The sequence below is a fragment of the Pseudomonas sp. NFACC14 genome, from assembly GCF_900106885.1.
In the GTDB taxonomy this organism is placed as follows: domain Bacteria; phylum Pseudomonadota; class Gammaproteobacteria; order Pseudomonadales; family Pseudomonadaceae; genus Aquipseudomonas; species Aquipseudomonas fluorescens_AA.
The window spans coordinates 1-57,148 of sequence record NZ_FNOA01000020.1 but is presented as its reverse complement, the minus strand read 5'-3'; the positions used below and the strand labels follow the sequence as shown (position 1 = coordinate 57,148).

Sequence of the window (57,148 nt, the reverse complement as noted above, 5' to 3'; positions counted from 1 at the left end):
CGGCTGCTGGTCAAGGAGGGGCAGTTGGTCAAGAAGGGTGACCTGCTGGCGACCATCGACGACCGCTCGATCCGCGCCAGCCTCGACCAGGCCCGCGCCCAGCTCGGCGAAAGCCAGGCACAACTGGCGGTGGCCCAGGTCAATCTCAAGCGCTACAAGTTGCTGAGCGTCGATGACGGCGTCTCGAAACAGACCTACGACCAGCAACAGGCGCTGGTCAACCAGCTCAAGGCGACCGCCCAGGGCAACCAGGCGGCCATCGACTCGGCACAGGTGCAACTGTCCTACACCCAGATCCGCTCCCCGGTGAGCGGTCGCGTCGGCATTCGCAACGTGGACGAAGGTAACTTCCTGCGCACCAGCGACGCCGAAGGCCTGTTCACGGTGACCCAGATCGACCCCATCGCCGTGGAGTTCTCCCTGCCCCAGCAAATGCTGCCCACCTTGCAACGGTTGATCGCCGCCCCCGAGCAAGCCTTGGTCAAGGCCTATATCGGCGCCGATGGCGCCACCGGGGAGCTGCTCGGCGAGGGACGCCTGAGCCTCATCGACAACCAGATCAACGCCAACACCGGAACCCTGCGGGCCAAGGCTGAATTCAACAACGCCGCGCAACGGCTGTGGCCAGGGCAACTGGTGACACTGAAAATCCAGACCGCCATCGACAAGGATGCCCTGGTGGTACCGCCCACCGTGGTCCAGCGCGGCCTGGAGCAACACTTCGTGTACCGCATAAAGGGCGACAAGGTCGAGAGCGTGCCGGTGGAGATGGTTTACCAGGACAGCGACCTGCACATCATCAGGGGGGTGAACGCCGGCGACCAACTGGTGAGCGACGGCCAGTCACGGCTCAAGCCGGGCAGCCACATCCAGGTGCTCAGTGATCCGCCCGCCCTGGCCAAGACCGCGGAGCCGCAACCATGAAGGGCCGCGGCTCGGTTTCAGCGTGGTGCATCGACCACCCTATCGCCACGGTACTGCTGACGTTCGCCCTGGTGCTGCTGGGGGTGATCGCGTTTCCTCGCCTGCCCGTCGCGCCGTTGCCGGAGGCGGAATTCCCGACCATCCAGGTCAACGCCCAGTTGCCCGGGGCCAGCCCCGAAACCATGGCGTCGTCGGTGGCGACGCCGCTGGAAGTGCAATTCAGTGCCATTCCCGGCATTACCCAGATGACCTCCAGCAGCGCCCTGGGCTCGACCAACCTGATCCTGCAATTCAGCCTCGATAAAAGCATCGACACCGCCGCCCAGGAAGTGCAGGCGGCGATCAATACTGCCGCCGGCAAACTGCCCAACGACATGCCGAACCTGCCGACCTGGCGCAAGGTCAACCCCGCCGACAGCCCGGTGCTGATCCTCAGCATCAGTTCCACGCTGATGCCCGGCACCGAACTGAGCGACTACGTCGAAACCCTGCTCTCCCGTCAGATCAGCCAGATCGATGGCGTAGGACAAATCTACATCACCGGCCAGCAGCGTCCGGCGATCCGGGTCCAGGCCTCGGCCGACCGGCTCGCCGCCATCGGCCTGACCCTGGCGGACATCCGCCTGGCGCTCCAACAGGCCAGCCTCAACCTGGCCAAGGGCGCCTTGTACGGTGAGTCGAGCATTTCCACCCTGTCCACCAACGACCAGTTGTTCAAGCCCGCGGAGTACGGAGAGCTGATCGTGTCCTACCGGGACGGGGCACCGGTTCACCTCAAGGACATTGCCAAGGTGGTCAACGGCTCGGAAAACGCCTACGTCCAGGCCTGGGCCGACAACGAGCCCGGGGTCAACCTGGTGATTTTCCGGCAACCGGGGGCCAATATCGTCGAGACCGTCGACCGCATCCAGGCGGCCCTGCCCACCCTGCAGGCCATGTTGCCTGCGGCGGTGCAGGTCAAGGTGCTGATCGACCGCACCCAGACCATCCGCGCCTCGCTGCACGAAGTGGAAATCACCTTGCTGATCGCGGTGCTGCTGGTGGTGGCGGTGATGGCGTTGTTCCTGCGCCAGCTCTCGGCGACCCTGATCGTCTCGGCGGTGCTGGGGGTGTCGCTGACCGCCAGTTTCGCCCTGATGTACGTGATGGGTTTCAGCCTGAACAACCTGACCCTGGTGGCGATCGTCATCTCGGTAGGGTTCGTGGTGGACGATGCGATTGTGGTGGTGGAGAACATCCACCGGCACCTGGAGGCCGGCGACGGCATGCGCGAGGCGGCGATCAAGGGGGCCGGCGAAATCGGCTTCACCGTGGTCTCCATCAGTTTCTCGCTGATCGCCGCGTTCATTCCGCTGCTGTTCATGGGCGGCGTGGTCGGGCGCCTGTTCAAGGAGTTTGCCCTGACCGCCACCTCGACCATCCTGATCTCGGTGGTGGTGTCCCTCACGTTGGCGCCGACCCTGGCCGCGTTGTTCATGCGCGCCCCGGCGCATCACGCCCATGGCAAGGCGGGGTTCGGCGAACGCCTGCTGGGCGGGTATGAGCGGGGCCTGCGCAAGGCCCTGGCCCATCAGAAGCTGATGATCGGCGTGTTCGGCCTGACCCTGGCACTGGCGGTGGTGGGCTATGTGTTCATTCCCAAGGGCTTCTTCCCGGTGCAGGACACCGGCCTGGTGCTGGGCACCAGCGAAGCCGCCGCCGATGTGTCGTTCCCGGACATGGTGGCCAAGCACAAGGCCCTGGCAGACATCGTCGCCGCCGACCCGGCAGTGCAGACCTTCTCCCACTCCGTCGGCGTCTCGGGCAATAACCAGACCATCGCCAACGGCCGTTTCTGGATCGCCCTCAAGCCCCGGGGCGAGCGTGACGTGTCGGCCAGCGGCTTCATCGACCGGATCCGCCCGCAATTGCTGAAAATCCCCGGCGTGGTGCTGTACCTCAGGGCCGGGCAGGACATCAACCTCAGCTCCGGTCCCAGCCGCGCCCAGTATCAATACGTGCTCAAGAGCAACGACGGGCCGAGCCTCAACGCCTGGACGCAAAAACTCACCGACAAGCTGCGCGGCAACCCGGCGTTCCGTGACATTTCCAACGACCTGCAACTGGGCGGCAGCATCACCCACATCGACATCGACCGCAGCGCGGCGGCGCGCTTCGGCCTCACCGCCACCGATGTCGACCAGGCCCTGTACGACGCCTTCGGCCAGCGGCAGATCAATGAATTCCAGACCGAGACCAACCAGTACAACGTGATCCTGGAGCTCGATACCGCGCAGCGGGGCAAGGCCGAAAGCCTGGCGTATTTCTACCTGCGTTCGCCCCTGAGTGGGGAAATGGTGCCGCTCTCGGCCCTGGCCCGCTTCGATGCGCCGAGCAACGGCCCGTTGTCGATTGCCCACGACGGCATGTTCCCGGCCGCCAACCTGTCGTTCAACCTGGCGCCTGGCGTGGCCCTGGGAGACGCGGTGCGCCTGCTCGACCAGGCGAAGAACGAAATCGGCATGCCGGCCGCCATCACCGGTAATTTCCAGGGCGCGGCCCAGGCTTTCCAAAGCTCGCTGGCGAGCCAGCCGTGGCTGATCCTGGCCGCGCTGGTGGCCGTGTACATCATTCTCGGCGTGCTCTACGAAAGTTTCGTGCACCCATTGACGATCATCTCCACCCTGCCCTCGGCCGGCCTCGGCGCGCTCATCATGCTCTGGCTGCTGGGCCAGGACTTTTCGATCATGGCGCTGATCGGGCTGGTGCTGCTGATCGGGATCGTCAAGAAGAACGGCATCCTGATGATCGACTTCGCCCTCGACGCCCAGCGCAACAAAGGGCTGGCTCCCCAGGAGGCGATTTTCCAGGCGTGCCTGACACGCTTCCGCCCGATCATGATGACCACCCTGGCGGCCCTGCTCGGAGCCCTGCCGCTGATGCTCGGCTATGGCCCCGGCGCGGAACTGCGCCAGCCCCTGGGCATCGCCGTGGTGGGCGGCCTGTTGGTAAGCCAGGCGCTGACGCTGTTCACGACACCGGTCATATACTTGTGGCTCGAGCGAGTGTTCCATCGGCCCGCCCAACAGCCAGGGTCGGCGCCGACGGCGCTGGCGAGCACAGACCACTGAGGCGGGGCCATGCGCGTTCTGATCATCGAAGACGAAGAAAAAACCGCGGACTACCTGCACCGCGGCCTGACCGAACAGGGCTACACCGTGGACGTGGCGCCGGACGGCATCGAAGGGCTGCACCTGGCCCTGGAAAGCGACTATGCGGTGATCGTGCTCGACGTGATGCTGCCGGGCCTGGACGGCTTCGGCGTACTGCGGGCCCTGCGCGCCCGCAAGCAGACACCGGTGATCATGCTCACCGCCCGGGAACGGGTCGAGGACCGCATCAAGGGCTTGCGCGACGGGGCCGATGACTACCTGGGCAAGCCCTTCTCCTTCCTCGAACTGGTGGCCCGCCTGCAAGCCCTGACCCGCCGCAGCGGTGGCCATGAACCGGTGCAGGTGAGCATCGCCGACCTGTGGATCGACCTGATCAGCCGCAAGGCCACCCGCGCCGGCCAACGCCTGGACCTGACCGCCAAGGAGTTCTCCCTGCTCAGCGTCCTGGCTCGCCGCCAGGGCGAAATCCTCTCGAAAACCGCCATTGCCGAAATGGTCTGGGACATCAACTTCGACAGTGACGCCAACGTGGTGGAGGTGGCGATCAAACGCTTGCGGGCCAAGCTCGACGGGCCATTCGAACAGAAGTTGCTGCACACCATTCGCGGCATGGGTTATGTGCTGGAGAGTCGCGGCGATGAGCGTCCCTGACAGCATCGCCCTGCGCTTGAGCGCCATGTTCACGCTGGTGGCGGCGCTGGTGTTCCTGTTGATCGGCGGCGCCTTGTACCAACAGGTCGGCAAGGGCCTGGGCCTGTTGCCAGAAGCCGAGCTCGATGCCCGCTACAGTGTCCTGGAGTCCACCGTCGGCCGCTACGGCACGCCTGAACACTGGGTGAAGATCAACAACAAGCTGCGATTGCTTGGCGAAGAAGACAAGCGCATCCATTTCTGGATCGTCAGCGACGATCCGCGCTTTGAATACGGCGATCCCGATGCGCAGATCCGCACCTTTGCCCAAGGCCCGCTGGGTAAACGCGACCTGACGTTGCCCCATCGGCACTACCCGATGAAAGTGCTGGTGAGCCAATTCCCGGCCAAGGACCAACGCCCGCCGCTGCGCTTCATGATCGGCATCGACACCGAGACCTTCTACCAGACCCAGCATCGCCTGTTGGTGGCGCTGGTGAGCCTGGCGATTGTCGGCGTGCTCCTGGCTTCGTTGCTGGGCTACTGGGTCGCCCGCATCGGTCTCAAACCGCTGATCAAGCTGTCCGAGGAAGCCCGGCGCCTGGCTCCACCCCGCCTGTCCGGGCGCTTGCAACTGTCACCCTTGCCGCCGGAACTGAGCCAGTTCGTCAGTTCCTTCAACGCCACCCTGGACCGGGTCGAACAGGCCTACTCGCGGCTGGAGTCGTTCAACGCCGACGTCGCCCACGAGTTACGCTCGCCCCTGACCAACCTGATCGGCCAGACCCAGGTGGCGCTGACCCGTGGGCGCTCGGCGGAACATTACTTCGAAGTGTTGCAATCGAATCTCGAGGAGTTGGAGCGGCTGCGCTCGATCATCAACGACATGCTGTTCCTGGCCAGCGCCGACCAGGGCAGCAAGGCCACCAAGTTGACCAGCGCATCCCTGGCCGGCGAAGTGGCGACCACCCTCGATTACCTGGACTTCATTCTGGAGGATGCCCAGGTCCAGGTCCGGGTCAGCGGCGACGCCCAGGCCAACATCGAGATCGCTCACTTGCGGCGGGCGCTGATCAACCTGCTGAGCAACGCCGTGCAACACACCGCGCCCGGACAAGTGATCGACGTGCGCATCGAAGCCCTTGGCGACCAGATCACCCTCGCCGTCACCAACCCCGGCGAACCGATCGCCGGCGAGCATCTGCCACGCCTGTTCGAACGTTTCTATCGCGTCGATGCCTCGCGCACCAACAGTGGCTCCAACCATGGGCTCGGGCTGGCCATCGTCAAGGCCATTGCGCTGATGCACGGTGGCGATGTGTTCGTGCGCAGCGACCAGGGTGCCAACACGTTCGGGATCCGCTTGCCGGCCTGACCCCCTCCCCTGGGCTTGTACGCGTTATCAGGTCTTTCCAGGCCAATGAATGCTGGGCGAAAGCCAACTGTAGCAAAATCGGAATACCGTCCGAACGCGCCCCCAGCTTTCATTAATTACCGGGTAATCGCGCAAACACTGATTGCCCGCTCTCATTGATCCAAGCACAATCAGCAAAAGGCCAGCATCTGGTTCATTGCCGGTTTGCAATCCTTTGGGACGGATCCCAGCCACATGACAATGCAGACATCGGAACCATGAGCGCGCGCAGTGCGACACCCGGCAACACCCCGCTTTCGAGACGTTCGGAACGGGTATTCGTACTGGCCAGCTCGCTGGTTGTCATTGCCATCCTGAGCATCGTGACGTTTCTGTTGATCCGCGAACATGCCGCCGCACAACAGGCTGCGACACGTGCGGCGACCAATATCGTGCAACTGATTGACGCCGATGTGCTGCGTAACGTGGAGCTCTACGATCTGTCGCTGCAAGGTCTGGTCGCCGCCGCCAAACGCGATGACCTGAAAGACGTTTCGCCGGCGATTCGCCATCTGGCGCTGTTCGACCGCGCCACCGCCGCCCCCTACAAAGGCGACATCCTGCTGCTCGACAAGCATGGCGATGTAATCGCCGACTCCGCCTCGATCGAACCGCGCAAAGGCAATTACGCCGACCGGGAATATTTCCAGTCCCATGTCCAGGACCCGAACCTGGGCATGATGATCAGTCGCCCGTTCCGTTCCAGGAGTGCCACCCACGATTGGCGCATCAGTTTCAGCTATCGACTGAGCGACGACCGGGGTGAGTTCATGGGCGTGGCCGAGGCCGCGATGCGCCTGAACTACTTCAGCCAGTTGTTCAAAAGCCTGAACGTCGGCCACGGGACGGTCAACCTGGTCAGCCGCGATGGGATTCTGCTGGCCCAGGAACCGCCCCTGGCCGACGACATGATCGGCAAGGACTTCAGCAACCGACCGAACTTCGTACGCATCCTGCGTGAAGGTAACGGCAGTTTTACCGGCATCTCCAGTGTTGATCAGACACAGCGGCTGTACACCTTTTCCCAGGTGGGCAACCTGCCATTGATCGTCGTGGTAGCGCTCTCCTACCAAGAGGTTTTCGCCTCATGGCAACGCACGGCGTTGTTGGTCAGCGGCGCCACCGGCGCACTGTGCATCGGTTTGCTCTGGCTCACCTGGCTGCTGCGCCGCGAATTGCGCCGCCGTTACAGGGCTGAACGGGAATTGGCCCAACTGGCGTCCGTCGACGCCCTCACGGGCCTGGCCAACCGACGGACACTGGACGAGACATTGCAGCAGGAATGGCTGCGCGCCCAACGTTCGGGCCAACCGTTGTCTGTGCTGATGATCGATGCCGATCATTTCAAGGCGTTCAACGATCGCCATGGTCATCAACAGGGTGACGAGGCCCTGCGCACCTTGGCGCAATTGATCGGCCAGCATGTCCGACGCCCCGCCGACCTGGCGGCGCGCTATGGCGGTGAGGAGTTCTCGGTGGTGCTGCCGGAGACCACCACCGCTGGCGCCTTCACCATGGCCCAGAATATTCGCGACGCGGTCGAACAACTGCCACCGGTGTCCGATGGGGGAGCGCCCATGACGGTCAGTATCGGCATCGCCACTTGGACCCAGGGACCGTACAACGAACTCGAACAACTCTTGTTCGCCGCGGACAAGGCGCTGTACCAGGCCAAGGCCAGCGGGCGCAATCGTGTGGTCTGCGCGATGTAACACCGCAACACCCGAAGGCTATGGACACGGCGCTCCCTGTGGCGAGGGGATTTATCCCCTCGCCACAGGGCCCATCTGATCCTCAGGAAACATCCATAAAAAAAGGCCACCCGAAGGCAGCCCTTAAAAAACTAGAGAGGTTTTTTGCTTACACCGCCGCGACAGGGCGCATGTAAGAGATTGGTGCGGTGCTGGCGTCTTCGAACGTCACGACTTCCCAAGCATCTTTCTGCTCAATCAACTTGCGCAGCAGCTGGTTGTTCAGTGCGTGGCCGGACTTGAAGCCCTTGAACTCACCAATCAGGCTATTGCCCAGCAGGTAGAGGTCGCCGATTGCATCGAGGATCTTGTGCTTGACGAATTCGTCTTCATAACGAAGGCCGTCTTCGTTCAACACACCATCGGAATCGACCACGATCGCGTTTTCAACACTGCCGCCGAGTGCGAGGTTGTGCTTGCGCAGGTACTCGATATCACTCATGAAACCAAAGGTACGGGCGCGGCTGACTTCTTTTACGAACGAAGTGCTGGAAAAATCCACGCTTGCACTCTGGGTGCGGTCACGGAAAACCGGATGATCGAAATCGATCTCGAAGCTCACCTTGAAACCTTCGAAAGGGACGAAAGTGGCGCGCTTGTCGCCGTCTTCCACTGTCACTTCCCGCAGGATGCGGATGAACTTCTTGGCTGCGTCCTGCTCTTCCAGGCCAGCCGATTGAATCAGGAATACGAAGGGTCCGGCACTGCCATCCATGATCGGAACTTCGGACGCGGAGAGCTCGACGTAGGCGTTATCGATGCCCAGGCCAGCCATGGCCGAGAGCAAATGCTCCACCGTGTCCACTTTGGTGTCACCGTTGACCAGTGTGGTCGACATAGTGGTTTCACCAACGTTTTCCGCGCGAGCAGGAATCTGCACCACAGGGTCGAGGTCGGCACGACAAAACACAATGCCGGTATCGACAGGCGCGGGCTTGAGGGTCAGGTAGACCTTCTCGCCGGAGTGCAAGCCGACACCTGTGGCACGGATAATATTCTTCAGGGTGCGTTGTTTAATCATGGCATGGGCCGCTTCAGCGCAAATTGCGAACTGGTATCAACAAAGGCTGGCGATGATAGCAGACCAGACCTTTGCTGAACACCAATCACCCGTATCCCCCTGATACATTTCATCAATCGGCCTGACGACGCAGGAATGCCGGGATATCCAGGTAATCCAGATCGTCTTGCGGATTCATCTTCGCGGCAGTCGCGGTACCGGCCTGGGCCTGGTTGCGCATGACGGTCGGACGGTCCAGGTCACGGTAATTCACCGCAGGCTGTTCCTGACGAACGGGGGCTTGTTGCTGTGGCTGGGAAGCCATGGCGGTCTGGACAGTGTTGTCGATCACCTTCATCGGCTTCTCGATTTTCGCGCCCAGCCCAGTGGCAACCACGGTCACATGCAGCTCGTCACGCATGTCCGGATCGATCACAGTGCCCACCTTGACCATCGCGTGGTCGGAAGCGAACGCCTCGATGATGCTACCCACGTCGGAGTACTCGCCCAAGGACAAGTCCGGACCGGCGGTGATGTTCACCAGGATGCCGCGGGCGCCTTGCAGGTTGACGTCTTCGAGCAACGGGTTGCGAATGGCCGCTTCAGTGGCTTCGCGGGCACGATTCGGACCGCTGGCGCAGCCAGTGCCCATCATCGCCATGCCCATTTCGGACATTACGGTGCGTACGTCGGCGAAGTCGACGTTGATCATGCCTGGACGCTTGATGATGTCGGAGATGCCACGAACGGCACCGGCCAATACATCATCGGCCTTGGCGAAAGCCGACAGCAGGCTGGCGTCTTTACCCAGGATGGTCAGCAGCTTCTCGTTGGGGATGGTGATCAACGAGTCGACACTTTCGCTCAGCGCGCGGATGCCTTCATCGGCGATCTGCATGCGCTTGCGGCCTTCGAACGGGAACGGACGGGTCACCACCGCAACGGTGAGAATACCCATTTCCTTGGCCACTTCGGCAATGATCGGCGCCGCACCGGTACCGGTACCGCCGCCCATGCCAGTGGTGATGAACACCATGTTGGTGCCGGCCAGGACTTCAGCGATGCGCTCGCGGTCTTCCAGGGCAGCCTGACGGCCAACCTCGGGATTCGCGCCGGCACCCAGGCCCTTGGTCACACCGGTACCCAGTTGCAGGATGGTCCGCGCGCCGATGTTTTTCAGCGCTTGAGCATCAGTGTTGGCGCAGATGAATTCAACGCCTTCGATGTTGCTCTTGACCATGTGGTTGACAGCGTTGCCGCCGCCACCGCCGACACCGATTACTTTGATAACCGGGCTAGCGGGGATGTTGTCTACGAGTTCGAACATTTTCCCTCTCCTTTCATTCTCTAGTTTTTTCGCCTACTGCGTTTGCTGCGTCTTCCAGCGCCAAGCCTGAAACCTGCCGCGTGAAGCTTTGAAACTGTTTAGAAGTTGCCTTTGACCCAAGCCTGGAGCCGCTCGAACAGCGGAGCCTTCGGTTCGTCGCTGCTGTAGCTGTCGCGGCTGCCGATCCCTGAAAACGAGATCCCATCGGACTGTTTCTGCAGGCCGTACATCAACAGGCCCACGCCGGTGGAATAGATCGGGTTGCGGACCACGTCATCCAGGCCCTTGACGCCATGGGGCACGCCCAGGCGCACCGGCATGTGGAAAATCTCCTCGGCCAGCTCGACCGCGCCTTCCATCTTCGACGTACCGCCGGTCAGCACGATGCCGGCCGGGATCAGGTCTTCGTAGCCGCTGCGACGCAGTTCGGCCTGGATCAGCGTGAACAGCTCGTCGTAGCGCGGCTCGACCACTTCGGCCAGGGCCTGGCGCGACAGTTCGCGCGGTGGACGGTCGCCGACGCTCGGCACCTTGATGGTTTCACCGGCACCGGCCAGCTTCGCCAGGGCGCAGGCGTAACGGATCTTGATTTCCTCGGCGTACTGGGTCGGGGTACGCAACGCCATGGCGATGTCGTTGGTCACCTGGTCGCCGGCAATCGGGATCACGGCCGTGTGGCGGATCGCGCCTTCGGTGAAGATCGCGATGTCGGTGGTGCCGCCGCCGATGTCCACCAGGCACACGCCCAGTTCTTTCTCGTCGTCGGTCAGCACCGAGTAGGCCGAGGCCAGTTGCTCGAGGATGATGTCGTCGATTTCCAGGCCGCAGCGACGCACGCATTTCTCGATGTTCTGCGCGGCGTTCACCGCACAGGTCACCACGTGGACCTTGGCTTCCAGGCGCACGCCGGACATGCCCAGGGGTTCACGCACGCCTTCCTGGTTATCGATCACGTAATCCTGCGGCAGGGTGTGCAGCACACGCTGGTCGGCCGGGATCGCCACGGCCTGGGCCGCGTCGAGTACACGCTCGAGGTCCGCGGAGCTGACTTCGCGATCACGAATCGCCACGATACCGTGGGAGTTCAGGCTGCGGATGTGATTGCCCGCCACGCCGACGAACGCCGAGTGGATCCGGCAACCGGCCATCAGCTGCGCCTCTTCGATGGCGCGCTGGATCGATTGCACGGTGGACTCGATGTTCACCACCACGCCTTTTTTCAAGCCGCGGGACGGATGTGTACCGATCCCGACGATGACCAGCGTGCCGTCGTCCGCGACTTCGCCTACCAGCGCCACCACCTTGGAAGTGCCGATATCGAGACCGACGATCATTTTCCCGCTTTGCACGTTTGCCATGGGTCCTGCCTCTTCTTAATTCTTCGCGACGGCGGGTTCGGCCGTCGTCGGCGCTACAGGTTCCCGCCAGCCAACGGCCAGGCCGTTGGCGTAGCGCAGATCGATGCGCGCAATGTTCGTAATCTTTTCTTTAAGCGTCTTGTCATAGATGGCGATGAAGCGGCGCATCTTTTCCACCAGGTTGCCGCGCCCGAGCAACAGCTCGATGCCCGGCCCCGAGCTGCCCGCGCCAGTGGTCAGGAACCAACTGCCGCGCTCACGCAATTCCAGGCGCGCGATGGAGAAGCCCAACGGCCGCAACATCTGGCTCAACACCTGGTATTGCTGCATCACTTGCTGCTGGGCCCGCTGTGGACCGAACAGTTGTGGCAAATGTTCATAGTTGGCCAGTTCTCGCGGCGTAAACGCCTGGCCCTGGTTGTTCAACAGCGACTCGTCGCCCCAACGGGCCACCGGCAGTTGCTCTTCCAGGCGAATCGACACCTGGTCGGGCCACACCCGCCGGACTTCGGCGTGAGCGATCCAGGGCATCTGCTCCAGCTCCGTGCGCATGCCCGCCAGGTCGATGGTGAAGAAACTCGACGCGACGAACGGGGCGATCCGCTGCTGCACCGCCTGCTGGCTGATGTAGCTCAGATCGCCCTGGACGTTGATCCGGGCGATCGGTCGGTCGGCATACGGCAGCAACCGTTGCGCGCCTTCATAGGTACCGAACCCCAACGCCACCAACAGCACCGGCCAGAACAGGCTCTTGAGAAAACCAAAATTGGCTTTCGGCAAGCGCGCCGACATCGGCTCCTTGGCCACCATTCGGCTGGCACCCCGCGGCACCGGCTTACGACCGGGTGCGGATGGCTGATGACGAAGCGATGCGCCTTGCATGGCTTAACCTCTTGGCTCTTGAGTGCCGACACTGGCCGCCAGGATCGACAGCACCAGTTGCTGGAAATCCAGACCGGCGGCGCGGGCCGCCATGGGTACCAGGCTGTGATCGGTCATGCCGGGCGCGGTGTTGACTTCCAGGAACCAGAACTGCCCATCGGCGTCCTGCATCACGTCCGCCCGGCCCCAACCGGCGATACCCAACGCCTCACAGGCCTTGGCCGTGAGGTCCATCAGTTCTTTTTCCTTGGCAGCGTCCAGCCCGCAGGGAATGCGGTACTGGGTATCGTTGGCGATGTACTTGGCGTCGTAGTCGTAGAACGTGTGGGGCGTGCCCAGCGCAATCGGGGGCAACACCTGGTCACGCAGGGTGGCGATGGTGAACTCGGGACCGGTGATCCATTGTTCGACCAACACTTGCGAATCGTAGGAACTGGCGTCTTTCCATGCCGCGGTCAACTCAGGCAGCGAATTCACTTTCGCCATGCCGATACTTGAACCTTCATGGGCCGGTTTGACGATCAAAGGGAAACCCAGTTCCGTGGCCGCCGAAATACAATCGGCCTCGGACGCCAGCACGGCGTGACGCGGCGTCGGAATGCCGAGGCTGTGCCAGACCTGCTTGGTGCGCAGTTTGTCCATCGCCAGGGCGGATGCCAGGATGCCGCTGCCGGTGTAGGGGATCCCCAGGCATTCGAGCAGGCCTTGCATGCTGCCGTCTTCGCCGCCGCGACCATGGAGGATGATGAACGCGCGATCGATCTTCTCGTTCAGCAGGCGCTGCAGGAAATCATCGCCCACGTCGATGCCGAAGGCGTCGACGCCGGCGCTTTGCAAGGCTTGCAGCACGGCGTTGCCGGACTTGAGGGACACCTCGCGCTCGGCGCTCTTGCCACCGAACAGCACGGCCACGCGGCCGAAGGCTTTCGGATCGAGGGTCGAGACCAGGTTGGCGTAGGCAGCAGTCATTTCAGTTTCCCCTCGCTGGAGGCCACGATTGCTCCGGCGAATAACGGACTTTTCAACAGTTTCGGGGCCAGGCCACCGATGTCACCGGCACCCTGACACAGCAGGATGTCGCCGGCGCGCAGCAACGGCTTGACCAGCGGCGCGAGGTCTACGCCACGCTCGATGTAGATCGGGTCCAACTGGCCGCGCTGACGAATGCTGTGGCACAGCTGGCGGCTGTCGGCCCCAGGGATCGGCTCTTCACCGGCCGGGTAGACTTCCATCAACAGCAGCACGTTGGCGTCGGCCAGCACCTGGACGAAATCGTCATACAGGTCGCGGGTGCGGCTATAGCGGTGCGGCTGGTAGACCATCACCAGGCGCCGCTCCGGCCAGCCACCGCGCACGGCCTTGATCACCGCCGCGACTTCGGTCGGGTGGTGGCCATAGTCGTCTACCAGCATCACGTTGCCGCCTTCCACCGGCAGTTCGCCGTAGACCTGGAAGCGCCGGCCCACGCCCTGGAAGCCGGACAGGCCCTGGACGATGGCTTCATCGCTGACGCCTTCGTCGGTGGCGATGCAGATGGTGGCCAGGGAATTGAGCACGTTGTGGTTACCGGGCATGTTCACCGACACGTCCAACGGCTCGCGATCGGGGCGCAAGACGGTGAAGAACGTCTGCATGCCTTGCTGGCGCACGTTGATGGCGCGCACGTCGGCGTCTTCGCCAAAGCCGTAGGTCACGGTCGGACGCTTGATCAGCGGCAGGATTTCACGCACCACCGGGTCGTCCAGGCACACCACCGCCAGACCGTAGAACGGCAGGTTGTGCAGGAACTCGACGAAGGTTTTCTTCAATTTGTTGAAGTCACCGTCGTAGGTCGCCATGTGGTCGGCGTCGATGTTGGTCACCACGGCCACCAGCGGTTGCAGGTGCAGGAAGCTCGCATCGCTCTCGTCGGCTTCGGCGATCAGGTAGCGGCTGGTGCCCAGCTGGGCATTGGTGCCCGCGGCATTCAGACGACCACCGATCACGAACGTCGGGTCCAGGCCACCGGCCGCGAACACCGAGGCGATCAGGCTGGTGGTGGTGGTTTTGCCATGGGTACCGGCGACGGCGATGCCATGGCGATAGCGCATCAGCTCGGCGAGCATCTCAGCCCGTGGCACCACGGGAATGCGGCGTTCCAGGGCGGTGGCGACTTCCGGGTTGGAGGTGTTCACGGCGCTGGAAACCACCAGCACGTCAGCATTGGCGGCGTTCTCGGCGCGGTGACCGATAAAAATCTGCGCGCCGAAGGACTCCAGGCGCTCGGTGACCGGGGAAGCTTTCAGGTCGGAACCCGAGACCTGGTAACCCAGGTTCAGCAATACCTCGGCGATCCCGCACATGCCCACGCCGCCGATACCGACGAAGTGGATGCGGCGGATACGGCGCATTTCCGGTTGTGGCATGGCTTTGCGATTCTCAACCATGGGCCACCTCCAGGCAGGTATCGACCACTTGGGCCGTGGCATCGGGTTTGGCCAGGCGGCGGGCGGCGCGGGCCATGTCTTCAAGTCGTTGCGGCTGCATCAAAACCTCTGTCAGGCGGGCGGCAAGATCCGCGGCGCCAGTCGTTCTTTGCGGCATCAGGAAGGCAGCACCTTCACGGGCCAAATAATCGGCGTTACGGGTCTGGTGATCGTCGATGGCGTGGGGCAAAGGCACCAGCATCGAGGGCAGACCGGCGGCAGCCAGTTCACTGATGGTCAGCGCGCCTGCGCGGCAGACCACCAGGTCGGCCCAGCCATAGGCTTGGGCCATGTCTTTGATGAAAGGCTGCACTTGCGCCTCGACGCCGGCAGCACGGTAGCGCTCGGCGGTCACTTCATCGTGATGTTTGCCAGCCTGATGGAACACGTCCGGCCGCAGGTCGGGAGCGACCAGCGACAAGGCTTCGGGCAGCAATTTGTTCAACGGTTCCGCCCCCAGGCTTCCACCCAGGATCAGCAAACGCGCCTTGCGTCCAGCCAGGGCCGGGCGCGGTGTCTCCAGGAACAGCTCGGTACGCACCGGATTACCGGTGGTGCGGCGGCTGCCCGACAGGGTAAAGGTGTCGGGAAAAGCTTCACAGACCCGGGCGGCCAACGGCACCAGTAACCGATTGGCGGTACCGGCCACGGCGTTCTGCTCGTGGACGATCACCGGCACACCGGCCAGTTTTGCCGCAACGCCGCCAGGGCCGGTCACATAACCACCGAACCCGACCACGCACACCGGGCGCAACCGACGAATGATCGCTCGCGCCTGCCAGATCGACTTGAGCAGCATCAGCGGCGCCCTGAGCAGCGACAACTTGCCCTTGCCCCGCAGGCCGCTGGCGTCGATCCGGTGCAGTTCGAGGCCGGCGCCAGGCACCAGTTCGTTCTCGATCCCCCGCGGCGTACCCAGCCAGTGCACGGTGTAGCCCCGAGCCTGGAACTCCCGGGCACAGGCCAGCGCCGGGAACACGTGCCCGCCGGTACCACCTGCCATGATCAGCACATTAGCGCCCATGAGTCGGCTCCTCGGCGAAGTCGCTCTCCTGGAATTCCATCTCTTCGCTGCCCAGGTGGGTTCGACTTTCCCATTCAATGCGCAGCAACAGGCCGAGACAGGCACAGCAGATCACCAGGGAACTGCCGCCATAACTGAGGAACGGCAGCGTCAGCCCCTTGGTCGGCAACAGGCCGACGTTCACGCCGATGTTGATCAGGAACTGGCCGATCCACAGGAACGACAAGCCATACGCCACGTAAGCGGCGAAAAACTGCTTGGCCTTCTCGGCCCACAAGCCGATGTACATGCCGCGCACACAGACGAACACGAACAGGGCGACGGTGCACAGGGAGCCGACGACGCCCAGCTCTTCGGCCAGCACCGAGAATACGAAGTCGGTGTGGGCTTCCGGCAGGTAGAACTGCTTCTGCACGCTGTTGCCCAGGCCCACGCCCAACCATTCGCCGCGACCGAAGGCAATCAAGGCCTGGGTCAATTGATAGCCGGAACCGAACTGGTCGGCCCACGGGTCGGTAAAGGTGATCAGGCGCGCCATCCGGTACGGTTGCGCCTGAACCAGCACGGTCACGGCCGCCACCGCCAACGCCACCATCAGGATGAAGCGAAACAGCCCGACCCCACCGAGGAACAGCATCGCCGCCGCGGCGCCCATCATCACCACGGTGGCACCGAAGTCCGGCTCCATCAGCAGCAGGCCCGCCATGGGCAGCAAGACGATGAACGGCTTGAAGAATCCCATCCAGCTCTCGCGCACTTCTTTCTGGCGACGTACCAGATAACCGGCCAGGAAAATCACCACGAAGACCTTGGCGATCTCCGAGGGTTGCACGTTGAAGAAGCTGAAGCCGATCCAGCGCATCGAGCCGTTGACCTCGCGGCCGATCCCCGGCACCAGCACCATCACCAACAGGCCGAAGGCCCCGAGCAGCATCATCCAGCCCAGGCGCTGCCAGGTGGCGATCGGCACCATCATGGTGACGACGCACGCGCCCAGGCCGATCACCAGGTAAACCAGGTGGCGGATCATGTGATAAAGGGTGTTGCCCGACTGCACGGCGGCCACTTCCGACGACGCGGAGGTGATCATCACCAGGCCCAGGCCCAGCAAGGCCAGGCAACCGGCGAGCATCGGGAAATCCAGGTCGATGCCACGTCCGGTGATCAACGGCGACGGGTACGGCTTGATGATGTTCATCAGGCTCATGCCAAGTCCTCCGCGGCCCGGGCGAACAACTGCCCGCGCTCTTCATAGTTCTTGAACATGTCGAAACTGGCGCAGGCCGGTGACAACAGCACCGCGTCGCCCGGGTGCGCGAGCGCGCGGCATTGCTGTACCGCCTCGTCCAGCGAACCGACGCGAACCAGCGGCACGGCATCGCCGAGGGCCTGGGCGATCAATTCGCGGTCGCGGCCCATCAGCACCACGGCACGGCAGTTGGCTGCCACGGGGTCGCGCAGGTCCTTGAAGTCGGCGCCCTTGCCGTCGCCGCCGGCGATCAGCACGAGCTTGCCTGCGATGTCCGCCCCCAGGCCTTCGATGGCCGCCAGTGCGGCACCGACGTTGGTGGCCTTGGAGTCGTTGTACCAGGCCACGCCATCGAGGTCGCGCACCCACTGGCAGCGGTGTTCGAGACCGGCAAACGTGCGCAGGGCCGACAGCATGGCGTCGAACGGCAGGCCGACCGCATGCCCCAGGGCCAGCGCGGCCAGGGCATTGGCCTGGTTATGGGCGCCACGAATCTTCAGTTCCCGCACCGGCATCAGGTTCTGGAATTCGAAGGCCAGGTATTTCTCGCCATTCTCTTCGCGCAAGCCGAAACCTTTGAAATCCGGGACGCCCAGGCCGAAGGACCAGCATGGCATGCCCTCGCCCAGCAACGGACGGGTCAAGGCGTCCTGGCGGTTGAACACCACCTGCCGGGCCCCACGGAAGATCCGGTGCTTGGCCAGGTGATAGGCCGGCAGGCCGCTGTAGCGGTCCATGTGGTCTTCGCTGACGTTGAGCACGGTGGCCACTTCGGCGCCCAGGTGGTCGGTGGTTTCCAGTTGGAAGCTCGACAGCTCCATCACGTACAGCTCGACGTCGTCGCTGAGCAGGTCCAGGGCCGGGGTGCCGAGATTGCCGCCTACGGCGACGCGCTTGCCGGCCGCCGCGGCCATTTCGCCCACCAGGGTGGTGACGGTGCTCTTGGCGTTCGAACCGCTGATGGCAATGATCGGCGCCTTGGCGTTACGCGCGAACAGCTCGATATCGCCGGACAGTTTCACGCCACGGGCAGCGGCTGCCTGCAGGGCCGGGGTCGCCAGGGCCAGGCCGGGGCTCACGTAGAGCTCATCGGCGCGGCACAGGAACTCGACATCCAGTTCGCCACAACGCACGTCCACCTGAGGATAGTCACGGCGCAGCGTGGCCAGCTCAGGCGGATTTTCCCGCGTGTCGGCCACGGCAAACGACACGCCCCGGTTCGCCAGGAAGCGAACCAGGGACATGCCGCTCTTGCCGAGGCCGACAACGATGCGGAAGTGGTCAGAAGCGATCAGGGACACTCGTTCTACCTCAGCTTCAGGGTGGCAAGGCCGATCAGCACCAGGATCACGGTGATGATCCAGAAACGGACGATCACACGCGGCTCGGGCCAGCCCTTGAGTTCAAAGTGGTGGTGGATCGGCGCCATGCGGAATACGCGGCGGCCGGTCAATTTAAAGGAAGCAACCTGAATGACGACTGACAGGGTCTCCATCACGAACACGCCGCCCATGATGAACAGGACGATTTCCTGGCGAACGATGACAGCGATGGTGCCCAGGGCCGCGCCCAGCGCCAGCGCGCCGACGTCGCCCATGAAGACTTGCGCCGGGTAGGTGTTGAACCACAAAAAGCCCAGGCCGGCACCGATCAGTGCGCCGCAGAATACGATCAGCTCGCCCGCCCCCGGCACATAAGGGATCAGCAGGTATTCGGCGAACTTCACGTTGCCCGACAGGTAGCAGAAGATCCCCAGCGCGCCGCCGACCATGACCGTCGGCATGATCGCCAGGCCGTCGAGGCCGTCGGTGAGGTTGACCGCGTTGCTCGAGCCAACGATGACCAGGTAGGTCAGCACGATGAAACCGGCGCCCAGCGGAATGCTGTAGTCCTTGAGCATCGGCAGGATCAGGGTGGTCTCCACCGGCGAGGCGGCGGTCATATAAAGGAAGATCGCCGCGCCGAGGCCGAACACCGACTGCCAGAAATACTTCCAGCGACTTGGCAGCCCGCGGGAGTTCTTCTCGATCACCTTGCGGTAGTCGTCGACCCAGCCGATGGCGCCGAAGAACAGGGTCACCAGCAGCACGACCCAGACGTAGCGGTTCGCCAGGTCGGCCCAGAGCAAGGTGCTGATGCCGATGGACGACAGGATCAACGCGCCACCCATGGTCGGGGTGCCGGATTTTGACAGGTGCGATTGCGGACCGTCGTTACGGACCGACTGGCCGATCTGCAGGTTCTGCAGAGTACGGATCATCCACGGGCCCAGGAACAGCGACAACGACAACGCGGTCAGCACGCCCAGGATCCCGCGCAGGGTCAGGTACTGGAAGACCGCGAAGCCTTTGTAGAACTGTTGCAGGTACTCCGCTAGCAGCAGCAGCATTAATGTTTCTCCGTGGAGGCGCCGCACAGTGCCGCGACGATGTTTTCCATCGCTGCGCTGCGTGAGCCCTTGATCAATAAGGTGGTGTTCGGGTCCTGCTCGGCGCCCAGGGCCTGGATCAGTTCGGCTTGAGTGGTGAAATGCCGCGCGCGTTCGCCAAACGCGGCGACCGCATGGGCCATCATCGGACCGACCGCATACAGCGCATCGACCTTGCCGCGTGCATAGGCACCCACATCGTGATGCCCCTGTTGCGCCCATTCGCCCAGTTCACCGATATCCCCCAGCACCAGCACGGTGCGGCCGGAGAAACCGGCGAGGATGTCGACGGCCGCGCACACGGACGAAGGGTTGGCGTTGTAGGTGTCGTCGATGACGCGCATGCCGTTAGTGGCCAGTTGCGCGACGGAGCGCCCCTTGACCGGCTGCACGGCGTTCAGCCCGGCGACGATGCCCGGCAGCGACACGCCCAGGGCGTGGGCGGCAGCCGCCGCGGCCAGGGCGTTGGCGACGTTATGGGTGCCCAGCAGGTTCAACTGGACCCGCTCGGCGCCGTCGGGGCTGTGCAGGTTGAAGGCCGGGCAACCGCGGGCATCACGGTCCAGGTCGCTGGCGTAGAAATTCGCGGCGAGGTTGCTCAGGGCGAAGGTCAGCACCTTGCGCTCGCCCGCACGGGTCTTCCAGATTTCAAAAGCCTTGTCATCGAGATTCAGCACGGCGACGCCATTGGCATCCAGCCCCTCGATGATCTCGCCCTTGGCCTCGACGATTTTTTCCGGGCCGCCGAACTCGCCGACGTGGGCGGTACCGGCGTTGTTGAGTACCGCCACGTGAGGCTTGGTCATGGCCACGGTGTAGGCAATCTCGCCGAGCCGCGAAGCCCCCAGCTCGATGACGGCAGCGCTGTGTTCCGGCGCCAGCTCCAGCAAGGTCAGCGGCACGCCGAGGTCGTTGTTCAGGTTGCCACGGGTCGCCAGCACCGGACCGCGGGTGCGCAGGATGCTGGCAAGCATTTCCTTGACCGTGGTCTTGCCGCTGGAGCCGGTGATGGCGGCGACCGGGTTGCCATACGCCGCACGGTTCAGCGCACCGAGCTGGCCCAGGGCCTGGCGAGTGTCGTTGACGAGCAATTGCGGCAACGTGCTGTTGCTCACCTCCCGCTCGACCAGGGCCGCGACCGCACCTTTGCCCGCGACCTCGTTCAAGTAATCGTGGCCATCGAAACGCGGCCCGGCCAGGGCGACGAACAATTGCCCCGGTGCGATCGCCCGGCTGTCGATGCTGACGCCGTCGAAACTGGCGTCCGCGGCGATGAGGCGCGCATTCAGGGCGTTGGTCAGTTCGCTGAGTTTCAGGGCCTTAAGCATGGGCCACCTCCCACGCGGTCAGGGCGTGATCGGCTTCCACCAGATCGGAGAATGCATGGCGTTCGCCGTTGATTTCCTGATAGTCCTCGTGGCCCTTGCCGGCCAGAACGATGACATCGTCCGCCGAAGCGCTGGCGATCAACTGGGCGATGGCCTGGCCGCGACCGGCGACGAAGGTGACCTTATCCACAGCGGTAAAACCGGCGCGGATGTCGTCGAAAATTCGCAGCGGGTCTTCGCTGCGTGGGTTGTCGTCGGTGACCAGCACGCCGTCTGCCAGCCGCTCCACGACTTCGGCCATCAATGGACGCTTGCCGCGATCGCGATCGCCACCGCAGCCAAACAGGCACAGCAACTTGCCCTTGGCGTGAGGACGCAGGGCCGTGAGGACTTTTTCCAACGCGTCGGGGGTATGGGCATAATCGACCACCACCAACGGTTGGGCCCCACCGCCCAGGCGCTGCATGCGCCCGGCGGGCCCTTCCAGCTTTGGCAACACCTTGAGAATTTCGTCCAGCGCGTAGTCCAGGCCGAGCAAGGCGCCGATGGCCGCCAATACGTTGCTCAGGTTGAAGCGGCCGAGCAAAGTGCTGCGCAAGTGGTGCTCGCCCTGGGGCGTGACCAGCGTGGCGCGTACGCCTTCGTCATTGAACTGGGCCTGACGTATATAAAGGTAGGCGCTGGTATCTTCCAGGCTATAGGTGATCAACCGGGACTCGCGCTTGTCGGCGGCCAGTTGCCGACCGAACTCGTCATCGAGGTTGATGACCCGGCATTTCAAATCATTCCAGGCAAACAGCTTGGCCTTGGCTTCACCGTAGGCCTGCATGGTGCCGTGGTAATCCAGGTGGTCCCGGGACAGGTTGGTCAGTACCGCCACATCGAATGCCAGCGCCGTCACCCGGCCCTGGTCCAGGCCATGGGACGAGACTTCCATCGCAACAGCCTTGGCGCCGGCCTTCTTCAGGTCCGCCAGGGTCGCTTGCACGGCAATCGGGTTCGGCGTGGTGTGCAGGCCGCTCTCCAGTGCGCCATGAAAACCGTTGCCCAAGGTGCCGACAATGCCGCAATGCTGGCCGAGCAGGTCCAACGCCTGGGCCACCAGCTGGGTCACGCTGGTCTTGCCGTTGGTGCCCGTCACGCCCACCAGGTTCAGGTGACGGCTCGGGTCGCCATAAAAACGTCCGGCGATGTCCGACAGCTGCGCCGCCAGGTCCTTGACCGGAATCAAGGGCACGTCAGTGATCGGCAGCACGGTGGCGCCTCGCACTTCATAAGCCACGGCAGCCGCGCCACGCTTCAGGGCGTCGGCGATATGGTCGCGGCCATCGACACGAGCGCCCGGCACTGCCAGGAACAAGTCCCCGGCACGTACATTGCGGCTGTCCAGGGCCAATTCACGAATCAGCAGATCGTGACCGGCGTGGGCGAAAATCTTGTTCAGGCTCAGGGACATCAGCCACGCCCTCCTTCGGCTTTCAAGGGAACGACCGGTGCGGTATTGGCCTGCTGGGTCGGCGGCAGGTTATCCGGGGTAATGTTCATCAGGCGCAGGGTGCCGGACATCACTTTGCTGAACACCGGCGCCGAGACCAGGCCACCGAAGTAGCCCGCCTTGCTCGGTTCGTCGATGACCACGACGATGGCGTAGCGCGGGTCGCTCATCGGGCCGAAGCCGGCAAACAGCGAACGGTAGGAATTCTCGGCGTAGCCTTTGGTGCCCACGGAGGTCTTACGGGCCGTACCCGATTTGCCCGCCACGTGGTAGGCCGGCACTTGGGCGCGATAGACACCACGCGGCGCCTCGATCACCTGCTGCAGCATGCCCTGCATGGTCTTGGCGACATTTTCCGGGATCACCTGGGTGGTCTGCGGCGCCTTGTCGGTCTTGATCAGGGTTAGCGGAGCCATGCGCCCGTTGTTCGCCAGCGCGGAAAACGCATGGACCAACTGGATCGCGGTCACGGAAACACCGTAGCCGTAGGACAACGTGGCGGTTTCAGCCTTGCGCCAGTCACGGTAGTTCGGCAGGTTGCCGACACGCTCGCCCGGGAAGCCCAGGCCGGTGTCCTGGCCAAGGCCGATTTTCTGGGCCAGGCGATAGATCGTTTCGCCGCCGATATCGAAGGCGATCTTGCTCATGCCAACGTTACTGGAGTTGATCAGGATGCCGGTCAGGTCGAGCACCGGACCTTCGGTCTTGGACACGTCGCGGATGGTGTACTTGCCGATCTGCAGGGTGCCCGGGTACACCTCGACGGTGTCGCTCGGCTTCCAGCGCCCGGTTTCCAGGGCGGCGGCCATGGACACGGCCTTCATGGTCGAACCCGGCTCGAACACGTCGATCATCGCGCGGTTGCGCATCATCGCCGGCTGCAGGTTGCGACGGTTGTTCGGGTTGTAGGTCGGCTGGTTGACCATCGCCAGGATCTCGCCGGTCTTCACATCCATGATCACCAGGCTGCCAGCCTTGGCACCGTTCTCGACGATGGCATTGCGCAGCTCGCGGTTGGCCAGGTATTGCAGGCGCAAGTCAATGGACAACGCCAAGGGCTTGCCGGCCTTGGCGTTTTTGGTGACTTGGACATCCTTGATCAGCCGGCCGCGCCGGTCCTTGATGACCTGTCGCTTGCCGGCAACCCCGGCGAGCCATTCGTCATAGGCCAGTTCGACACCTTCCCGGCCCCGGTCATCGATGTCGGTAAACCCGACCATGTGGGCCGTGACTTCACCAGCCGGGTAGAAACGCCGGAACTCTTCGATGCCGTAGACACCGGGTACTTTCAAGTCGAGCACGCTCTGGCCCTGCTCGGGGGTCAAGCCGCGCACCAGGTAAATGAATTCCTTGTTGGCCTGGGCTTCGAGGCGCTCGGCCAGGGCCTTGGGGTCCTGCCCGAGGGCGGCGGCCAAGGCCGGCCATTTTTCCTTGGCCAGCTGCATTTCCTTGGCGTTGGCCCACAAGGTGGTCACCGGGGTACTCACGGCCAGGGGTTCGCCATTGCGGTCGGTGATCAGGCCACGGTGAGCCGGGATCGGAATATGCCGCACACTGCGGGCATCGCCCTGCCCCTTGAGGAAGTCACGGTCGACGACCTGCAGGTCGATGATGCGCCACGAAATCGCCGCCACCATGATCCCGAGCAAGCCCAGGACCAGACGAAACCGCCACGGGAACAGCGCCCCTTCGAGTTTCATCATGGCGCCACCATCTGCACTTCGGCGGCGCCGGGAATGCGCATTTTCAACTGTTCGGTGGCCAGGACTTCGATACGGCTGTGGGCGGTCCAGGTGCTCTGTTCCAGGATCAACCGACCCCACTCGGCCTGCGCCTTGTCGCGCACGCTGAGTTCGTTATAAAGGGTATTGAGCAACTGCCGGTTCCAGTGCGCGCTATAGGACACGGCGATGGCCGACACGAGCACGCCGATGAACAGCAGCAGCATGAAAAAGCTGCCGCCGGGCAGGGGCTTGGCGAAGAGCTTGCTCACCGCAACTTCTCCGCGACGCGCATGACGGCGCTACGGGCACGTGGGTTGGCCTTGAGTTCGGCTTCGGAAGCGAACTGCGCTTTGCCATGGATCTTGATTTTCGGCACGAAGGCTTCGAAACGCACCGGCAGGTTGCGCGGCAGGTTATCGGCTTCCCCCTTGGTGAGCTTGCGCATGAACAGCTTGACGATGCGGTCTTCCAGGGAATGGAAGCTGATCACCACCAGACGACCGCCGATCTCCAGCGCCTCGAGCGCCGCTTCGAGACCCACTTGCAGATCGCCCAGTTCGTTATTGACGTGGATGCGCAAGCCCTGGAAGGCCCGGGTCGCCGGGTTCTTGCCCTTTTCCCAGGCCGGGTTGGCCACTTTCAACACCTCGGCCAGGTCGCCGGTGCGCTCGAAAGGCTTGATGTCGCGGCGCTCGACCACGGCGCGGGCCATGCGCCCGGAGAAACGCTCTTCGCCGTATTCCTTGAAGACACGGGCGATTTCTTCCACCGGGGCGGTGTTGACGAATTCGGCGGCGCTGATCCCGCGGGACGGGTCCATGCGCATGTCCAGCGGGCCGTCATTGAGGAAACTGAAACCGCGCTCCGGGTCGTCCAGTTGTGGCGACGAGACGCCCAGGTCGAGCAGCACGCCACTGACCTTGCCGGCCAGGCCACGCTCGGCGACTTCCGCGCCCAGCTCGGCAAAGCTGCGCTGCACAACGACAAAGCGGCCGTCTTCGGCCGCCAGCGCTTGCCCGGTGGCAATCGCTTGAGGATCCTTGTCGAACCCCAGCAACCGGCCGTCCGGACCGAGCTGGCTGAGAATCAACCGGCTGTGCCCGCCACGCCCGAACGTGCCGTCCAGATAGCAGCCATCAGGACGTACGGCGAGAGCCTCGACGGCTTCGTCAAGCAGTACGGTGATGTGGTTAAAGCCGCTATCAATAGTCACAGGATCAAATCACGCAGTTCGTCAGGCATGGCGCCCGGTTGTTGAATAGCAGCGAGGTCAGCGGCAGAAACCGCATTCCAGGCATCTTCGTCCCACAGTTGGAACTTGTTCAGTTGGCCCACCAGCATCGCGCGCTTGTCCAGCTTGGCGTACTCGCGCAGGCGCGGCGGCACCAGGAAACGACCACTGCCATCGAGCTCGAGGTCGACGGCATTACCGATCAGCAAGCGTTGCAGACGGCGGTTTTCTTCACGCAGCGAAGGCAGTGCGCGCAGTTTGGTTTCGATGATTTCCCACTCATCCAGAGGGTAAACACACAAACATGGATCAACGGCGTCGATCGTGACGATTAACTGCCCCGAACTTCGCGAAACGAGCTCGTCACGATACCGGCTGGGCATGGCGAGCCGGCCTTTTGCATCGAGACTGATAGCGTTAGCTCCGCGAAACACGTCAGCGTTTCTCCACTTTTTGGCGTTTTACCTTCAAAAAAACCCACTTCATGCCACTTTCCGCCACTTGCGCACACTATAGGAATGCGCCCACCGCACCGTCAAGGCGCGTAATGAAGGAAAAGCCTTATAGATCGGAGATTTAGGAGCGTTTCAGGAGGGGTAACAAGAATCTGACGTAGGAAAATTCGCCCCAACCTGAAGCAGCACAGGGGACTGCGCGCACAAGTTAAAGTGATTTGTTAAGAGTAAGATTTTTTTGGTATTAGGAATTGCGTCTGCCAGTGATTCCGGCAGGAAGGGAAAAGGTGGAGAGTCGATCTGTAAGCCGGGTTCTGTCTTGAACAGTCATTCGTCTACGATGGCCATCACTGGACATCTTTAGCAACCTACCCGGTCCCAGCGCGGGCCACGCCTTGGGACCCTATTTGGTCTTGCTCCAAGTGGGGTTTACCTAGCCACGAACTGTTGCCAGCCGTGCGGTGCGCTCTTACCGCACCTTTTCACCCTTACCGGCGCCGAAACGCTTAGGCGGTTATTTTCTGTGGCACTTTCCGTAGGCTCACGCCTCCCAGGCATTACCTGGCACTTCGCCCTATGGAGCCCGGACTTTCCTCCCCCCCCTAATTCTCATAGAGGGCAGCGACTGTCCGATCGACTCTCCGCCGCGAAGGTTAACGGTAGAGCGCTTGAAGAACAAGCGCTAAAAGCCCCTGGCCAGCACCGTGTCCCGGTTTCACTGGTCTTTCTGTTTTTCCAGTGCGACCTGATACAGCACATTCTTGCGCTCGCCAGTGATCTGCGCCGCAAGGGCCGCGGCGCGCTTGAGGGGCATTTCCTCGAGCAGCAGGTTCAGGACGCGCATCGCCTCGCCGCTGACGGCGTCCTCGCTTTGCGGCGGCGTCCAGCCCGCCACCAGCACGACGCACTCGCCGCGTTGCTGGTTGCTGTCGTTTTCCACAAAGGCGCGCAACTCGGTCAACGGTAGCCCCTTGAGGGTTTCAAAGGTCTTGGTCAACTCCCGGGCCAGCAACGCCTGGCGCTCGGCACCGAACACCAGCTCCATATCCTGCAGGCATTCCAGAATGCGGTGCGGCGCCTCATAGAAGATCAGCGTGCGCGGCTCTTCCTTTATAGCTTCCAGGCGCGCCCGCCGTCCCACCGCCTTGGCCGGCAGGAAACCCTCGAAGATGAAACGGTCCGACGGCAGGCCTGCCGCCGACAGCGCCGCGATCAACGCGCAAGCCCCCGGCACCGGTACCACGCTGATACCCGCCGCCCGGGCCTGGCGCACCAGATGATAGCCGGGGTCGGAAATCAACGGGGTACCGGCATCGGAAATCAGCGCGATGTTATCGCCGGCCAACAGCCGGGTAATGAAACGACTGCCTTCGTCCCGTTCATTGTGTTCATGACAGGCCGCCAACGGCGTGGAAATGCCGAAATGTTGCAGCAGGCGCTGGGAGTGACGCGTGTCTTCAGCCGCGATCAACGCAACCTCCCGCAGGATTTTCAGCGCCCGGGCACTGATATCGTCCAGATTGCCGATGGGCGTCGCCACCACATAAAGCGAGCCGGCAGCGGAATTCAAAGCACCTGGAGCAGTCAAAACGCGCACCTCATGATCGTAAAAACCGCCATTGTAGCGTGTGCAGCCGGTCTCGGCTGTTCACTTCAGCCATTGTGGCGCCGCCTGAGTGAGTAGCGTCTTTTGTGGCGCGCCGCACTCTTTGAAATACCTAAATTGATCGATTCACACCAGTAACATCGCGCCCCGGCCAGTGCTTGGGTACAATTCGACGCTAATTTGATCTCGTATCGGGAACACTTACATGATCGCTTGCCTGCGGCTGCTCTCCGCCCTCTGCCTCGCTGCCCTCCTGGCGGCCTGCGCCAGCTCGCCCTCGTCCAGCCTTGGCGAACTTCCACGGACCCCGGATGCCAGTATCGAGCAGTTGCTCGAACAGGCCACCCAAAGCAAAACCCCGGAAAAAGCCGCCCTGCTGCGCCTGAGCGCCGCAGACCTGGCCTATCGCCAGGGCAATGCCGGACAGTCCGCACAGATCCTGCAACAAGTGCCAATGGAACAACTCAAGCCCGGCCAGCAGATTTTCGCCAGCACGCTGTCGGCGGAATTGGCCATGACCCGCAACCAGCCCAAGGCAGCGCTCACCGCCCTGAGCCACCCAAGCCTGCAACACCTGAGCGAAATGCCCGTGGAGCAGCAGGTCCGCACCGGAACCGTCCGCGCCCGCGCCCTCGAAGCCGACGGCCAGACCCTGGCCGCCGCCAAGGAGCGCATCTTCATCGCACCCTTGCTGAAGGACGATGCCGCGGCGAAGAACCACGAAGCCATCTGGTCGCTGATCGCCTCGTTGCCCACCGACCAGTTGCAGCCCGCCTCCAACGACGACCTCGGCGGCTGGTTGAGCCTGGCCCAGGCCGTCAAGACCGCCGGCACCCTGGAACAGCAGCAGGCGGCCATCGACCACTGGCGCGAACAGAACCCGAAGCACCCCGCCGCCCTGCAACTGCCGACGCCCCTGGTCAAGCTCAAGGAACTGGCCAGCCAGCCACTGAGCAAGATCGCCCTGCTGCTGCCACAAAGTGGCCAGCTGGCAGCGGTTGCCAAGGCCTTGCGCGAGGGTTTCATGGCCGCGCACTACCAGGCCCAGCAGGCCGGGCAGACGCCGCCAAGCATCCAGTTCTATGACAGCGCCAGCCTGACCTCCATGGACGAGTTCTATCGCAAGGCCCAGGCCGACGGCGTGCAACTGGTCATCGGCCCACTGGAAAAACCCCTGGTCAAGCAGATCAGCACCCGCCCCCAATTGCCAATCACTACCCTGGCGCTGAACTACAGCGAAGGCGAGCAAGGGCCACCGCAACTGTTCCAGTTCGGCCTGGCACCCGAGGATGAAGCTCGCGAAGTGTCCCGTCGCGCCCGCGCCGATGGCCTGCACCGCGCCGCCGCCATGGTACCGAAGGGCGAATGGGGCGATCGTGTACTGAAAGCCTTCAGCCAGGACTGGCAGGCCAACGGCGGCACCATCGTCGCGATCGAACGGGTCGACCAACCGGTCCAACTGGCCCAGCAGATCGCCGACATGTTCCAGTTGCGCCAGAGCGAAGGCCGCGCCAAGAGCCTGCAAAGCACCGTGGGCACCACAGTCGCGGCGCAGCCGTCCCGTCGCCAGGACATCGAGTTCATCTTCCTGGCCTCGACACCGCAGCAGGCCCAGCAGATCAAGCCAACCCTGAACTTCCAATACGCCGGCGACGTGCCGGTCTACGCGACGTCTTCGGTGTTCAGCGCCAGCGGCGACCAGAACCAGTACAACGACATGAGCGGCATCCGCTTCTGCGAAACCCCGTGGCTGCTCGACGCCAATGACCCGCTGCGCAAGCAGGTCACCGCGCAGTGGCCCCAGGCGGGTGGCAGCCTGGGTCGGTTGTACGCGATGGGCGCGGATGCCTATCGCCTGGCACCGCGCCTGGGTCAGCTCAAGACGTTGCCGGACAGCCGCATCGAAGGTTTGTCGGGCAGTCTGGCCGTGTCGCCCAACCAGCGCGTACAGCGTCAATTGCCTTGGGCCGAGTTCGTCAACGGCCAGGTGCAGCGCCTGCCGGACACCCAGCGCTGATGCCTGACCGGTCACGCCAGCAAAGCGGACGGGATGCCGAGGGCCAGGCCCTCGCGCATCTCCAGCAACACGGCCTGCGGCTGGTGGCGCAGAACTGGTTGTGCAAACGCGGCGAGCTTGATCTGGTCATGCTTGACGGCGATACAGTAGTATTCATCGAAGTCCGCTACAGAAAAAATACCCAATGGGGTGGCGCGCTCGACAGCATTGACGAGCGCAAGCGCCAGAAGCTGGTGTTCGCCGCGCAGTATTTCCTGCAACGCGAGTCTCGCTGGGCCGATTATCCCTGCCGCTTCGACGTGGTTGCCATCGACAGCAACGCCGCCCAGTTGAACTGGCTGCAGAACGCCTTCGACAGTTGAGCGCCCATGCCGAGCCGGACACCTTCACCTAACTTTTTTGCTCTTTGCTTTGCGCGCCGCACATGTTTGTGCCCATAAGCCGCGCTACTTAAGGTCACACAGATGGACATGCAATCGCGAATTCGCCAGCTTTTTCAGGCCAGTATCGACACCAAGCAACAGGCGATGGACGTACTTGCACCGCACATCGAGCAAGCCAGCCAAGTGATGGTCAACGCCTTGCTCAACGAGGGCAAAATGCTTTCGTGCGGCAATGGCGGCTCGGCCGGTGACGCCCAGCACTTCTCGTCGGAGCTGCTCAACCGCTTCGAGCGCGAACGCCCGAGCCTGCCGGCGATCGCCCTGACCACCGACAGCTCGACGATCACCTCGATCGCCAACGACTACAGCTACAACGAAGTCTTCTCCAAACAGATCCGCGCCCTGGGCCAACCTGGCGATGTGCTGCTGGCGATTTCCACCAGCGGCAACTCGGCCAATATTATTCAAGCGATCCAGGCCGCACATGATCGCGAAATGATTGTCGTAGCATTGACCGGTCGTGACGGCGGTGGCATGGCATCGCTGCTATTGCCCGAAGACGTCGAGATCCGCGTACCGGCCAATGTCACCGCACGTATCCAGGAAGTCCACCTGCTGGCGATCCACTGCCTTTGCGACTTGATCGACAGCCAACTGTTCGGGAGTGAAGAATGACCCCTAATCGCCTAGGCCTTCTGGCCTTGACCCTGTGCCTCGGCATCAGCGGCTGCACATCGGTGGTTAACGCCAGCCGGGAAAAGCCGATTGAAGACGACCGCGGCACCCGCACCTTCGGCAGCAAGATCGACGACTCCCTGATCGAAACCAAGGTCGGCGTGAACATTGCCAAGGCCGACCCGGACCTGGACAACAACTCGCACATCGTCGTCACCAGCTTCAACGGTGTCGTCTTGTTGGCCGGCCAGACCCCACGTGCCGACCTCAAGGCCAAGGCCGAGCAGGAAGCCAGCGCCGTGCAGCGGGTCAAGACCGTGCATAACGAACTGCAGGTCCTGCAACCCTCCTCCCTGCTGGCGCGCCAGAATGACGCCTGGCTGACCACCAAGATCAAGACCCAGATGCTCACCGACGCCAGCATTCCTGGCTCGCGCATCAAGGTTGTGACCGAGAATGGCATCGTCTACCTGCTGGGCCTGCTGACCAAGCAGGAGGCCGCCCAGGCGACCAACCTGGTGCAGGGTGTGTCCGGGGTGCAGAAGATCGTCAAGTTGTTTGAGTATATTGACTGAGGCGACTCGCAGTTCTTGAGGCTGCATGCGGCTGGAAAAAACGGTGCTCACTCATACAGGGGAGCGCCGTTTTTTTGTTTGGTCGGGGGCGCCCAGATCAAAAGCAAAAGCGAGGCGGCCTGACAGCCGACCTGTCTCCTCTAGCTGCACCACAATCAACTGTGGGAGCGAGCTTGCTCGCGATTGCGGTGTGTCAGCCAACATTGATGCCGCTGACCTGACGCCATCGCGAGCAAGCTCGCTCCCACAAATGGGATCGGCACGGCTGGAGGAGACAGGCCGGCTGTCAGGCCGCCTCGCTTTTGCTTTGCTTTTGATCTGGGCGCCCCGTTAACCACGCTGGCCGAACGCAGGCATTGCGCAGTGGCTATCCCGGCATGGATGCCGGGATAGCCGCGCTGGGCCATGGATAGCCCTTCGCGGCGGCCCACGGAGCAATGCCTTCGTTCGGGCATGCCGAGCCTAGGCGAGGCACCGAGTGGTGGGGCAAAGCGCTTTTGGTTACTTTTGTCGCTCTTCCAAAAGTGACCCGCTGCAAGAGCGGAACCGCCAGTAGCCGTTACCGCAGCAACGGATATACACACCAATCCACCAATAAATGCAGCCCCAAAAAAAAATGCCCACATCTCACGACACAGGCATTTTCCTCAGCGAACAGCGAACAGATCACCTGCTCCGCTACTTCACCACCTTAAGACTAGGCCGACCACTAGGCCGCGGCGGCTCGTCATCCGGCGGTGGCAGGTCATCATCCGGCTCGAACTCTTCTTCACCGTCCAGCGGCGCTTCCAGCTCAAACACCATGCCCTGGCCATTCTCCCGGGCATAAATCCCCAGAATCGCAGCAACTGGCACGTACAGGGTGTGTGGCACACCACCGAAGCGCCCTTCAAAACTGACGGCATCATTATCCATGTGCAGGTGACGCACAGCGGCTGGCGACACGTTCAGGACAATCTGCCCATCATTGGCAAAACCCTGCGGCACCTGCACCGATGGAAACTCGGCATTGACGAGCATGTGCGGGGTGCAATCATTGTCCACAATCCACTCGTAGAGCGCGCGGACCAGATAAGGTCGACTGGAGTTCATAGCGGCTCCCTAAGCCTTAGCGCATGTCGCGTTCGACACCAGACAGACTCGCCTGGAATGCCTCACGCGCAAATTGGCGCTCCATATAATCAAGCAGCGGCTTGGCAGGCCGCGGCAGTTCGATACCCAGAATCGGCAAACGCCAGAGTATGGGCAATAGGCAGCAATCCACCAGACTTTGTTCCTCACTGAGGAAAAACGGCTTGTCGACGAACAGCGGCGATACGCCCGTCAGGCTTTCACGCAATTCCTTGCGCGCCACGACCCGCGCCGGTTCCTTGGTCCGGGAATCCAGGATCAGATCCACCAACCCGCACCAGTCACGCTGGATGCGATGGATCAGCAAACGGCTGTTGGCACGCGCGACAGGATAAACCGGCAGCAAGGGTGGATGCGGATAACGCTCATCCAGGTATTCCATCACCACAGTCGACTCCCACAGCGCCAGGTCACGATCGACCAGTGTGGGCAGGCTGCCGTAAGGGTTCACTTCGATCAGCTTCGGCGGCTGACGACCCGCTTCGACGTAAATGATCTCGGCGCTGACACCCTTCTCTGCCAGTACGATGCGTACCCGGTGGGAATAGTGGTCGGCGGGGTCGGAGTAACAGGCCAACCGATTGGTCACGCCCATGGCGATCCTCCTCGCTTGTTGAAATTATCGAAAAACGGAAAAACGAGCGCGCCCAGAGGGCGTCTCCCGTAACGCCTGGCGGGCCAGGCTCGTTACATGTCTAGAGACGCCCTTGGGCGCGCACGATTAACAGCAATGGCTTACAGCTTTATCAATGCACGTCTTTCCAGTATTCACGCTTGAGCAGGTAAGCGAATACGAAGAAGAACGCCAGGTACAGCAATACATAGGTACCGATGCGCTGATGCTCCAGCTTCACCGGGTTGGCCGAGTAGGCCAGGAAGGTCACCAGGTTCTTGACCTTCTCATCGAACTGCTCCGGGGTCAGGCTGCCGGTGTTCGGCAATACGGTCAGCTGGTCGCAGGCTTCATGGGTCAAAGCGGAGCCTGTCAGCGGATCGAATTGCTTTTTGCCGTCTTCAACGATCTGAACCTGTTTGCAGCCTACCACTTGGCGACCCTGGAGGCCGACCAGAACGTTAGGCATGCCGACGTTCGGGAAGACCTTGTTGTTCACGCCCCAAGGACGTGCAGGATCTTCGTAGAACGAACGCAGGTAACCGTAAAGCCAGTCGGTGCCACGCACACGGGCCACCAGGGTCAGGTCCGGCGGCGCGGCGCCGAACCAGGTCTTGGCGTCCGCAGGCTGCATGCCGATGGTCATGTGATCGCCCAGCTTGGCACCAGTGAACACAAGCTTCTCGAGCATCAGCTCATGGGGGATGCCCAGGTCATCGGCAACGCGTTCATAGCGCTGGAACTTGGCACTGTGGCAACCCATGCAGTAGTTGGCGAACGTACGTGCGCCGTCCTGCATGGCCGCTTTGTCGGAAACGTCGATGTCGACTTTTTCCAGCTCCGGACCACCGTGTTCAGCCGCGAAGGACAGTACAGGCATAGCAGCAAGAATCAGTACAGCAAATAGCTTTTTCATCAGCCAGTCACCCTTTCCGGAACCGGTTTGGTCTTCTCGAGCCTGGTGTAGAACGGCATCAGAATGAAGTAGGCGAAGTACAGGAAGGTGCAAACCTGCGACAGCAGCGTGCGTTCCGGTGTCGGAGCCAGTACGCCCAGCACGCCCAGGATCACGAACGAGATGCAGAACACCACGAGCCAGATCTTGCTCAGCCAGCCTTTGTAGCGCATCGACTTGACGGGGCTGCGGTCCAGCCATGGCAGGACGAACAGCACGGCGATGGCCGCGCCCATGGCGATTACGCCCAACAGCTTGTCCGGGATCGCCCGCAGGATCGCGTAGAACGGCGTGAAGTACCAGACCGGGGCAATGTGCTCAGGGGTCTTGAACGCGTTCGCCTGCTCGAAGTTCGGCTTCTCGAGGAAGTAACCGCCCATTTCAGGGAAGAAGAACACGATGGAGCAGAAGATGAACAGGAAGACCACCACGCCGACGATGTCTTTCACGGTGTAGTACGGATGGAAGGCGATGCCATCCAGCGGTACGCCGTTCTCGTCCTTGTGTTTCTTGATGTCCACGCCATCCGGGTTGTTCGAGCCGACTTCGTGCAGCGCGAGGATGTGCAGCACCACCAGGCCAAGGATCACGATTGGCAGGGCGACCACGTGCAGGGCGAAGAAGCGGTTCAGGGTGATGCCCGAGATCAGGTAGTCACCACGGATCCACTGGGTCAGGTCGTCACCGATGACCGGGATCGCACCGAACAGCGAGATGATCACCTGGGCACCCCAGTAGGACATCTGGCCCCACGGCAGCAGGTAGCCCATGAAGGCCTCGGCCATCAGCGCCAGGTAGATCAGCATGCCGAAGACCCACACCAGCTCGCGAGGCTTCTGGTACGAACCGTAGAGCAGGCCACGGAACATGTGCAGGTAGACCACGATGAAGAACGCCGAAGCGCCGGTGGAGTGCAGCAGACGCAGGATCGAGCCGTACTCGACGTCGCGCATGATGTATTCGACGGAGGCGAACGCTTCTTCCGCCGACGGGGTGTAGCTCATGGTCAGCCAGACACCGGTGACGATCTGATTGACCAGAACGAGCAGTGCCAGGGAGCCAAAGAAGTAGAAGAAGTTGAAGTTTTTCGGAGCGTAGTACTTGCTGAGATGGTCTTCCCACATCTTGGTCGCGGGAAAACGCGCATCAACCCAATCCATGAATTTGCTCATCACGCTTTCTCCGTATCGACGCCAACGACAATGATGTCATCGGTCTCATAGGAATGCGGGGGAACTGGCAGGTTCAGAGGTGCAGGCTGCGACTTGTAGACGCGACCGGCCAGGTCGTAGTGGGAGCCGTGGCAAGGGCAGAAATAACCACCGACCCAGTCCTTGCCCAGGTCGGCAGGCGCCACTTCAGGGCGGAACGTTGGCGAGCAACCCAGGTGCGTACAGATCCCGATCAGCAGCAGGACCTCTGGCTTGATCGAACGCGTCTGCGGGTCGACATAGGTCGGTTGCGTGGAGTTCTTGGAGGACGGGTCGGACAACTGACCCTCGATCTTTTTCAGATTCCCCAGGATTTCCTCTGTACGGCGGACGATGAACACCGGCTGGCCGCGCCACTCAGCAATCATCTGCTGGCCTGGCTCGATCTTGCTGACATTCACTTTCACCGGTGCACCTGCGGCTTTCGCCTTGGCGCTGGGAAACCATGACCCCACGAACGGGACCGCAGCCCCCACCGCTCCTGCAGCACCCACCACGGATGTGGCTGCTACCAGGAAGCGACGCCGGCCTGCATTCACGCCGTCATTGCTCATTCAGTCCTCTCCCATCAGCTTTGTGGCCTGTTAGATCAGGCGTCTACTAAGTAAAAATCTGAACTTATAAAAATTTTGCCGAATGGTAATGAAAAGCCCCAATTCTGACAAGGTAATTACCAAGCGGCCAAACCGCCAGGCCTTGTAGTATAGGGGCTCTACGAATGTGGCAAGTTGTCACAGAGCAATTCTTTTGCCCATAAAAAAAACGCCCAGCTCCGTGAGGAACTGGGCGCCTTTTGAAAGCGGAAGCGGAATTAACGCTTCGAGTACTGCGGACGCTTACGCGCTTTACGCAGACCGACTTTCTTACGTTCAACTTCGCGAGCATCGCGAGTTACGAAGCCGGCTTTGCGCAGAGCACCACGCAGAGTCTCGTCGTAATCCATCAGGGCGCGAGTGATGCCGTGGCGGATTGCGCCAGCTTGACCACTTACACCACCACCGATAACAGTGACGTAGATGTCGAATTTTTCGACGGTCTCGGTCAGTTCCAGCGGCTGACGAACTACCATGCGGGCAGTTTCGCGGCCGAAGAAGTTATCCAGGGAGCGGTTGTTGATGGAGATGTTACCAGTGCCCGGACGCAGGAAAACGCGTGCGGTTGCAGTCTTGCGACGGCCAGTGCCGTAATTTTGAGTCGCCGACATAATGAACTATTCCGTTAAAACTTCAGTTCTTGGGGCTGCTGAGCAGTATGAGGGTGAGCAGCGCCCGCATAAACCTTCAGCTTACGATACATGTCGCGACCCAGTGGGTTCTTAGGCAGCATGCCTTTAACCGCGGTCTCGATCACGCGCTCAGGGGCTTTGGCGATCAGCTTTTCAAAGTTGATCGACTTGATGCCGCCAGGAAAACCGGAGTGGGAGTAGTACATTTTGTCAGTGGTTTTAGCGCCAGTAACACGTACTTGCTCAGCGTTGATCACGACGATGTAGTCACCGGTGTCAACGTGAGGGGTGTACTCAGGCTTGTGCTTGCCACGCAGACGGCTCGCGATTTCGGTGGCCAGACGACCCAGGGTCTGACCAGCAGCGTCGACGACAAACCAGTCGCGCTTTACTGTTTCCGGTTTAGCAGTAAAAGTTTTCATTCTTTATAGCCTCAGGGGCCGCCCTGTAAATTAGACGGCGGATCTTACTGAATAGTGCGTACTTTGACAAGTCAAAGGCAGCCGGATACAGACGCTTTCGGGGGCTCGGGTCGGCGCGTCCGTTCAACGGCAAGATTCTTCGGCGGCGGCGCATCACTTCCACTGCAGAAAGAGGTGCGCAATTATGCAGATTGCGAAAAATATTTCAACCTGCTTTTATGATTGTTTTGCCCAAGGAGTTCCCGATGGACTATCGCCAGCTAGGCCGTACCGATCTGAACGTGAGTGCCCTGTGCCTCGGCACCATGACCTGGGGTGAGCAGAACAGCGAGGCCGAGGCCTTCGCCCAGATCGAACGCGCCAAGGGTGCCGGCATCAATTTCATGGACACCGCCGAGATGTACCCGGTGCCCCCCAAGGCCGAGACCTACGCCACCACCGAGCGCTACATCGGCAATTACTTCAAAAGCCGCGGCGACCGTGCCGACTGGATCCTGGCGAGCAAGATCGCCGGTCCCGGCAACACCATCGACTACATCCGCGACAAGCACCTCAAGCACAACCGCCAGCACATCGTCCAAGCCGTGGACGCCAGCCTCAAGCGCCTGCAGACCGACTGGATCGATCTTTACCAGCTGCACTGGCCGGAGCGCAGCACCAACTTCTTCGGTCAACTGGGCTACCAGCACAAGGCCGACGAAACGTTCACGCCGCTGGAGGACACCCTCGAAGCCCTGGACGAGCAGGTCCGGGCCGGCAAGATCCGCCACATCGGCCTGTCCAACGAAACACCGTGGGGCACCATGAAGTTCCTGGCCCTGGCCGAAGCCCGTGGCTGGCCGCGGGCGGTGTCGATCCAGAACCCGTACAACCTGCTCAACCGCAGCTTCGAGGTCGGCCTGGCGGAAATCGCCATCCGCGAACAATGCGGCCTGCTGGCTTATTCGCCCCTGGCGTTCGGCTTCCTGTCGGGCAAATACGAAGGTGGCGCGCGCCCACCTAAAGGCCGCCTGAGCCTCTACAGCCGCTTCAGCCGCTACTTCAACCCGCAATCGGAAGCGGCGTGTAGCCGTTATGTCGCATTGGCCCGCGAGCACGGCCTGGACCCGGCACAGATGGCCCTGGCGTTCGTCACCCAACAGCCGTTCGTGACCAGCAACATCATTGGCGCCACCACGCTGGAGCAACTGGACAGCAACATCGAAAGCTTCGACCTGAAGCTGTCGGACGAAGTGCTGGCGGGGATCGAGGCGATCCACAAGGATCAGCCGAACCCGGCGCCTTGATTGATTCATAGGCCCCATCGCGAGCAAGCTCGCTCCCACAGGATTTCTGCAGCAACACAGGAACCCCATGTGGGAGCGAGCCTGCTCGCGATAGCGGACCCAAGCTCACCACCGCATCAAAGCGACCGCGCAATGATCTCCTTCATGATTTCATTGGTCCCGGCATAGATCCGCTGCACTCGCGCATCCGCCCATGCCCGGGCAATCGGGTATTCCCACATGAAGCCGTAGCCGCCATGCAACTGCACGCACTCGTCGAGCACCTTGCATTGCAGGTCGGTGCCCCAGTACTTGGCCATCGCCGCCGTCGGCACGTCCAGCTTGCCTTGCAGGTGCAATTCCAGGCAGCGGTCGACGAAGACCCGGCCAATCTGGATTTCGGTAGCCATTTCCGCAAGCTTGAAACGGGTGTTCTGGAAGTCGGCGATGGTTTTGCCGAACGCCTTGCGCTCGCGGGTGTAGTCCAGGGTCCATTGCAGCGCCGCTTCGGCCGAAGCCAGGCCGCCGATGGCGACGGTCAGGCGCTCCTGGGGGAGCTCTTGCATCAGATAGGCAAAGCCCATTCCGGCCTGTCCGAGCAGGTTGTCCTTCGGCACGCGGACATCCTGGAAGAACAATTCCGACGTGTCCTGGGCCTTCATTCCGACTTTTTCCAGGCGCTTGCCCTTTTCGAAGCCCGGCGTGCCCGCCTCCACCAGGAACAGGCTGGTGCCCTTGGCGCCAGCCTTGGGATCGGTCTTGGCGACCACAATCACCAGGTCCGCCAGGAAACCATTGGTGATGAAGGTCTTGGAGCCGTTGATGACGTATTCGTCACCGTCCAGCACCGCCGTGGTCTTCACCCCTTGCAGGTCGGAGCCGGCGCCCGGTTCGGTCATGGCGATGGCCGTGACCATTTCGCCGGACACCAGTTTCGGCAGGTACTTGTGTTTCAGCGCCTCACTGCCGTAATGCAGGATGTACGGCGCGACGATGTCGGAATGCAGCGAGAAACCGATCCCCGTCAGCCCCAGGCGGCCGATCTCCTCGATCACCACCGTGCTGTAGAGGAAGTCCGCGTCCAGTCCGCCATAAGCCTCTGGAAGGTGCGAGCACAACATGCCCGCCTCCCCCGCCTTGTTCCAGAGCTGGCGATCGACATGCCCCTGTTTTTCCCACTGGCTGTGGTACGGCACCGCTTCTTTTTCGAGGAAGGTTCGTACGCTGTCGCGAAACAATTCGTGCTCGGGACTGAACAGTGTTCTTGGGATCATGACTCACCTTTGGTTATTGTCGGACATGGTTATCCCACAGAGCCTAAGCCTGCGGTGTACCACAGGACACTGGACACATCCGACAAAAAATAAGACGATCCAGCCGTCTGGTGACCACTTCCCCCTATAAAAATAAAGATGAATTATGTCTATGCACGCCTCCACGCCCTTGCGGCGCGTCAGCATCCTGGCAATCGACCGGGTCTTCGCCTTCACCCTCATGCAAGCCAAGGATTTTTTCCACCTGGCCAGCCTGCGCTATGGCAAACAACTGGGCCACGGTCTGACGCCGGCGTTTGAAACCCGGCTGGTCAGCCCCGATGGCAAACCGGTGAACAGCTTCAGCGATGTGATCATGCCGGTGGACGGTGGCTTGGAAAACACCGACATCATCATCCTGCCGGCCTTCTGGGATGATTTCGCCAGCCTCTGCCAACGCTACCCCCAGGTCCTGCCCTGGCTGCGCGAACAACACGCTCGCGGCGCAGTACTCTGCGGCGAAGCCACCGGGGTGTTCTGGCTGGCCGAAGCCGGCCTGCTCGACGGCAAGGAAGCGACCACCTACTGGCGCTTCTTCAATGCCTTCAAGGAGCGCTTCCCCCAGGTGCACCTGAACCAGGACAAGCACCTGACCGACGCCGACAACCTGTTTTGCGCCGGCGGCGCGACCTCAGCCTGCGACCTCTACATTTACCTCATTGAACGCTTCTGCGGCGCCAACGTGGCCCAGGCCGTGGCGCGGGACATCCTGTATGAAGTGCAACGCAGCTATTCGCCGGGACGGATCGGCTTTGGCGGGCAGAAACTGCACCAGGACGTGATCATCCTGCAGATCCAGCAATGGCTCGAAGAGCACTTCGCCGATAAATTCCGCTTCGAGGATGTTGCCCGGGAGCATGGCATGAGCATCCGCAATTTCATGCGCCGCTTCCAGACCGCCACGGGCGACAAGCCGCTGCATTACCTGCAACGACTGCGGATCGAAACCGCCAAGGGCCTGCTCTCCGGCAGCCGCAAGAGCATCAAGACCATCAGCTACGAAGTCGGCTACGACGATGCGAGCTTTTTCGCACGGTTGTTCCGGCAACATACCGACCTGTCGCCGAACCAGTATCGGCAGCAGTTTCAACAGGCGGCGTGAACCAGAGCTGAATGCAATCCCATGTGGGAGCGAGCTTGCTCGCGATGGCGGTGGTTCAGCAGCACTGATGTTGACTGACCAAGACGCCATCGCGAGCAAGCTCGCTCCCACAGGGTTTTGCAGTGAACGGCTGATTCGAGCGTACAAAAAAGGCCTGCGAACGCAGGCCTTCTTTGCTTTCCGAATCGCCCTACGGCTTATGCGCTCGCGACAGGAATTCGTGGGATTGCATCTCCAGCAAACGACTCAAGGTCCGCTGGAATTCGAAGGTCAGGCGACCGCCGGTGTAGAGGTCCTTGAGTTCGACTTCGGCCGAAATGATCAGCTTGACGTTACGGTCGTAGAACTCATCGACCATGTTGATGAAGCGACGGGCGATGTCGTCGGTGGTGACGCTCATCTGCTCGACGCCGCTGAGCAACACGGCGTGGAAGATCTTGCCCAGTTCGATGTAGTCGTTCTGGCTGCGCGGGCCGTCGCACAGTTCGCGGAAGTCGAACCAGGCCACGTCGTCACAGGTGCGGATGGCGCGGATCTCGCGGTTTTCGATGATCAGCACATCGTTTTCCACCGCCTGGGTGCATTCCGGCGTCAGGGCGCGGAAGCTCTTGCGCAGGCTTTCTTCGGCGGCGGCATCCAACGGAAAGTGGAACAACTCCGCTTGTTCGAGGTGACGCAGGCGGTAGTCGACGCCACTGTCGACGTTGACGATTTCGGTGTGTTCCTTGATCAGCGCGATGGCCGGCAGGAACCGCGCCCGCTGCAGGCCGTCCTTGTACAGGCCGTCGGGCACGATGTTCGAGGTGGCGACCAGGGTCACGCCATTCTTGAACAGCTCTTCCATCAAGGTGCCCAGGATCATGGCATCGGTGATGTCGGAAACGAAGAACTCATCGAAGCAGATCACCCGGGTCTCGTCGGAAAAACGCTTGGCGATGATGGTCAGCGGGTTTTTCTCGCCCCCCAGGGTCTTCATTTCCTCGTGCACGCGCTTCATGAAGCGGTGGAAGTGCGTGCGTGTCTTTTCCTTGAACGGCAGCGCTTCGAAGAAGGTGTCCACCAGGTAGGTCTTGCCACGGCCCACGCCGCCCCAGAAATACAGGCCCTTGACCGGTGCCTGGTCTTTTTTGCCGAACAGTTTGCCCAACAGGCCCGGCTTGTTGTTCGAGGCCGCGACCAGGTCATCGTACAGGCGCTGCAAATGCCGCACCGCCGTTTCCTGGGCTGCGTCGTGGAAGAATTCCGGGCGTTTCAGATCAGCTTGATATCGTTCTAGGGGCGTCATATTCGTTAGCAAGGCAACAAAAACGGGCCGTCACTGTAGCGATGGCCCAGAGGAATGGCAATCGGCCCTTATTCGGGCCGATGGTCGGATGACGCGCCGCGATCAGTCCTGGGCAGGCGTCAGGGCAACGCGCAGCGCATCGATGGCCGCATCCCGGGCGACGCTGTCGGCGAAGGCCGGGCTGTTCGCCACGCACTCACCGTCGAGCCAGACGCTGAAACCCAGGTCGTCGCTGCGTACGTCCAAGGATTGGCCGGATTGCAATTGCTTGGTCACCTGCCCTGCGGTCTTGCCGTCGGCAAAATTGTTCGAGAGCAACAGTTGTTCGCCATCGGCAGAAAGCAGGCGGAAACGGAAACTGCCGTCATCCTCGCGGAAGCTGACGAAACGTGCCGCCTTGGCCGCTTTCTTTTTGGCCTGGGTTGCCACCTGGACCTGGCTGACGAACGAACGCAGGCCAACCGCCTCGCGCAGTTCGTTGAGGAACGGCGTTGCCACGGCCCGGGCCTTGCTCGCGCCCAGTTGCAGGATGTCTTCAAGGTCCGACGGGCGTTCGATGAACTGGTGATAACGCTCGCGCGCTTCACCCAGCTCATTGTCGAGCAACTGGAACAGGCGGTTCTTGGCTTCGCCCCAACCCAGGCCTTGCAGCAGTTCGCTGCGGAACTCGGCGGACTGTTCGGCAGTGGCGAAGGCCTGGAACAGGGTGAACAGGTGCGAATTGTCCGGATCCTTGGCTTCGCCCGGGGCACGGGAGTCGGTGACGATCCGCGAGATCGCGTCCTTCATGTCTTTGGCGCTGCTGAACAACGGGATGGTGTTGTCGTAGCTCTTGGACATCTTGCGGCCATCGAGGCCCGGCAGCGTGGCGACGCTTTCCTCGATCAGCGCCTCGGGCATGGTGAAGAACTCCTTGCCCTGGCCGAACAGGTGATTGAAGCGCTGGCCGATGTCACGGGCCATTTCCACGTGCTGGATCTGGTCGCGACCGACCGGGACCTTGTGGGCATTGAACATCAGGATGTCGGCGGCCATGAGGATCGGGTAGCTGTAGAGGCCCATGGTGACACCGGCGTCCGGGTCTTCCCCGGCCTCGACATTCTTGTCCACCGAGGCCTTGTAGGCATGGGCACGGTTGAGCAGGCCCTTGGCCGCGACGCAGGTCAGCAGCCAGGTCAGTTCCGGGATCTCGGGAATATCGGACTGGCGATAGAACGTCACGCGGTCGACGTCCAGGCCGCCGGCCAGCCAAGTGGCGGCGATCTCCAGGCGCGAACGCTGGATACGCAGCGGGTCATCGCACTTGATCAGGGCGTGGTAGTCGGCCAGGAAGTAGAACGAATCGGCGTTGCTGTCGCGGCTGGCGAGGATCGCCGGACGGATGGCGCCGGCATAGTTGCCCAGGTGCGGGGTGCCGGTGGTGGTGATGCCGGTCAGGATACGGGTACGCGTCGTCATGGGTTATCGCTTGTCAGACTGCTATCAATTCGAGAGGCGCGGCAGGATCAGATCCTTGAGATCGGTCAGCTTGCCATGAAAAAAGTGTCCGCATTCTGCCACTTTCAGCAGCTCATGGGGGCGTTGGAGCGTGTCGGACCATTCGTAAACCAACTGCGGATCGACCACTTCGTCGGTTTCCGGCTGGATCACGGTCAACTCGCCACCGGTCGGCAAGGGCGATCGCTCGTCCAGGCGCATCACCGCCGGGGCCACCATGAACAGGTGCTTGACCGGTCGCCCCTGGGCTTCCAGGCGCCCGCCCAGGCTGGCGGCGACAAAGCCGCCGAAGGAAAAACCGAACAGGGTCAGGGGCAGTTGCGGGTATTTTTCACGCAACCATTGGGCGACAGCCTGGGCGTCATCCACTTCGCCGGTGCCCATGTCATGGGTGCCGGCGCTGGCACCTACACCACGATAATTGAAACGCAACGTTACCAGCCCAGCATCACGGGCAGTGCGTTGCAGGGTCGAGACCACTTTGTTGAGCATGGTCCCGCCTTGCACCGGGTTCGGGTGGCAGATCAGCGCCAGGCCACGGGGGGCCTCGCTGTCCAGGTACAAGGCTTCCAGTTGGCCCACGGGGCCATCGATGACGACAGGGGTTTCGCGCATAAGCAAGGGAAAGAACTCCGTGACCCCGAATTGGGTCGACTCGTCTAGCTAAAGTCTGTGCCTGGCATGATTGCGATGTTCTTCGCGGTATACAGCGCAGGTCCGAGCCGTTAACGTAAAGCAAAGCCGTTTATAGAGGAAGGACTCGTGGAACACTCGCTCTTAGTTTGGTTGTTGCCGACTCTTGCCCTGGTTGCCGGTGTCGCCATTGGATTCCTGCTTGCCCGACTGCTGCCCAATGCGGTGCCCAACAGCACGCAACGTCAGCTGGACGACATTCAGGAACGTTTCGACAGTTATCAGAATGAAGTGGTCACCCACTTCAACAGCACCGCTTCTCTGGTGAAAAAACTCACCCAGAGCTACCAGGATGTCCAGGATCATTTGTCCGAGGGGGCCAATCGCCTGGCCCTGGACGAGCAGACTCGCCAGCGCCTGCTGGCCGCCCTGCAAGCCGATGCGGCACAGACTCCACGGGAACGCCTGACCCCACCAAAAGGGATCCAGGAACCGCCGCGGGACTACGCCCCCAAGGCCCCGAATTCGCCCGGCATGCTCGATGAGCATTACGGTTTGAAGAAGTAATCTGCGAGCGACACCCAAAAGCCCGCCCGATCACATGATCGGGCGGGCTTTTTTTAGTCCAGGAAAATCCCCCTGTGGGAGCGAGCTTGCTCGCGATGATGGCGGTATCCCACATCACCGGCTCAGGCAGACCGCTATCGCGAGCAAGCTCACTCCCACAGGGGTTGGCGCCAGCCACAAAAAACGGGGGCCATGTCTGCATGGCCCCCGTTTCATTTACCGCCCAGCTGTCATGGGTACTGCTGGTAAGTCTGCCCCTGCTGCTGCGGCGGCGCCTGGTATTGCTGGCCAGGAATGGCCTTGAGGTTGACCTCGACACGACGGTTTTGCGCGCGGCCATTGACGTCGGCGTTGCTGGCCACCGGGTTGTCCGGGCCGGCGCCGCGGGCCGAGAGGTTGGCACCGCTCACGCCCTGGGACGTCAGGTAGGTCGCCACGCTCTGGGCACGGCGCTGGGACAGGTCCATGTTGTGCTGGCGGCTGCCGGTGCTGTCGGTGTAACCGACGATCTCGATCTGGTTCTGGTTGAACTCCTTGAGGGAGTTGGCCAGGTTGTTCAGCGGCTGGTAGAAGCTGGACGCGATGTTCGCCGAGTCGGTGGCGAAGGTGATGTTGCCCGGCATGATCAGCTTGATCTGGTCGCCCTGGCGCTGCACTTCAACGCCGGTATTGGCCATGCTGGCGCGCAGTTTCTTTTCCTGCTGGTCGGCGTAGTAACCGTAGCCGGCCGCGGAAGCCCCCACCACCGCCGCACCGATCAACGCACCCTTGCCCCGGTTATCGTGACCGATGGCCGCACCGGCCAACGCCCCCGCCAGTGCACCGAGGCCGCCGTACTTGGCGGTTTTGCTCATGCCCGAGGATTCGGTAGAGGCCTGGCCCTGGTTGTCATAGGGGTTAGGCGACGCACAGCCGGACAACAAGGCCACAGCAGTAGCGACAACGATCAAGCGACGCGAGGTGAACATGGAATGCTCCTGGTTTCAGTCTGGGTGCCAGGGCGTAGGCAATCGACTCTGGCAGGCGTTGGAACGCGGCAATCGTTAAAAATTCCGTCCCGCTGCGTTGCGCTTCGCCCGGCTGCGTCATAAGAAACCGTCGTCTGGGCCGGTTGCCTCAGCCCTGCGCCAGACAGCGACTCACGCCCCTGACGATCATCTCCACTTCCCGCCCATCGATCGTCAGCGGCGGCAGCAGGCGAATGGTCTGGCCCCGGGTGACATTGATCAGCAGGCCGTGGTCCCGGGCGGCGCGAAGGGTCAGGTCGCGGACCGGTTGCTTGAGTTCGATGCCGATCATCAAGCCCTGGCCGCGAATCGCCAAGACATTCGGGTTGTCCGCCAGCTCGGTCCGCAGCCGGCCCAGCAATTGTTCGCCCTGGTGCCTGGCGTTCTCCACCAGCGCTTGTTCCTCGATGATGTCCAACACTGTGCAACCGACCCGACAGGCCAGCGGATTGCCGCCGAACGTACTGCCATGGCTGCCAGGGGTAAACAGCTCGGCAGCCTTGCCCCGTGCCAGGCAGGCACCGATGGGCACACCGTTGCCCAGGCCTTTGGCCAGGGTCATGACATCCGGCACGATGCCCTCGTGCTGGAACGCGAACCATTGGCCGGTGCGGCCGATGCCGGTCTGGATCTCGTCGAGCATCAACAGCCAGGCGCGCCGACTGCACAACTGCCGCAAGGCCTTGAGGTACCCCGGTGGAGCGAGTTGCACACCGCTCTCACCCTGGATCGGCTCCACCAGCACCGCGACGATGCGCTCGGCGTGAGCTTGTTGAATCTGTTCCAGCGCCGCGAGATCGCCGAACGGTACCTTGAGGAAATCCCCCGGCAACCGGTTGTAGCCCAGCCGTACGGACGGACCGTCACTGGCGGACATGGTGCCCAGGGTGCGCCCATGGAACGCGTTGTCCATGACCACCACCAAGGGCTGCTCGATGCCCTTGTGCCAGCCGTAGAGGCGCGCCAGCTTCAGCGCGGTTTCGTTGGCCTCGGCACCCGAGTTATTGAAAAACGCCCGCTCCATCCCCGACAGTCGGGTGAGCTTTTGCGCCAGGCGTTGCTGCCAATCGATGCTGTACAGGTTGGAGGTGTGCAACAGCAGGCCGGCCTGCTCGCTGATGGCGGCCACCAGCCGCGGGTGGGAATGGCCGACATTGGTCACCGCCACGCCCGCCACCGCATCGAGATATTCGCGACCGTCCTGGTCCCACAGGCGCGTCCCCAAACCATGGGTGAAATTCAGCGCCAGGGGTTGGTAGGTGGTCATCAGGCAGGCAGCGGTCATGGCATCAAGCTCCATCGGGTGGTTTTTTTCCAGTATGGTTAGCCACCAAAGCTGGATAAACGCTGCTTTACTTCAATCATTTAAAAGCTGAGCTTGATAATGGACCTGTTCCAGGCGATGACCGTTTACGTGAAGGTGGTAGAAACCGGAAGCCTGACGGCGGCGGCCCAAGCGTGCGAAATGTCCACCACCATGGTGGGCAATCATCTTCGTGCCCTGGAGCAACGCCTCGGCGTGCGCCTGATCAACCGTACGACGCGGCGCCAGCGCCTGACAGAATTCGGCTCGGCCTATTACCAGCGCTGCCTGGAAGTACTGGGGCTGGTGGCCGACTCCGAACGCCTGGCCGAACAGACCCAAGGCGAGCCCACCGGCACCCTGCGCATCACCGCGCCGCTGACCTTCGGTACCGAACGCCTTTCGCCGGCACTGGCCGAATTCAGCCAGCGCTTCGTCCAGGTCAAGCTCGACGTGGTGCTGACCAACCAGCGCCTGGACCTGCTCGACCATGGCTTCGACGTCGCTATCCGCCTCGGCCATCCCGACCCGAAACTGATTGCCCGTCCGTTGCTGGACTACACCCTGACCATCTGCGCCTCCCCCGCTTACCTGGCCCGGCGCGGCACGCCGGAACAACCGGCGGACCTGCAACGACACGACTGCCTGTCGTTTGCCTATTCGGCAGCAGATGAATGGCGCTTCGCCCAGGATCACTGGCCCATCAACGGGCCGGACGGCGAGATCAAGATCCCGGTGAACGGGCCGATGCTGATCAACAGTTCCTCGGGCCTGCATCGCGCCGCCCTGGCCGGGATGGGCGTGGTGATGTTGCCCGACGCCCTGGTGGCCCAGGACCTGAAGGATGGGCACCTGGTGGCGTTGCTGCAGGGCTACCAATTGCCCCATCGGCCGATGAGCCTGATGTACGCGCAGGATCGCTACCGCTTGCCGAAACTGCGCAGTTTTGTCGAGTTCGCTCTGGAGAAATGGGGCAAACCCCAACTCCCAACCCCAACCGAATGACGACGTAGGAGCTGACGAGTGCAACGAGGCTGCGATCTTTCCCCAGACACTTGAGTCCCAAGCGAAAGATCAAAAGATCGCAGCCTCGCTTCGCTCGACAGCTCCTACGCTCAAGGCGTCCCCGGCTAGTGACCCCGCGCCCCATCAGCTACTCTTCCTCTTGGACGAGCATTTTGATATCAGGGCCGACGAGGAAACGACGATGGGAGACGCCTCGAACATCGACATGCTGCGGTTCGACCTGTCCGATCTGGACGAAGGCGTACTGCACACCATTCTGGAACTGGTCAGCGACGGCATCTGGGACTGGAATGCCAACACCGGCTTCGTCTACCGCAACCCCGGCTGGTACACGATGCTTGGCTACCCGCCTCATTCACTGGATAACACCGTACTGACCTGGGAAAGCGTGATCCATCCGGAGGATTACCCGCGGGTCATGGCGTCGTTCGACGACTACCTGGAACAACGATCCCACCGCTACCAGGCCGAATACCGTTGCCGTATGCGCGACGGGTCCTACATCTGGATCGAGGATCGCGGCTATGTGATCGCCCGCAACCCGGACGGCACGGTGGCCCGCATGATCGGTGCTCATCGCAGTATCGATGACAAGAAGCGTCTGTTCGAACAATTGGAACGGCGTAACAAATCCTTGGAAGCCATCATCGAAGAACGCACCCGCGAACTGTCCCGGGTCAATCATCAGTTGCAACTCCAACTCGACGAGAACCGCAGGCTTGCCGAAACCGATGCCCTGACGCGGGTCGCCAACCGTTATCGCCTGGACCAGGCGCTGCCGCTGGCCTGTGAGCGCGCTCAGCGTTTCCGCGAGCCGTTGGCGCTGATCGCCATGGACGTCGATGACTTCAAGGACATCAACGATCGCTACGGCCACGCCTTCGGTGACGCAGCGCTGGTGCAAGTGGTGCAGAGCGTCAAGCGCTGCGAGCGCGGCAGTGACTTGCTGGTGCGCTGGGGCGGTGACGAATTCATCATGATCTTGCCCAACACCACCCTGGCCGACGCCCGCCTGCTGGCGGAAAGCATTCGTCGTGGCCTGTCCGACCTGCTGCCGCTGGGCGACTTTCAGATCACCATGAGTTTTGGCGTGGTGCAGCGCTTGGAAGATGAACAGCATTCGGCGTTGCTGCACCGGGCGGACCAGGCACTGTATCGCTCCAAGATGGCGGGCAAGAATGTGATTTGCGAATGAACGGTACCCCGGGCCAAACACGAAAAAGAATGCAGACATGAGGCGTTTGCAGCGGTCATAGGCTGTATACCTTGCGATCAGGCCCGCACCCTTGCCAACTCGACTTCCGTCCTCCTCACGCCTTTACCTGGGTTGCGCCGGCTGGTCGCTGCCCCGGGAGCATTGGCCGGCCTTTACTGCCGACGGGACGCATTTGCAGCGCTACAGCAGCCGGTTCCCCGCCGTGGAGATCAACAGCTCGTTCTACCGCCCGCATCGCCCCGCCACGTACGCGAAGTGGGCCGACAGCGTTGCCGGGGACTTCCGCTTTTCGGTCAAGGTGCCCAAGCAGATGACTCACGAACGGCGGCTGATCGACTGCGAAGGGCTTGTGGATGAATTCCTCGGGCAATGCTCGCAACTGGGAGAGAAGCTTGGCTGCCTGTTGATTCAGCTGCCACCGTCGCTGGCCTTCGAGGCTGCCGTGGCCGAAGTATTCTTCAAGGCCTTGCGGGACCGTTATCAAGGTCATGCGGTGCTGGAGCCGCGACACCCGAGCTGGCTCGTCCCCCAGGCCGCGACGATCCTGCAAGACGCGTGCATCGGCCGTGTCGCCGCCGATCCGTCACCCTTGCCCGGCGGCGATCGCCCCGCTGGCTGGCCTGGCATTCGCTACTACCGGCTGCACGGTTCGCCACGGATCTACTACTCAGCCTACGAAGACGCCTGGCTGGAGCGCCTCGCCCGCACGTTGCAAGCCGACCCCGACACACCGACCTGGTGCATCTTCGACAACACCGCCAGTGGCGCCGCGACCGCAGACGCGTTGCGCTTGATAGACCTGATGCAGGACGCAAAGCCGTCACCGGCAACAAATGGTCAGTTGCTGCCGGTCCGACCGTGACAACACCGCTCGGGTCCAATAGATTAGGCGACCGGAAAAAAGCTCAATGCCTTTCTCGCCTCATCCCGCTAACAGAAGTAGTGAAATTTCAATGTCCGATTCCAACACCGCTGAATCCGTAGTCACCCTGTCGTCCAAAGCGGAATACGAAAACTCCATCAATCTTTCACAGCATCTGCCCCAGGCCAAAACCATCAGCGAAATGGTCCTCGATGCGTTCCAGTCGAACCGCGAAAGCGACCAGATCCGCGAACTGCGCAACGCCATCCGCCAGGCCCACGATGCCTTCGACGACGACAAGGCCTACGAACTGATGGGCCAGCTCAAACAGCTCAAGGACGCCGAAGCCGCCGACTTCGCGGCCCTGGAAGACCTGAGCAGCCGCTTCCCGATCAGCCGCATCCTCTCCAGCTACAAGGACGACCCATCGTTCCAGGAACTGGTCTACGGCCTGGCCCTGAAAGTGCTGAACCAGACCCACCAGGCCATCAGCAACCCGAGCGGCAGCAAGGGCAAGGCCTCGCGGGCCAAGAAGGAAGCCGAAGTGTTTGTCATCAGCAAGGACGGCATCAGCGTCACCCTGCCCCTTCGCACACCGCGCTCCAAGCCGAACGTCGACCGCGAAGCCTTCGAGTTCCTGGGCTTCAACTTCATAGGCGAAGGCGACGAAGCCGAGTTGGAAAGCGAAACCTTCCTGGACAATGACGGCACCGAACAACCGGCCACCCGCAAAGGCATCGTCACTGCGTTGCAACAGCAGAAAGCCTTCGACGGCTACAGCATCGCCCAGCAATAAGCCTCACCCGAGGCCATTGTGGGAGCGAGCTTGCTCGCGATGAGACCGGCACAGTCAGCACTCATGCAGGCTGAACCACCGCTATCGCGAGCTCGCTCCCACAGGAACATCGACAGCCCGCCCCCCCATGAAAAAGCCCCGCGCTTCTCTCGAAGGCGGGGCTTTTTCATGCAGCGTCTGAAGCTTAAGGCGCATACGTCAGCAGCAGTTCACTCGGCACTTTGAAGTCCAGGGACATCATGACGCTCAGGGCGGTGATGGTGAAGATCGAGAACACGAACAGCTTGCGTGCCCAGACCGTGTCATCCACCGCCTTGTAGCCGGTCCAGGCCATGTACAGCCAGTACATGCCCATGGCGGCGGCGACGGCGAGGTAACTCATGCCGGCGTAGCCGCTGAAGGTCAGCATCAAGGTCGCCACCAGGAAGGCCAGGATGTAGAGCAGGATGTGCTTCTTGGCTACCAGGATACCGCGCTTGACCGGCAACACCGGAATCGAGGCCGCCAGGTAGTCGTTGAAGCGGAAGATCGCAATGGCGTAGGAGTGCGGCATCTGCCACAGGCTGAACATCACCAGCAGCGTCAGCGCCGCCATGTCGAAGCTGTTGCTCACCGCCACGTAGCCGATCACCGGCGGCATCGCTCCCGACAGGCTGCCCACCAGCGTGCCGTGGACCGACTTGCGCTTGAGGTACAGGCTGTAGAGGCCGACGTAGATGACAAAACCGATCACCGCGAACAACGCCGCCAACGGATTGGCCACCCAGTACAGCAGCGCTACCCCGGCCACGCCCAGCACCGTGGCGAATGCCAGGGCCAGTCGCACCGGAATCAGGCCCTGGACCAGCGCCCGATTCTTGGTGCGTTCCATCTTGATGTCGATGTCGCGGTCGATGCAGTTGTTGAACACGCAACCGGACGCCACCACCAGGGAAGTGCCGATCATCGCCGCCAGGAAGATGGCCAGATCGACATGCCCTTTCGAGGCCAGGAAAAACCCGCCTGCCACAGAAAGCACGTTACCGAAAATGATCCCCGGCTTGGTGATTTGGATAAAGTGCTTCAGGGACATCCGGACTTTCCTCAGTGCGCCATCATGTTGGTGTGGATGCTGAACATGATCCACAACGACAGGCCAACCAGCAGGACAATCACGATCGCGGCAAAGACAAACGCGACCACGTTGTTACGTTGGGCGGCGGAGCGGTCCAGGTGCAGGAAGTACACCAGGTGCACCAGGACCTGGACCACGGCGAAGATCAGGATGATCCACAGGGTCAGGCTCTTGGGCAGCGAGGGGTACATCACCAGGCCGAACGGGATGACGGTCAGGATCACCGACAGGATGAAACCGATGGCGTAGGACTTGACGCTGCCGTGGCCGGCGTCATGGCCATCATGGGAATGTGCGTTAGCCATTTACAGGGTCCCCATCAGATAAACAACGGTGAATACGCAGATCCACACCACGTCCAGGAAGTGCCAGAACAGGCTCAGGCAGCTCAGGCGCGTCTTGTTGGTGGCGGTCAGGCCGTTTTTCTGGACCTGATACATCATGATCGCCATCCAAATCAGGCCGCTGGTCACGTGCAGACCGTGGGTGCCGACCAGGGTGAAGAACCCGGACAGGAAGCCACTGCGGTTAGGACCGTAGCCCTCGGAGATCAACATGTGGAACTCGTTGATCTCCATGCCGATGAAGCCGGCACCGAACAGGAAGGTCATGGCCAGCCAACCCAGTACCTGGGTTTTCTTGCCTTTGAACAACGCCAGCATGGCGAAGCCGTAGGTGATCGAACTGAACAGCAGCAGCGCGGTTTCGCCCAGTACATAAGGCAGTTCGAAGATGTCGTGGCCCGACGGGCCACCGGCGACGTTGTTAACCAGCACCGCGTAGGCCGCGAAGATCGACGCAAACAGAATGCAGTCGGTCATCAGGTAGAGCCAGAAACCGAATACGGTCATCTCGCCCGAGTCGTGGTGATGGTCATCGTGCCCATGGTCATGACCATGGGCGTGTCCAACATTGGTCACTAAGTTCGACATGGTTTAAGCCTGTTCCAACGAGGTTTCAACACGGGTGGCGGTGGCGGGGACTTTCCCGGCCGCTACCAGGCGCTTGTGCTGCTCGGCTTCGATGCGCTCGATGACATCCACCGGCACCATGTAGCCCTGATCGTCACGGGCGGCATGGATCACGAAATACACCACGGTGCCAACCAGGCTGGCGATGGCCAGCCACCAGATGTGCCAGATCATCGCGAAACCGAACACGGTCAGCAGCGCGCCCATGACCACACCGGTAGCGGTGTTGTTGGGCATGTGGATCGGCTCGTACTTGGCCGGGACCGGATACGCGGTACCGTTTTCCTTGGCTTCGGTGAACGGGTCGATCACGTCCGCTTTCGGCAGCACGGCAAAGTTGTAGAACGGCGGTGGCGAAGAGGTCGACCATTCCAGGGTATGGGCATTCCACGGGTCGCCGTGTTCGCACATGTTCTCTGGCTTGTTGCGGTCGCGTACGCTGACGTACAACTGGATCAACTGGCAGGCGATGCCGACAGCGATCATCACCGCACCGAACATGGCGACGTACAGGTACGGCACCCACTCAGGGTTGGTGGTGGTGTTCAGGCGACGGGTCATGCCCATGAAGCCCAGTACGTAGAGCGGCATGAACGCGACGAAGAAGCCGGTGATCCAGAACCAGAACGCAGCCTTGCCCCAGCCTTCGTGCAGCTTGAAGCCGAACGCTTTCGGGAAGTAGAAGGCAAAGCCGGCGATGTAGCCGAACACTGCGCCGCCGATGATCACGTTGTGGAAGTGCGCGATCACGAACAGGCTGTTGTGCAACACGAAGTCAGCGCCCGGGATGGCCAGCAGTACGCCGGTCATGCCGCCGATGGCGAAGGTCACCATGAAGCCCAGGGTCCACATCACGTGGCTGGTGAAGCGCAGGCGGCCCTGGTAGATGGTGAACAGCCAGTTGAACAGCTTCACCCCCGTCGGGATCGAAATCAGCATGGTCGCCAGGCCGAAGAAGGCGTTGACGCTGGCACCCGAACCCATGGTGAAGAAGTGGTGCAGCCAGACCATGAAGCCCAATACCGAGATCGCGCCGGAAGCGTAGATCATCGAGTGGTGACCGAACAGTTTCTTGCCCGAGAAGGTCGAGATGACTTCGGAGAAAATCCCGAACGCCGGCAGGATCAGGATGTACACCTCAGGGTGACCCCAGGCCCAGAACAGGTTGACGTACATCATCGGATTTCCACCCAGCTCATTGGTGAAAATGTGGAAATCCATGTAGCGGTCAAGCGTCAGCAAAGCCAGGGTAGCGGTCAGGATCGGGAAGGAAGCGACGATCAGGACGTTTGCCCAGGTGCAGGTCCAGGTGAAGATCGGCATGTCCATCAGCTTCATGCCAGGGGTACGCATTTTCACCACGGTGGCGAGGAAGTTGACCCCCGTCAGCGTCGTACCCAACCCGGATAGCTGTAGCGCCCAGATGTAGTAATCCATCCCCACGCCCGGACTGTATTGCAAGCCCGACAGCGGCGGATAGGCCACCCAGCCGGTCTTGGCGAATTCGCCAACGCCCAGGGACAGGTTGATCAGCACCACGCCGGACACCAGCAGCCAGAAGCTCAAGGAGTTCAGGAACGGGAAGGCAACGTCACGGGCGCCGATCTGCAGCGGCACCGCAAGGTTCATCAGGCCGGTGAAGAATGGCATCGCCATGAAGATGATCATGATCACACCGTGGGCGGTGAAGATCTGGTCATAGTGTTCAGGCGGCAGGTAGCCAGGCGAACCCTCGGTGGCCATGGCCAGCTGGGTACGCATCATGATGGCGTCGGCAAAACCGCGCAGCAGCATGACCATGGCGACGATGATGTACATCACGCCGATTTTCTTGTGGTCGACCGAGGTCAGCCACTCGGTCCACAGGTAGGTCCACTTCTTGAAATAAGTGATGCCTGCAAACAATGCCAGACCACCGAGCGCGATGATGGCGAGGGTCACCATGACAATCGGCTCGTGGAACGGGATCGCTTCCCAACTTAATTTACCAAACATCGTTTACTCCTCTGCCCCGGCAGCTGAATGCGAGCTCATGTCCATCCCTTCCATGTTGTGAGCCACTTCCTTCTCGTTCTTCTCGTGGTGCATCGGCTTGCCCGGATTCATCCCTTCATATTTGTCGATGATGGTCTGGAACAGGTTCGGCGTAACCGACGAGTAGAGCTCGACTGGGTTGTTCTGGCTCGGTTTGGAAAGGGCTTCGTATTCAGCTTTTTCAAGCTGTTTAGGTGCCTTCTTCACATCGTTGACCCAGGCGTCGAAATCTTCCTGGGTCGTGGCGATTGCTTTGAACTTCATGCCGGTGAAACCCGCGCCGCTGTAGTTGGCGGAGATACCGTCGAGTTCGGCGTTCTGGTTGGCGATCAGGTGCAGCTTGGTCTGCATGCCCGCCATCGCGTAGATCTGGCCGCCCAGGCCCGGGATGAAGAACGAGTTCATCACGGTGTCGGAGGTGACCTTGAAGTTGATCGGCGTGTGGGCCGGGAACACGATCTTGTTGACGGTGGCGATGCCTTGTTCCGGATAGATGAACAGCCATTTCCAGTCCATCGAAACCACTTCGATGGTGATCGGCTTGACGTCCGAATCCAGTGGACGGTACGGATCCAGGGCGTGGGTCGACTTGTAGGTGATGTAACCCAGGGCAATGATGATCAGCACCGGAATCGTCCACACCGCCACTTCGATCTTGGTCGAATGGGACCATTTCGGCGTGTACGTGGCCTTGGTGTTGGTTGCGCGGTACTTCCAGGCGAACAGGAAGGTCATGACGATGACCGGCACGACGACCAGCAACATCAGCAGTGTAGCGGTGATGATCAGGTTTCGTTCATCCAGGCCGACCTGGCCCTTGGGATCGAGCAAGGTCATGTTGCAGCCTCCCAGCAGCAACGTGCCGAGCAGCGGCAACAAGCCTAGTAATCGGGGGTACCTGTTTTTACTCATCTCACGACCTCTAAAGCAGCTTGCGCAATGCAGTTGGGTTTTGATCGCCAACACTTCACCCTGCCAAGGGTTGGCATTTCTTGGATTGAATAAGGGCTGCCCATCGAACGTCAGCGGCTGTTCGACACATCCCGGGCCAGCAGTGAGTTCTTATTCGTTGGTCAAAAGGCCTAGTTCAAGCCCAATTCCATTTGGTGCGGGTAGTTGGAGGCACCGACACCTGGGGTCGCATGGGGCGCTGGCGCCCTTCGACCACTCTCATGCTCAAGTCTGAGCCGGGTCGGAAAATCGGTGCGGGCGATTGTAGTGAGGTGACGCGCTGTAGACCATGTCTCATCCCGAAATAATTTTTAACCGATTCGGCAACAATCTCTTGCTGATATTGCAACGGGCCAGCATGGTATCGAAATTCATTCTCAACAAGAACCCCAAAAAACGTAGGTCTACTACGCCCGATTTAGACAGCTCGAGAGGCTCTTCAAGAGGTTTTTTGCCCGGCAAGCGCCCAGTTTTCGGGGCCTTCGGTGCCTGACGCGTCGCTGTTAAAAATGCCTGCTGCAGGCGATGCGCCCGTTGCGAAACCAGACATTTTTTTGTTACAGGAGAACGTGCTTTATCACCCTCGCAAAGGCTGAGCGCCGCAAGATATGTGACAACGTGTCGCACATTGCCGCAGGTCATTCTTGCCTCGGATCAAGACGCCCCGGCTTGAGCATGAAACGTAAAACGCCCCGGCTCTCCAAGAGAGAACCGGGGCGTTTCATCGAAGCGTTTCAGCGAAGCGGCTTGCGATTACGTGACACCAGCAACGGCACCAGCACCACCGTCAACACGAAGGCCACCAGCGCCCATTGCGCCAGGGACAGGCCCAGGATCGGTGGGTAGGGGGTGGAGCAAAAGCCATCGACCTGGAAACCCAGCGGGAAGATCTTCGCCAGCGGCAGGTCATCGACAATCGGTTGCAATACGTCGATACCGCAACTGACTGCGGGGAAGAACTGGGTATACACGTGATGCCCTGCCACACCGGCACCGGCCAGGGCACAGAGCACCACCAGGCCTTCGAAGATCGTCAGGCTGCGGCGGGTGCGCATGGCGGCGCCGATGAAGGCGAAGATCGCGATCAGCAACAACGCATAGCGTTGCAAGATACACAGCGGGCACGGTGCCTCGCCGAGGGCCACCTGCATGTACAGCGCGCCGCCGATCAGCGCCAGGCAGATCAGCCCCAGCAGCACCAGATAGCGCCGCTCACGGCCTAACCGCATCATTTCCTCACTCATTGCGTTTCCCTTTGTCTGCATGGATCGACGCGCAGCCTCGCGACACCCGGTGCGCGTTCGGATGTATCGAAGTCTACACGCTGACCATGACAGTGAACGAGCAGCGGGCGTCGACATTGGAGGGGAATAGACCGCAAGAAGGTTAAGCGGGGATTAATTCTGGCAGTTGGACAGGGATGGACCTGCAGTCGCCATCGCGAGCAGGCTCGCTCCCACAAAAGAATCAGTGCTGACTGCCAGACCTGCACATCTCATGTGGGAGCGAGCTTGCTCGCGATAGCGGAGGGTCAGCTTGCATTGCTGTTGAATGTG

The 57,148-nt window shown here is 61.6% G+C and carries 53 protein-coding genes and 1 other RNA gene (1 of these 54 cut by a window edge); 16 read left to right on the top strand and 38 right to left on the bottom strand.

What is annotated here, in order from left to right:
• The 5 genes from BLU85_RS23795 to BLU85_RS23775 all read left to right on the top strand — a co-directional run.
• On the top strand, nt 1-924 hold the 3' portion of the coding sequence (locus tag BLU85_RS23795; RefSeq protein ID WP_092204130.1) for an efflux RND transporter periplasmic adaptor subunit. It extends 234 nt beyond the left edge of the window; 924 of the gene's 1,158 nt are visible here — the last part of the coding sequence; its start codon lies beyond the left edge, outside the window; its stop codon occupies nt 922-924.
• Nucleotides 921-4,034: a multidrug efflux RND transporter permease subunit gene (locus tag BLU85_RS23790; protein ID WP_092204131.1), complete on the top strand. Its 3,114-nt coding sequence runs from the start codon at nt 921-923 to the stop codon at nt 4,032-4,034. Before BLU85_RS23795 ends, BLU85_RS23790 begins: the two co-directional genes overlap by 4 nt.
• 9 nt (nt 4,035-4,043) lie before the next feature.
• Complete coding sequence (locus BLU85_RS23785; protein ID WP_092204132.1) at nt 4,044-4,727, top strand: heavy metal response regulator transcription factor; 684 nt, start codon at nt 4,044-4,046, stop codon at nt 4,725-4,727.
• Nucleotides 4,714-6,081 (top strand): heavy metal sensor histidine kinase, encoded by a 1,368-nt coding sequence (locus BLU85_RS23780; protein WP_092204133.1) that lies wholly within the window; start codon nt 4,714-4,716, stop codon nt 6,079-6,081. Before BLU85_RS23785 ends, BLU85_RS23780 begins: the two co-directional genes overlap by 14 nt.
• 257 nt (nt 6,082-6,338) lie before the next feature.
• Complete coding sequence (locus BLU85_RS23775; protein ID WP_092204134.1) at nt 6,339-7,832, top strand: sensor domain-containing diguanylate cyclase; 1,494 nt, start codon at nt 6,339-6,341, stop codon at nt 7,830-7,832.
• Between the two features lie 148 nt (nt 7,833-7,980).
• On the opposite strand, the gene lpxC is transcribed toward BLU85_RS23775, so the two are convergent.
• The 18 genes from lpxC to rsmI form a co-directional block, all read right to left on the bottom strand.
• On the bottom strand, nt 7,981-8,892 hold the full coding sequence (lpxC, locus tag BLU85_RS23770; protein ID WP_030139673.1) for a UDP-3-O-acyl-N-acetylglucosamine deacetylase: 912 nt from the start codon (nt 8,890-8,892) through the stop codon (nt 7,981-7,983).
• Between the two features lie 112 nt (nt 8,893-9,004).
• Complete coding sequence (ftsZ, locus tag BLU85_RS23765; RefSeq protein ID WP_092204135.1) at nt 9,005-10,198, bottom strand: cell division protein FtsZ; 1,194 nt, start codon at nt 10,196-10,198, stop codon at nt 9,005-9,007.
• Nucleotides 10,199-10,296: 98 nt separating this feature from the next.
• Entirely contained in the window at nt 10,297-11,556 is a 1,260-nt protein-coding gene (gene ftsA, locus BLU85_RS23760) for a cell division protein FtsA (RefSeq protein ID WP_003205342.1), read from the bottom strand.
• 15 nt (nt 11,557-11,571) lie between these two features.
• A complete protein-coding gene (locus BLU85_RS23755) occupies nt 11,572-12,438 on the bottom strand; it encodes a cell division protein FtsQ/DivIB (RefSeq protein WP_092204136.1) in 867 nt (288 codons plus the stop codon).
• Between the two features lie 3 nt (nt 12,439-12,441).
• On the bottom strand, nt 12,442-13,407 hold the full coding sequence (locus tag BLU85_RS23750; RefSeq protein WP_092204137.1) for a D-alanine--D-alanine ligase: 966 nt from the start codon (nt 13,405-13,407) through the stop codon (nt 12,442-12,444).
• Nucleotides 13,404-14,864, bottom strand: a complete 1,461-nt coding sequence (murC, locus tag BLU85_RS23745; protein ID WP_092204138.1) for a UDP-N-acetylmuramate--L-alanine ligase — start codon at nt 14,862-14,864, stop codon at nt 13,404-13,406. Before murC ends, BLU85_RS23750 begins: the two co-directional genes overlap by 4 nt.
• Nucleotides 14,857-15,927, bottom strand: coding sequence for an undecaprenyldiphospho-muramoylpentapeptide beta-N-acetylglucosaminyltransferase (gene murG / locus BLU85_RS23740; protein WP_092204139.1), 1,071 nt, complete (start codon nt 15,925-15,927; stop codon nt 14,857-14,859). The genes murC and murG overlap by 8 nt, the downstream gene beginning before the upstream one ends.
• Complete coding sequence (ftsW, locus tag BLU85_RS23735) at nt 15,917-17,134, bottom strand: putative lipid II flippase FtsW (RefSeq protein WP_092204140.1); 1,218 nt, start codon at nt 17,132-17,134, stop codon at nt 15,917-15,919. The genes murG and ftsW overlap by 11 nt, the downstream gene beginning before the upstream one ends.
• On the bottom strand, nt 17,131-18,477 hold the full coding sequence (murD, locus tag BLU85_RS23730; protein WP_092204141.1) for a UDP-N-acetylmuramoyl-L-alanine--D-glutamate ligase: 1,347 nt from the start codon (nt 18,475-18,477) through the stop codon (nt 17,131-17,133). The genes ftsW and murD overlap by 4 nt, the downstream gene beginning before the upstream one ends.
• 5 nt (nt 18,478-18,482) lie before the next feature.
• On the bottom strand, nt 18,483-19,565 hold the full coding sequence (gene mraY, locus BLU85_RS23725; RefSeq protein WP_042729555.1) for a phospho-N-acetylmuramoyl-pentapeptide-transferase: 1,083 nt from the start codon (nt 19,563-19,565) through the stop codon (nt 18,483-18,485).
• The gene (gene murF / locus BLU85_RS23720) at nt 19,565-20,932 is read right to left on the bottom strand and encodes a UDP-N-acetylmuramoyl-tripeptide--D-alanyl-D-alanine ligase (RefSeq protein ID WP_092204142.1); all 1,368 of its coding nucleotides are present in this window, start codon (nt 20,930-20,932) and stop codon (nt 19,565-19,567) included. Before murF ends, mraY begins: the two co-directional genes overlap by 1 nt.
• Nucleotides 20,925-22,388, bottom strand: a complete 1,464-nt coding sequence (locus BLU85_RS23715; protein ID WP_092204143.1) for a UDP-N-acetylmuramoyl-L-alanyl-D-glutamate--2,6-diaminopimelate ligase — start codon at nt 22,386-22,388, stop codon at nt 20,925-20,927. Before BLU85_RS23715 ends, murF begins: the two co-directional genes overlap by 8 nt.
• A complete protein-coding gene (locus BLU85_RS23710; protein ID WP_170842280.1) occupies nt 22,388-24,127 on the bottom strand; it encodes a peptidoglycan D,D-transpeptidase FtsI family protein in 1,740 nt (579 codons plus the stop codon). Before BLU85_RS23710 ends, BLU85_RS23715 begins: the two co-directional genes overlap by 1 nt.
• Complete coding sequence (gene ftsL, locus BLU85_RS23705; RefSeq protein ID WP_003178214.1) at nt 24,127-24,420, bottom strand: cell division protein FtsL; 294 nt, start codon at nt 24,418-24,420, stop codon at nt 24,127-24,129. Before ftsL ends, BLU85_RS23710 begins: the two co-directional genes overlap by 1 nt.
• A complete protein-coding gene (rsmH, locus tag BLU85_RS23700) occupies nt 24,417-25,364 on the bottom strand; it encodes a 16S rRNA (cytosine(1402)-N(4))-methyltransferase RsmH (protein WP_060740751.1) in 948 nt (315 codons plus the stop codon). The genes ftsL and rsmH overlap by 4 nt, the downstream gene beginning before the upstream one ends.
• Nucleotides 25,361-25,816 carry a division/cell wall cluster transcriptional repressor MraZ gene (gene mraZ, locus BLU85_RS23695; RefSeq protein ID WP_003205355.1) on the bottom strand — a complete coding sequence of 152 codons (456 nt, stop codon included), beginning with the start codon at nt 25,814-25,816 and terminating at the stop codon, nt 25,361-25,363. The genes rsmH and mraZ overlap by 4 nt, the downstream gene beginning before the upstream one ends.
• Before the next feature lie 308 nt (nt 25,817-26,124).
• Nucleotides 26,125-26,478, bottom strand: an RNA gene (rnpB, locus tag BLU85_RS23690) — RNase P RNA component class A.
• 74 nt (nt 26,479-26,552) lie between these two features.
• A complete protein-coding gene (gene rsmI / locus BLU85_RS23685; RefSeq protein ID WP_092204144.1) occupies nt 26,553-27,425 on the bottom strand; it encodes a 16S rRNA (cytidine(1402)-2'-O)-methyltransferase in 873 nt (290 codons plus the stop codon).
• Between the two features lie 223 nt (nt 27,426-27,648).
• Between rsmI and BLU85_RS23680 the strand changes: the two genes are divergently transcribed.
• The 4 genes from BLU85_RS23680 (at nt 27,649) to BLU85_RS23665 (ending at nt 31,093) form a co-directional block, all read left to right on the top strand.
• Complete coding sequence (locus tag BLU85_RS23680; protein ID WP_092204145.1) at nt 27,649-29,460, top strand: penicillin-binding protein activator; 1,812 nt, start codon at nt 27,649-27,651, stop codon at nt 29,458-29,460.
• Nucleotides 29,460-29,822 (top strand): YraN family protein, encoded by a 363-nt coding sequence (locus tag BLU85_RS23675; RefSeq protein ID WP_092204146.1) that lies wholly within the window; start codon nt 29,460-29,462, stop codon nt 29,820-29,822. Before BLU85_RS23680 ends, BLU85_RS23675 begins: the two co-directional genes overlap by 1 nt.
• 102 nt (nt 29,823-29,924) lie before the next feature.
• On the top strand, nt 29,925-30,518 hold the full coding sequence (locus tag BLU85_RS23670; protein ID WP_007928463.1) for a phosphoheptose isomerase: 594 nt from the start codon (nt 29,925-29,927) through the stop codon (nt 30,516-30,518).
• Nucleotides 30,515-31,093, top strand: coding sequence for a BON domain-containing protein (locus BLU85_RS23665; protein ID WP_030139689.1), 579 nt, complete (start codon nt 30,515-30,517; stop codon nt 31,091-31,093). Before BLU85_RS23670 ends, BLU85_RS23665 begins: the two co-directional genes overlap by 4 nt.
• Before the next feature lie 678 nt (nt 31,094-31,771).
• Here BLU85_RS23665 and BLU85_RS23650 read toward each other — a convergent pair.
• The 7 genes from BLU85_RS23650 to rplM form a co-directional block, all read right to left on the bottom strand.
• The gene (locus BLU85_RS23650) at nt 31,772-32,185 is read right to left on the bottom strand and encodes a ClpXP protease specificity-enhancing factor (protein ID WP_053124982.1); all 414 of its coding nucleotides are present in this window, start codon (nt 32,183-32,185) and stop codon (nt 31,772-31,774) included.
• A 16-nt stretch (nt 32,186-32,201) separates the two neighbouring features.
• Nucleotides 32,202-32,819 (bottom strand): glutathione S-transferase N-terminal domain-containing protein, encoded by a 618-nt coding sequence (locus BLU85_RS23645; protein WP_003178195.1) that lies wholly within the window; start codon nt 32,817-32,819, stop codon nt 32,202-32,204.
• Between the two features lie 151 nt (nt 32,820-32,970).
• Nucleotides 32,971-33,753: a cytochrome c1 gene (locus BLU85_RS23640; protein WP_060740747.1), complete on the bottom strand. Its 783-nt coding sequence runs from the start codon at nt 33,751-33,753 to the stop codon at nt 32,971-32,973.
• Nucleotides 33,753-34,964: a cytochrome b gene (locus BLU85_RS23635; protein WP_092204149.1), complete on the bottom strand. Its 1,212-nt coding sequence runs from the start codon at nt 34,962-34,964 to the stop codon at nt 33,753-33,755. The genes BLU85_RS23640 and BLU85_RS23635 overlap by 1 nt, the downstream gene beginning before the upstream one ends.
• Nucleotides 34,964-35,557, bottom strand: coding sequence for a ubiquinol-cytochrome c reductase iron-sulfur subunit (gene petA, locus BLU85_RS23630; RefSeq protein ID WP_060740746.1), 594 nt, complete (start codon nt 35,555-35,557; stop codon nt 34,964-34,966). Before petA ends, BLU85_RS23635 begins: the two co-directional genes overlap by 1 nt.
• Nucleotides 35,558-35,814: 257 nt before the next feature.
• Nucleotides 35,815-36,207 (bottom strand): 30S ribosomal protein S9, encoded by a 393-nt coding sequence (gene rpsI / locus BLU85_RS23625; RefSeq protein ID WP_003205364.1) that lies wholly within the window; start codon nt 36,205-36,207, stop codon nt 35,815-35,817.
• A 14-nt stretch (nt 36,208-36,221) separates the two neighbouring features.
• Nucleotides 36,222-36,650 carry a 50S ribosomal protein L13 gene (rplM, locus tag BLU85_RS23620; protein WP_003205365.1) on the bottom strand — a complete coding sequence of 143 codons (429 nt, stop codon included), beginning with the start codon at nt 36,648-36,650 and terminating at the stop codon, nt 36,222-36,224.
• A gap of 245 nt (nt 36,651-36,895) precedes the next feature.
• Here rplM and BLU85_RS23615 point away from each other — a divergent pair, with 245 nt between their 5' ends.
• Nucleotides 36,896-37,936, top strand: coding sequence for an NADP(H)-dependent aldo-keto reductase (locus BLU85_RS23615; protein WP_092204150.1), 1,041 nt, complete (start codon nt 36,896-36,898; stop codon nt 37,934-37,936).
• Nucleotides 37,937-38,052: 116 nt separating this feature from the next.
• Here BLU85_RS23615 and BLU85_RS23610 read toward each other — a convergent pair whose 3' ends face one another.
• Complete coding sequence (locus BLU85_RS23610; protein ID WP_060740744.1) at nt 38,053-39,189, bottom strand: acyl-CoA dehydrogenase family protein; 1,137 nt, start codon at nt 39,187-39,189, stop codon at nt 38,053-38,055.
• Nucleotides 39,190-39,433: 244 nt separating this feature from the next.
• Between BLU85_RS23610 and BLU85_RS23605 the strand changes: the two genes are divergently transcribed.
• The gene (locus BLU85_RS23605) at nt 39,434-40,330 is read left to right on the top strand and encodes a GlxA family transcriptional regulator (protein WP_170847632.1); all 897 of its coding nucleotides are present in this window, start codon (nt 39,434-39,436) and stop codon (nt 40,328-40,330) included.
• A gap of 190 nt (nt 40,331-40,520) precedes the next feature.
• On the opposite strand, the gene zapE is transcribed toward BLU85_RS23605, so the two are convergent.
• The 3 genes from zapE to BLU85_RS23590 form a co-directional block, all read right to left on the bottom strand.
• Entirely contained in the window at nt 40,521-41,615 is a 1,095-nt protein-coding gene (zapE, locus tag BLU85_RS23600) for a cell division protein ZapE (protein ID WP_072409535.1), read from the bottom strand.
• Nucleotides 41,616-41,717: 102 nt separating this feature from the next.
• Nucleotides 41,718-43,073 (bottom strand): tryptophan--tRNA ligase, encoded by a 1,356-nt coding sequence (locus BLU85_RS23595; protein ID WP_092204152.1) that lies wholly within the window; start codon nt 43,071-43,073, stop codon nt 41,718-41,720.
• 24 nt (nt 43,074-43,097) lie between these two features.
• A complete protein-coding gene (locus BLU85_RS23590) occupies nt 43,098-43,727 on the bottom strand; it encodes an alpha/beta hydrolase (RefSeq protein ID WP_092204153.1) in 630 nt (209 codons plus the stop codon).
• Nucleotides 43,728-43,874: 147 nt separating this feature from the next.
• Here BLU85_RS23590 and BLU85_RS23585 point away from each other — a divergent pair, with 147 nt between their 5' ends.
• Complete coding sequence (locus BLU85_RS23585) at nt 43,875-44,312, top strand: Z-ring associated ZapG family protein (RefSeq protein ID WP_003205372.1); 438 nt, start codon at nt 43,875-43,877, stop codon at nt 44,310-44,312.
• A gap of 230 nt (nt 44,313-44,542) precedes the next feature.
• On the opposite strand, the gene BLU85_RS23580 is transcribed toward BLU85_RS23585, so the two are convergent.
• Together BLU85_RS23580 and BLU85_RS23575 are read right to left on the bottom strand one after the other, a co-directional pair.
• The gene (locus BLU85_RS23580) at nt 44,543-45,280 is read right to left on the bottom strand and encodes a YiaD family glycine zipper/OmpA-like lipoprotein (RefSeq protein ID WP_092204154.1); all 738 of its coding nucleotides are present in this window, start codon (nt 45,278-45,280) and stop codon (nt 44,543-44,545) included.
• Nucleotides 45,281-45,428: 148 nt separating this feature from the next.
• Nucleotides 45,429-46,604: an aspartate aminotransferase family protein gene (locus BLU85_RS23575; RefSeq protein ID WP_092204155.1), complete on the bottom strand. Its 1,176-nt coding sequence runs from the start codon at nt 46,602-46,604 to the stop codon at nt 45,429-45,431.
• A 99-nt stretch (nt 46,605-46,703) separates the two neighbouring features.
• On the opposite strand from BLU85_RS23575, the gene BLU85_RS23570 reads away from it, so the two are divergent.
• From BLU85_RS23570 to BLU85_RS23555, 4 genes are all read left to right on the top strand, one after another.
• Entirely contained in the window at nt 46,704-47,627 is a 924-nt protein-coding gene (locus BLU85_RS23570; RefSeq protein WP_092204156.1) for a LysR family transcriptional regulator, read from the top strand.
• Between the two features lie 202 nt (nt 47,628-47,829).
• Nucleotides 47,830-48,843: a sensor domain-containing diguanylate cyclase gene (locus BLU85_RS23565; RefSeq protein WP_092204157.1), complete on the top strand. Its 1,014-nt coding sequence runs from the start codon at nt 47,830-47,832 to the stop codon at nt 48,841-48,843.
• A gap of 91 nt (nt 48,844-48,934) precedes the next feature.
• A complete protein-coding gene (locus tag BLU85_RS23560; protein ID WP_092204158.1) occupies nt 48,935-49,726 on the top strand; it encodes a DUF72 domain-containing protein in 792 nt (263 codons plus the stop codon).
• Nucleotides 49,727-49,817: 91 nt separating this feature from the next.
• Nucleotides 49,818-50,522, top strand: coding sequence for a hypothetical protein (locus BLU85_RS23555; RefSeq protein WP_092166168.1), 705 nt, complete (start codon nt 49,818-49,820; stop codon nt 50,520-50,522).
• A 184-nt stretch (nt 50,523-50,706) separates the two neighbouring features.
• On the opposite strand, the gene cyoE is transcribed toward BLU85_RS23555, so the two are convergent.
• From cyoE to BLU85_RS23520, 7 genes are all read right to left on the bottom strand, one after another.
• A complete protein-coding gene (cyoE, locus tag BLU85_RS23550; RefSeq protein ID WP_092204159.1) occupies nt 50,707-51,594 on the bottom strand; it encodes a heme o synthase in 888 nt (295 codons plus the stop codon).
• 11 nt (nt 51,595-51,605) lie between these two features.
• Complete coding sequence (gene cyoD, locus BLU85_RS23545; protein WP_014340102.1) at nt 51,606-51,941, bottom strand: cytochrome o ubiquinol oxidase subunit IV; 336 nt, start codon at nt 51,939-51,941, stop codon at nt 51,606-51,608.
• Complete coding sequence (locus BLU85_RS23540) at nt 51,942-52,568, bottom strand: cytochrome o ubiquinol oxidase subunit III (protein WP_003178126.1); 627 nt, start codon at nt 52,566-52,568, stop codon at nt 51,942-51,944.
• A 3-nt stretch (nt 52,569-52,571) separates the two neighbouring features.
• Nucleotides 52,572-54,602: a cytochrome o ubiquinol oxidase subunit I gene (gene cyoB / locus BLU85_RS23535; protein WP_092204160.1), complete on the bottom strand. Its 2,031-nt coding sequence runs from the start codon at nt 54,600-54,602 to the stop codon at nt 52,572-52,574.
• 3 nt (nt 54,603-54,605) lie between these two features.
• Nucleotides 54,606-55,553 (bottom strand): ubiquinol oxidase subunit II, encoded by a 948-nt coding sequence (gene cyoA, locus BLU85_RS23530; RefSeq protein ID WP_060740731.1) that lies wholly within the window; start codon nt 55,551-55,553, stop codon nt 54,606-54,608.
• Between the two features lie 333 nt (nt 55,554-55,886).
• Nucleotides 55,887-56,234, bottom strand: a complete 348-nt coding sequence (locus tag BLU85_RS30810) for a hypothetical protein (protein WP_139208026.1) — start codon at nt 56,232-56,234, stop codon at nt 55,887-55,889.
• Between the two features lie 92 nt (nt 56,235-56,326).
• Nucleotides 56,327-56,836 carry a disulfide bond formation protein B gene (locus BLU85_RS23520; protein ID WP_060740730.1) on the bottom strand — a complete coding sequence of 170 codons (510 nt, stop codon included), beginning with the start codon at nt 56,834-56,836 and terminating at the stop codon, nt 56,327-56,329.
• Between the last annotated feature and the right edge of the window lie 312 nt (nt 56,837-57,148).

Coding starts and splice junctions, on each gene's coding strand:
- BLU85_RS23590 (WP_092204153.1), bottom strand. CDS start 43,727: ATGCGCGAAACCCCTGTCGTCATCGATGGCCCCGTGGGCCAACTGGAA.
- BLU85_RS23555 (WP_092166168.1), top strand. CDS start 49,818: ATGTCCGATTCCAACACCGCTGAATCCGTAGTCACCCTGTCGTCCAAA.
- cyoB (WP_092204160.1), bottom strand. CDS start 54,602: ATGTTTGGTAAATTAAGTTGGGAAGCGATCCCGTTCCACGAGCCGATT.
- cyoA (WP_060740731.1), bottom strand. CDS start 55,553: ATGAGTAAAAACAGGTACCCCCGATTACTAGGCTTGTTGCCGCTGCTC.
- murC (WP_092204138.1), bottom strand. CDS start 14,864: ATGGTTGAGAATCGCAAAGCCATGCCACAACCGGAAATGCGCCGTATC.
- BLU85_RS23640 (WP_060740747.1), bottom strand. CDS start 33,753: ATGAAAAAGCTATTTGCTGTACTGATTCTTGCTGCTATGCCTGTACTG.
- BLU85_RS23575 (WP_092204155.1), bottom strand. CDS start 46,604: ATGACCGCTGCCTGCCTGATGACCACCTACCAACCCCTGGCGCTGAAT.
- ftsA (WP_003205342.1), bottom strand. CDS start 11,556: ATGGCAAACGTGCAAAGCGGGAAAATGATCGTCGGTCTCGATATCGGC.
- BLU85_RS23790 (WP_092204131.1), top strand. CDS start 921: ATGAAGGGCCGCGGCTCGGTTTCAGCGTGGTGCATCGACCACCCTATC.
- BLU85_RS23715 (WP_092204143.1), bottom strand. CDS start 22,388: ATGTCCCTGAGCCTGAACAAGATTTTCGCCCACGCCGGTCACGATCTG.
- BLU85_RS23785 (WP_092204132.1), top strand. CDS start 4,044: ATGCGCGTTCTGATCATCGAAGACGAAGAAAAAACCGCGGACTACCTG.
- ftsW (WP_092204140.1), bottom strand. CDS start 17,134: ATGAGCCTGATGAACATCATCAAGCCGTACCCGTCGCCGTTGATCACC.
- BLU85_RS23750 (WP_092204137.1), bottom strand. CDS start 13,407: ATGACTGCTGCCTACGCCAACCTGGTCTCGACCCTCGATCCGAAAGCC.
- murG (WP_092204139.1), bottom strand. CDS start 15,927: ATGGGCGCTAATGTGCTGATCATGGCAGGTGGTACCGGCGGGCACGTG.
- BLU85_RS23650 (WP_053124982.1), bottom strand. CDS start 32,185: ATGAACTCCAGTCGACCTTATCTGGTCCGCGCGCTCTACGAGTGGATT.
- BLU85_RS23540 (WP_003178126.1), bottom strand. CDS start 52,568: ATGTCGAACTTAGTGACCAATGTTGGACACGCCCATGGTCATGACCAT.
- cyoE (WP_092204159.1), bottom strand. CDS start 51,594: ATGTCCCTGAAGCACTTTATCCAAATCACCAAGCCGGGGATCATTTTC.
- BLU85_RS23520 (WP_060740730.1), bottom strand. CDS start 56,836: ATGAGTGAGGAAATGATGCGGTTAGGCCGTGAGCGGCGCTATCTGGTG.
- BLU85_RS30810 (WP_139208026.1), bottom strand. CDS start 56,234: ATGACCTGCGGCAATGTGCGACACGTTGTCACATATCTTGCGGCGCTC.
- mraY (WP_042729555.1), bottom strand. CDS start 19,565: ATGCTGCTGCTGCTAGCGGAGTACCTGCAACAGTTCTACAAAGGCTTC.
- BLU85_RS23670 (WP_007928463.1), top strand. CDS start 29,925: ATGGACATGCAATCGCGAATTCGCCAGCTTTTTCAGGCCAGTATCGAC.
- BLU85_RS23615 (WP_092204150.1), top strand. CDS start 36,896: ATGGACTATCGCCAGCTAGGCCGTACCGATCTGAACGTGAGTGCCCTG.
- petA (WP_060740746.1), bottom strand. CDS start 35,557: ATGAGCAATGACGGCGTGAATGCAGGCCGGCGTCGCTTCCTGGTAGCA.
- BLU85_RS23780 (WP_092204133.1), top strand. CDS start 4,714: ATGAGCGTCCCTGACAGCATCGCCCTGCGCTTGAGCGCCATGTTCACG.
- BLU85_RS23645 (WP_003178195.1), bottom strand. CDS start 32,819: ATGGGCGTGACCAATCGGTTGGCCTGTTACTCCGACCCCGCCGACCAC.
- ftsZ (WP_092204135.1), bottom strand. CDS start 10,198: ATGTTCGAACTCGTAGACAACATCCCCGCTAGCCCGGTTATCAAAGTA.
- BLU85_RS23580 (WP_092204154.1), bottom strand. CDS start 45,280: ATGTTCACCTCGCGTCGCTTGATCGTTGTCGCTACTGCTGTGGCCTTG.
- BLU85_RS23565 (WP_092204157.1), top strand. CDS start 47,830: ATGGGAGACGCCTCGAACATCGACATGCTGCGGTTCGACCTGTCCGAT.
- BLU85_RS23610 (WP_060740744.1), bottom strand. CDS start 39,189: ATGATCCCAAGAACACTGTTCAGTCCCGAGCACGAATTGTTTCGCGAC.
- BLU85_RS23665 (WP_030139689.1), top strand. CDS start 30,515: ATGACCCCTAATCGCCTAGGCCTTCTGGCCTTGACCCTGTGCCTCGGC.
- BLU85_RS23570 (WP_092204156.1), top strand. CDS start 46,704: ATGGACCTGTTCCAGGCGATGACCGTTTACGTGAAGGTGGTAGAAACC.
- zapE (WP_072409535.1), bottom strand. CDS start 41,615: ATGACGCCCCTAGAACGATATCAAGCTGATCTGAAACGCCCGGAATTC.
- BLU85_RS23755 (WP_092204136.1), bottom strand. CDS start 12,438: ATGCAAGGCGCATCGCTTCGTCATCAGCCATCCGCACCCGGTCGTAAG.
- BLU85_RS23675 (WP_092204146.1), top strand. CDS start 29,460: ATGCCTGACCGGTCACGCCAGCAAAGCGGACGGGATGCCGAGGGCCAG.
- BLU85_RS23680 (WP_092204145.1), top strand. CDS start 27,649: ATGATCGCTTGCCTGCGGCTGCTCTCCGCCCTCTGCCTCGCTGCCCTC.
- cyoD (WP_014340102.1), bottom strand. CDS start 51,941: ATGGCTAACGCACATTCCCATGATGGCCATGACGCCGGCCACGGCAGC.
- rpsI (WP_003205364.1), bottom strand. CDS start 36,207: ATGTCGGCGACTCAAAATTACGGCACTGGCCGTCGCAAGACTGCAACC.
- murF (WP_092204142.1), bottom strand. CDS start 20,932: ATGCTTAAGGCCCTGAAACTCAGCGAACTGACCAACGCCCTGAATGCG.
- rplM (WP_003205365.1), bottom strand. CDS start 36,650: ATGAAAACTTTTACTGCTAAACCGGAAACAGTAAAGCGCGACTGGTTT.
- BLU85_RS23775 (WP_092204134.1), top strand. CDS start 6,339: ATGAGCGCGCGCAGTGCGACACCCGGCAACACCCCGCTTTCGAGACGT.
- BLU85_RS23710 (WP_170842280.1), bottom strand. CDS start 24,127: ATGAAACTCGAAGGGGCGCTGTTCCCGTGGCGGTTTCGTCTGGTCCTG.
- lpxC (WP_030139673.1), bottom strand. CDS start 8,892: ATGATTAAACAACGCACCCTGAAGAATATTATCCGTGCCACAGGTGTC.
- BLU85_RS23635 (WP_092204149.1), bottom strand. CDS start 34,964: ATGAGCAAATTCATGGATTGGGTTGATGCGCGTTTTCCCGCGACCAAG.
- BLU85_RS23595 (WP_092204152.1), bottom strand. CDS start 43,073: ATGACGACGCGTACCCGTATCCTGACCGGCATCACCACCACCGGCACC.